The organism is Chryseobacterium sp. MYb264, from assembly GCF_035974275.1.
In the GTDB taxonomy this organism is placed as follows: domain Bacteria; phylum Bacteroidota; class Bacteroidia; order Flavobacteriales; family Weeksellaceae; genus Chryseobacterium.
In genome coordinates, this window is record NZ_CP142422.1 from 2,075,576 (window position 1) to 2,133,246 (window position 57,671).

The following is a 57,671-nucleotide window of genomic DNA, read 5'->3' on the forward strand; positions in this document are numbered from 1 at the left end:
GGACGCATTTTCTCAATTCTGGAATGCAGCGAAATATCCTTTCAGCAGGACAAGTTCTTCAGTGGGGGTAACCTATACGCCTTATATGGGGAAGCTGACGAATGATGTATTCTTATTATACGGTGCGTTCCACAAATTCTTAGGTCAGGAAGAAAGATCGACCATCTCCGCGAGTATTTATTACTTCAATATGGGAGAAGTAGATTTAACCCAGTTGGTGGGAAATGATGTAACTTCAATGGGAACCTCCAAGCCTAACGAATTCTCTATTGACATAGCTTACGGTCTGAAACTTTCTGATTCTTATTCAATGGCAGTTACGGGTAGATTCATCCGTTCAGACTTAGCCGGAGGATTCAATACCGATACCACTTTAAAAGCAGCCAACTCTTTTGCAGTAGACGTTTCGGGATATTATACCTCCCCTCGATTCTCAAGTTTCGGAGGCTATGACGGAAAAGTTAATGCAGGTTTCGCCGTTCAGAACTTAGGTCCTAAGCTGGATTATACAGGAAATGAAGAATCGAGATCCTATCTTCCTACAATGGCGAGATTGGGGATTGGTTATGATATGTATCTTGATGATGTTAACAGAGTGGGATTAAGCATTGAAGGTTCCAAAATTTTGGTACCGGGTTCAGAGTATGTGGGAATAGATCCCAATACAAGAAAACCAATGTATGCAGTCCCTAATGTAGGGGTGATGGAAGGAATCGGAAAATCCTTCAAAAACACCAATTCTATTATGTACAGTGCCGGTCTTGAATATTCTTATGACAATGCATTTGCAGTAAGAGGCGGTTATTTTCACGAAAGCGAAGAACAGGGTGCCAGACAGTTTGCAACCGCCGGTATCGGATTAAAATACCGTTCTTTCGGACTTGACATCTCTTACCTGATCAATATGTCCAAGATCAATACCGCATTGGATAATACCCTGCGTTTCGGGCTGACCTGGAATATTGGTGATGAAACATCCAATGTAGATTATTAAGAATAATATTTATTATATTGATACAAAGCTCCATTTTATGGAGCTTTTTTAGTTTAAAAATTCTTATCATTTTGTTGCAGGTCAATCCCAAACCTTTGGGGGATTTAAAATTATTTGCATAAAAAAACAGATGATAAAATGAGATTAAGTACAAAATTCGGAACTCAGCAAAGTTCATTATTATTTTTATCATCTTACCTACCTCCAGGTTCCATCGACTGATTTCCATGTCATCCGCCCCCAGTACCGCATCGAAAAACTGTACTTGTGTTTTTGGCATTTAAAACTAAAAAAAAACATATTGGAATTACTTGAAATAGTATCTAAAAAATGAAGGTTACAACGAATTTATTAGATTTTCACAGAATTGTAAGGCTGACAAAAAAAAATTAACTCCATAACAAGATCCGCACAAAAAAACACCACGCCATCAAACTATACTACGCTTAAAACATAAGCTACTAATAATTTGATGGTTAAATAAAGTAGTATAAATGTAGTAGTCCTTTTTTTTTACTTAGATAATAAATTTGCAAAAAAATTCACAAAAAAAAAAGAGGCAAACTGTTCTCTTTTTTCTATGATTTTTTGAAAAATCAAACCCTAAGTTTAAACTCAATGAAAAAAAGAATTTTACTATTATCGCTGATGATTATTTCTTCTGCAAGCTATGCTCAGATAGGAATCAACAACACAGACCCAAAGTCAACTTTTGATATTACCGCAAAAACCACAACAGGCAGCACACCTGAAGGATTACTGATCCCAAGAGTGGACAGACTGAAAGCCCAGACTATGACAGGAGTGGTGACTTCCACACTCATTTATGTTAGCACTGTCGCAACCGGAAGTATGACCGGAACGGCCGTTAATATAGATTATGAAGGGTATTATTTTTTTGACGGAAGGTTATGGCAAAAACTGGGTAGCAGCCCTATCTCTTCACCCGGATTTGCTATAGGAGAAATAAAATCTTCGAGAATTGTTATAGATGCTGCTTCTTTTTCTGCAAATTCAGGTTCCCGAATCATGATGACAGGCAAATCAGCCGGCAATACGAGTACGATTTCAAGACAGGCTGCTTATGAACTGGCATCTGCTGCCGATAAATCAAAATATATTATTATCAACGGCCTTAGAATGGATTTTATCAAAAGCTGGAGACCCACTGCAGTGGCCAGTGTGAGTCCGAAACTGTTCAATACCACCTCAGGTACAATTAACTATAATACTTCGGCTTTATCTACGGCAGACAAAAATATCGCCGGAATGAATACCACAATAGCTCCAAATGCCTACAGCTACCAGATAGACGGGAATGATGATTTTACTACTGATCTTAATGAAGGAGAATATGTGAATGCTATGATTACTTTTTCAGACGGTCAATGGTACAACTGCACATGGCACGCTACAAGGGATTCTAACAATTATTATTTCTACATGACCGCTCAAAGGTTAAATTAGTTAAAAACCATAGAGTAATCAATGTGTTTTAGCCTCAATACCATTTAATATAAAACACTAAACAGCAGCCTTTTAAAAAGGTTAGTTTTTGATGATGAAAATTTAATTTCTTATCCGTCAGTTACTAACACTTTTTTTGATTTTTAAATGGGATGAAGTTTAACCAGACAATATCCCATTATACTTCTCCCTGCGATGTGGCGATACAGAATCTAAAATTTTCAGTTTTATCCTGTATCGCTATTTCTTTGAAAATTAAATGAAATCCGATAGGGGTCTGCATTAAAGTAGCCTGCTATCGTTTTTACTTTTATTTGAAAAAAAACTGTAATACACTCACCTCTTACTATCGTTAAGGTTTCATCAGGATCAAAATTATCGGTAAAATACAACTTACTTAAACATTAATAAATATTACATACAATGATAAAAAAGTGGCTTCGCTATGCTATCTTATTTCTATTTGCCTTTAGCCCGGTATATTCCCAGACTTACCAGCTGATAGGCAACCCGGTTAATACTGCAGGATGGTCCTTAATACCTTCTGCCGGAGTAAGCGGAGACTTCATAAGGCTTACTTCAGATCAGGTGACTCAAGTAGGCGGAGTTAAGCTAAATGCTCCTATTAATCTCAAATATTGTAAAAAATGGACGGTAGAGTTCGACTTCAGAATAGACGGAAGCGGAAGAGCTGATGGACTCTCCTTTTGGTATCTTGCCAACCCGCCCTCATCCTATACCAATGGTTCCGGTCTGGGGATTCCATCTAATGCGACCGGCCTGATGGTAGGATTCGATATTTTTAATAATACTGATGAATCGGCGATGAGTAAAGTTCACGTATTATATGGTACCAACAATGGGTATCAGGCTAATATTGAGTTTAATAATACTCCGGGGAGCACTTTTCACTCTCCCAATCTGAATCCGGGTCTTCGTTTTACGGGACCTTCGTACAAGCATGTGGAAGTAACCGGAACGGAAGATCCAAGCAATCCTTCCAGGTGGATTATTAATCTGAAAATTAATGGCGTTACCATTATCAATCAGTCATTTGCACCTTCGGGAGGAGCTGTGGGAATGACCAACGGCTATTTTGGATTTTCAGCATCTACAGGTGCCTATAATGCCAGACATTCTATTAAAAATGTGAAAATTTATACTGACAAAGTTCCGATCCTGAAAGATACCGTCATCAAGACTTTTTGTGCAGGAAACGAAACAATTGATTTAACCTCTTTCAATTCTGAATTTACTTCAAATCCTAATAACTATACTTTTACCTATTTTATTCAGGGGAGCTCCACACCGATAACCAACCCTTCTCAATTTCAGTTTAATACCAATACTACCGTTTCTCTTCTCATTAAAGATAAATCCGGACTTTTATGTGATAACAATGACGCAAAAATACTTCTTACTTTCAAGAATAAAATTTCTCTCTTAAAAGATACTTTTTCAAAAATTTTCTGTACTGGAAACACGACTGCAGATCTCACCTCTATGAATTCTGAATTTGTTGCAAATCCTAATAATTACACGTTCACCTACTTCATTCAGGGAAGCTCGGCGCCTATTACCAATCCGTCTAACTTTCAGTTTAATACCAATACAACCGTTACTCTTTTAATCAAAGATAAATCCGGTGCATTGTGTGATAATGATGAAGCTAAAATACTCCTCACCTTTAAAAACTGCATCGACAGTGATAACGATGGACTGATGGACATCGTGGATCTTGATGATGATAATGACGGAATCCCTGATATTATTGAGTGTCCGGGAAATGATATCGTGAACAACGGCTCTTTTAAAGGAAATACCAATGGATGGACCTTACAGCTGGGTGGATGGTTTTATTCCAACAATTCGGTATCTGTTACCGCCAACAATATCATCAATAAAGATATTTCGCAGACACTGAACAACCTGCAAAACACCAATAATTTCATTCCCGTAACCCTTACTTTAGGGGCTCAGGATGGCAGCCAGGCTGGTGGCTCTACAGCAAAACTGGAAATATTTCTTAACAACACGCTCTATGCTACGATAGATAACAGTACGGTAAGAAATCCCGGTGTGAATAATATTACCATTACCCTTAGCAATGGGGCAACCTCTAACTTTGTTCCATTCACCACGGCTCTTGTTAACGGTTTTACCACCCGTACCTTTACCCTGAATATTCCAAATAATTCTATTCCTGATACTTCTTCATTAATTTTCAGAGTACATACCGGAATCGACGACTGGTCGCTCACAGATGTTTCTGTAAAAGCGTTTACCTGCGATACAGATGGGGACGGAATTTTTAATCATCTCGATCTCGATTCTGACAACGACGGATGTTTTGATGCTTTAGAAGGTGATGAAAAAGTACTGACCTCACAAATTAACACAAATGGATCTATATCGGGAGCTGTAGATGCTCAGGGTGTTCCGCAATTGGTAAATACAGGCGGATCCGCAGATATTGGGGGAGATCAGGGACAAGGAGTAGGCTTTTCCCAAACCGCTATGATCAATACCTGCAACGACATAGATAATGACGGCATACCCGACTATCTTGATTTGGATAATGATAACGACGGAATTCTTGATACGGACGAAGGAGTATGCAGTAATTCATCATTAGATGCGGGATGGTTTTCCAACGTTCCGCCGGGCACAAAAGAACAGGATCAATATTGCCCGATTAGTGAATCTAACGGCTGTTTACCGGGAGGAAATCCTGCGGTAGTAGGCACCTCATATCCTATGAGTTGGGGCACAGGATTAACAGTAGCGGCGAATAATACGGCCTGGAAAGTAGGCGGTGTAAATTCTGCATCTTACCTGCTTGCTAAAAATGATGGAGATTATATTCAATACGGCTTTAAAACACCCTCCAATCTGTCTTTATACAGATCTTTTTCAACATTCAGATGGCGACAGTTGGGTGGTTATAAAATGAGTGTTGAAGTTTCCGGTGACGGATTTTCCTCGCCCGGAATTTTATTACTGGAGGATGCGCAACTATCACAAAGTGCAGTATATTCTAACTTATTACAAAGAGTTTTCCTTAAACCGAATACTACTTATACTTTTAGAATTTATATTTACGGGGCAGCAACAGCAACCACGCTGGTAGATTATGATGATTTTCAGTTTGGAACCTGTGTAGCCAAAGATACAGATGGAGACGGTATTCCTGATTATTTGGATCTGGATTCTGATAACGACGGATGCTTTGATTCTTTAGAAGGTGATGAAAATGTACTGACTTCACAAATTAACACGAATGGATCTATATCGGGACCCGTAGATGCCCAAGGGGTTCCGCAATTTGTAAACGCAGGCGGAGCCGCAGATATCGGGGGAGATCAGGGACAAGGAATAGGTTTCTCCCAAAACTCTATGATAAACACCTGCAACGACATAGATAATGACGGTATACCCGATTATATTGATCTGGACAATGATAACGACGGTATTCTTGATGAAACTGAATGTCCCAGCCAGTTTTCCTGGACAGGACCGATTAGTTTTTCAGCAAATAATACCGTGGCTCAGGGAACAATAAGTGGCATACCATATACCCTAACATCAAACCAGCCAATGATACCGATGTCTGGTATATATAACCATTCTCTATTCCCTGCTCCATACGGAGTTCCTAACAATAATCCCAGTATAGGCAATTCGCAAGTTTCTTCCAATACTTTAACATTCGCGCAACCTATGATTGACCCTGTACTGGTATTCGCATCTGTAGGACAACAAGGCTTACATGTTCCTATTAAATTTAATATTCCTGTTCAGGTATTGTGGTCAAAAGATATTACCATAGATTCACCGACTCAGCTCACCGGAAAAGAAGGATTTGTAATAGTTAAAATTCCCGGAATACACTCTTCCATAACTTTTAATTATACAGTTGCAGAATATTATGCTAACTTCACTTTTGGTGCTGCTACCAAAAACTGTGATACCGATGGAGATGGTATTCCTGACTATCTGGACCTGGATTCTGATAACGACGGATGCTTTGATTCTTTAGAAGGTGGTGAAAATGTACTGACTTCACAACTTAATGCGGACGGATCTATATCCGGACCGGTAGATGCTCAGGGAGTTCCGCAATTGGTTAACCCGGGAGGTGCTGCCGATACTGGCTCTGACCAGGGACAAGGTATGGGTTCTTCCAAGGATGATACCATTAACCCATGCCAATGTACAGATCCCACGATCACGGTCTCTTCTTCTACCCTCTGTTTTGGAGGAAGTGTTACGCTGACCTCAAGTGAAGCGACAGGAAATTTATGGTCTACCGGGGAGACCACACAAAGTATCACGGTGACCACTGCGGGTACCTATACCCTAACCTATTCCAACGGAATCTGTACACCTCCCGTGGCTTCTGTTACCATTACTGCGGAAGCAGATCCTGACCTTCAGATTACAGGAAATCTTATTCTTTGTGAAACTGCTAACCAGCTTACTGCTCATGCCAACGGAAGCGGAAATACCTATACCTGGTCAGACGGAACAACAGGAAATGTCATTTCTGTATCAACACCCGGAATATATACCGTAACAGTGACCACTCCCGCAGGATGTCAGTATCAAAAATCGGAGGAAGTTGTTCAGGGGATTGTTCCTGAAGTAAGCAATGCAGCTTTAGAGCTATGTTCAGACTCCGCAACGGCTGTTTTTGATCTTACTTCTGCTCAGAATGCCATTAGTACAACAACGGGAGTAACATTTACGTTTTATCAGAATCAGGCAGATGCTCTGGCAGGAAATACCAATACAATTGCAAACCCGACAGCGTACAGTTCAGGTAATGCAGTGGTCTATGTAAGGGTAATTTCTCCGGATGCCTGTGCAAAAATTGCAGAACTACAGCTTACCGTAAATACCACAATTGCTCCTGTTATTACAGCTTCTTCTTCTACCATCTGTTTTGGAGGTAATGTAACGCTGACCTCAAGTCAGGCAACAGGAAATCTATGGTCTAGCGGGGAAACTACTCAAAGTATCACGGTAACCACTGCGGGTACCTATACCCTAACCTATTCCAACGGAGCCTGTACCGCGCCGGTAGCTTCTGTTACCATCACTGCGGAAGCAGATCCTGACCTTAAGATTACAGGAAATCTTATTCTTTGTGAAAATGCTAATCAGCTTACCGTTCATGCCAATGGAAGCGGAAATACCTATACGTGGTCAGACGGCACAACAGGAAATATTATTTCCGTAGTAACACCGGGAATATATACGGTAACGGTTACCACTCCCGCAGGATGCCAGTATCAAGCATCAGCAGAAGTTGTTCAGGGGGTTGTTCCTAAAGTAAACAATGCAGCTTTAGAGCTATGTTCAGACTCCGCAACGGCTATTTTTGATCTTACTTCTGCTCAGAATGCTATCAGCACAACAACGGGAGTAACATTTTCGTTTTATCAGAATCAGGCAGATGCTTTAGCAGGAAATACCAATACAATTGGAAACCCGGCAACGTACAGTTCTGGAAATGCAGTGATCTATGTGAGGGTAATTTCTCCGGACGCCTGCGCCAAAATTGCAGAACTACAACTTACCGTAAATGTTAAACCGGTTCCGATAATTACAGCTTCCTCTAATGTAATATGTAATAACACCCCGATAACATTAACTTCTAATTTTGCGACCGGAAATCTTTGGTCTACAGGAGAAACAACCCAGACCATTACTGTTTCTGCAGGCGGAATATATACTTTGATAAACAATAATGGGATCTGCACCAGTGAGCCGGTTTCAGTTACTATTTTACAGGACACCGATCCCAATGTACAGATCACCGGAAATCTAATGTTTTGTGAGGGAGATTCTACGGTATTAACAGCAACAGCCAATGGAAGCGGAATTACATTCAGCTGGTCAAACGGAGCAACAGGTCCGGTAAATACGGTGACGGCTCCCGGTTTATACACCGTAACGGCTACTACCGCATTGGGCTGCCAGTATCAGCAGTCGGTTCAGGTCAATATGGATCCTTTAATTATCGTTACAATCAATCCTCCTCAGGATGTAATCACCTGTCTGGTGCCGGAGATCACTCTGGATGCTACGGCTTCTGTTTATGAGCCGGGAGCTACATTTTTGTGGACTGCCACCGGAGGGGGGAATATTATTTCAGGTGCCGATACGCTGACTCCCGTTGTAGACAAAGGAGGAGTCTATACGCTTACCATTATAAGCGCCACCCCTTTAGGATGTACAAAACAGAGCTCGGTAACAGTGTTTGAGAATACCACTCCGCCACCGCTTATCCTCACAGCATCAGCCTACACGATCTGTAAAGGAGAATCTGTTACAATTACGGCATCAGGTGCTCAAACTTATGCATGGGCCGGATTGCCGGGTACTTCGAGTATCCAGACCTTTACTCCGGACGCCACAACAACCTATACGGTAACAGGAACAGGCGCCAACGGCTGTACAACAGAAAAGTCAATTACAGTAATCGTTGTACCTGCCATCGTTTCCTCATTATCAAATATTGAAATCTGTGAAGGATTCAAGGGAGTTCTGAATGCAGGGGCAGGTCCCAACTATACCTATAGCTGGAGTACGGGCGAAACATCGCAGATAATCTATCCAACCTTAGAGGGAGTTTATACCGTCACCATTTCAAACGGAGTCTGTTCAAAGGTATTTTCTGCTACAGTTGGATACCACACAGTGCCGGAAATTATAGAAATCAACTATAAAAATGATAATTTAACGATTCTTGCCAAAAACAACGAAAATACACCGTTAGAGTATTCTATAGATAATGGATTTACCTGGCAGAGCTCCAATATTTTTTATAATGTTTTTAAAAATACAGAATATATGGTGAGGGTAAGGAATACAAGAATATCCTGTTATGCATTAGCTTCGTATTACACCTTCTTTATGCCCAATGCCATTACTCCAAATGGAGACGGATATAATGATGTGATTGATTTTTCGGGAATTACCAAATATAAAAACTTTTCGGGAAAAATATTCGATCGTTATGGTGTTGAAATTTTTACAGTAACCAAAGAAAAACCGATATGGGACGGCAAGTATCTGGCACGTGTGATCCCCACGGCTACCTATTGGTATGTGGTCTCATGGGAAGATACTATCAGCGGAAAACCGATAAAAATGTCGGGCTGGATTCTTCTCAAAAACAGGAACTAAACAAAAGGTGTAAAGATAAGTTTAGAAAAGTCTCATTTTTATGAGGCTTTTCTGTTTTGTATAATTATTTTTGTAGGATGAACTATTCTGCGGAACTGAAAAAATTTGTGACCAGCCAATATGTATATTCTGCCATCAGAATTACACTGGCCACTGTTCTGCCATGTCTGGTTCTCGCCCATTTTGGAATTCTGAAGGAATACTTTCTCTTTCCGCTGGGAACCAGCTTTGTTGCTTTAACAGACCAACCCGGCCCCTTCATCCGAAGAAGAAACTCATTAACATTTGCCATTTTCTGCTTTGCACTTGTGGCACTCATTGCAAGCCTGGTAATGAATATTAAAATCCTGGTTTTTTCAGAAATTGTGGTATTCGGGCTGTTTTTCTCTTTAATCGGGGTCTACGGGCAGAGACTTGCTGCGGTGGGATCCCTGTCCCTGGTCGTTCTTGCCATTTTTATCGACGGACATCTTACGGGAGAAAATATTCTTAAAAGCTTACTGATCTTTGCATCGGGATGTCTTTGGTTTTTACTCATCTTCTTAATTGTATCCACCATTCAGCCCTACAAGCTTGCCAGCCAGATGATTGGAGAAAATTATCTACAGCTTGCAGAGTTTTTGAAGATTAAAGCCAATTATTACCAGAAAAATCCGGATTTCGCTAAACTGACCACTCAGGTCATCACTAAACAAATAGAAATCAAAAACCTTCAGGAAGAAACCAGGGAAACGGTTTTTAAAACACGGGTTATCGTCAACGAATCTACCACAACGAGTCGACTGCTGATGTTGATGTTATTAAACTCTATGGATCTTCATGAAAAACTCATGACCTCTGAAAGTGATTACGAGAAACTTCAAAAAAGCTTTATCGACAGCAGCATACTTGTACACATCCATGATTACCTGAATCTGTTGGCTGAAGAAATCACCAATATAGGAATCTCACTTCAGATAGGAACTCGTGCAAAACCGATTTTCAATCTGGATACAGAACTTAAAAGCTTAAATCATGTTTATTTCGAGCTGAGAAACAAAGAGATTTCTCCGGATAATTTTGAAGATTTTATGGTTCTCCGTCAGATCCTTGTCCGTATTAATGAGATCACAAAAGAAATTAATGAGATTTATAAAGTATTTTCGCAAAACGTCAAGCTGGCAAAGAGCCTTTCTACAGGGCTGGATCTCAGAAAATTTATGCCGAGTGAGCAGAAGATCAATGCCAAGGTTTTAAAAGATAATATTTCACTGTCGTCTTCCCACTTCAGACATGCATTACGAATTACGATTGCCCTGCTCATCGGATATTCATTTTCGCTTTTTGATTTTCTGGGAATCGGGCATACCTACTGGATTCTGATCACGGTAGTGGCTATTCTTAAGCCAGCTTACGCGATTACCAAAAAAAGAAATCTTCTCCGTTTATACGGAACCATAGCCGGTGCTTCCATAGCTTACGGGATATTACACTTTATCCATATCAATCAGATCTTATTTTCTATTTTACTGCTGAGCATGATTATGTGTTTCAGTTTTCTGAAAGGAAGATATTTCTGGGCTGTTTTGTTTATGACCATCTATGTCTTTCTGAGTTTTAATTTCCTGAGCCCCGGACATATTGACGTTATTTTCAGAGACCGAATTGTAGATACAGTGATCGCGGGGCTCATTACCTCTCTGGTATCGTATCTCGTACTTCCGGTTTGGGAACACACCCAAAATTTAGATCTGATGAAAAAATCTGCAGAATGCAACCTGATTTATTTCCGTTGTGTTATCTCTAAATTTTTGGACGACAGCTTTGATATTGAAGATTATAAAGTAAAAAGAAAAAATGCCATCATTGCTTTAGCTAATCTTTCTGATAATTTTCAGAGAATGATTTCTGAACCCAAAAATCAGCAGAAAAAATTAGAGGTTGTTCACCAGTTTGTCGCAACCTCCCATCTGATGACCGCCTACACGGCTTCCCTTTCTCAATATGTAAAAGATGATGAAAAATACTCCGAGATAGATGCGGAAGGATGGAGAGAGAAAATTGAGGCCGAAATGCTTCAGGTGTCTCATTTGCTGGACGGTACAACTATTAGTGAATCTCTCAGAAAAAAAAGCCAGATAGAGCCTGAGGACTCCTCTTTTGATGATCTCCTTCTGAAACGAAAATCGGAACTTGCCGACCATGAATCCCGAAATCAAAGAGATCCCAACAAGATATCACGCTTAACAGAGCTTAAGAATATTCATGATGTCCTGGAACTGATATTTGATGTAGCCAAAGAACAACGTAAAGTAATTGAAAAATACAAAAGTGAATCTCACGAGAAATCTGAAGCTTCGGAAACTATTCCTCAACAATCGTAAAACAGTAATCATCGAAAAATTCCACACGTGCTTTAAACTCATCGGAGATCTGTTCGTCATAGACTCTGCACTGGATATGATGAAGGTATTTCAGCTCAAAAGGTCTTACATCATAATGTTTTTTAAGTGACCAGTGCTTGGAATGGTGAATCTTGTACATACTTTCCTTCACGCTCCAGATGATGGTATAAAAGGTCACTTCATGATCGTGAGGAATAAATCCACGTTCATTTTCGTAGGTAAATTTATCGATTACCCTTAAGATCTTAGGATTGAATTTTTCAATATCAATTCCGATTTTATTGTTGGAAATCGCGATGGCCGCAAATGGAAATGAGTGGGTAATTGAAATCTCGGCATCCTTTGGAGATAAAAATGGCTCTCTTTCTTTATATAATATTTTGGAGTGAGGCTTAAGCCCCTTCAGTAGCTTTCTAACCATCAGTACTTCCAGCAGCTTTTTCGGATGATAATCTTTTACTTTTTCAGCATTTTCAGGTTCTAAAAGGTCATCCATATTCAATTCTTCAGTTTCATCGTATTTCCATACAAGAATTGTGGCATTATCATCAGAAAAATCGCGGTACAGAGGCATGATTTTATTTATTGGACAAAATTAATAAAAAATTTTGGGTTGGAACCGGGGATTTGTAGCCGGGGGATTTTAGGATTTTCTGTTTTTTATAATCACTCAAAGTGACGAGCAGTTATCCTTCACAGACTTTTCTCTCCGTCAGAGCGAGTATTTGTCGGAGCGCAGCGGAGAAAAATGTATAGAGAACTCATGAATTGAAAGAAAGAATTTCTCTTTCCAGCATGAACTTCCCGATATACTTTTTTTGGAAAAAATCACTCGAGGTGATGGTTGGAGTTCTGCGGAAATTTCTGTTAATGAAAAATCGATTACAAACAAAAAAATTCACTTTAATCAGGAGACTAAAGTGAATTTAATAGTAATTAAAAGCTAAAAACGTTCGAGCATTTCGCTGTACACCTTTATGCTTTTACAAAATTATTTCGACTGGTGATTGATATCGTTTCTGTGCTCCATAATTTCAAGATTCTGATCTACAAAATAGGCACTTCCGAACCCGTTGACATAAGAACCTTTCGTCGGATGAAGCCCGATCAGGATAAAATCCTTCATTTCAGCAATGACATCCACTACTTTTCCGTGGGTTTCCTTCAACTGGGCTACTACTGCGTTCCAGGTATCAGAATCTCTTTCCACCTGAGAGGTTGAAGCCTCAATGGTTAATCTCTCACGAGCATAAATTTGTTTGGTTGCTGATTCGTCCTCAATAAACATAACTGAAGTTTTTCTTCCGTCAGCAAGATTTTTTGTGTGTTTTGCCATGAAAGAAACCAAAATATAGAATGTATTATTTACTTCAACAAAAGGGGCATAGCTGGAATTCGGCGTTCCTTCTGCATCTACGGTCGCTAAAATTACACTTTTCGTTCTCCCGATAAGTTCCTTAACTTTTGGAGTAAGTGGTTTTGCCTGTCTCTGTGCTTCTTCCTGAGTATTTGTATGATTCATAATAAAAGATTTATTTATGCAAAAATAACTTATTTAGAATAAAGAAAAATAGTTTATTGTATAAAATATTATTAAAATAAACGAAAAACAGGGCAATATAACGGGAAGCAGAGTATGTTGATATGATTTATCTGATTTTCTAGACAAAAACCGGGGTCTTATGATATCTATTTTTAACATTGGTTCTCCATCAATATTTTTATAAAAGTTCATGACCGGATGTTCCCGGAAAGATAGTACGGGAAGTCAGGGCTCAACTTTTTATCTGCTGGCTTCACTCTATAGCCCCGATTGCAGCGGCATCCTTTTTTTGCATGGGCTTGAAAAAAGTATTGGCAAAAAAAGATATAGCGGAAAGCGGGAAAAAGCTTCAAAAAAAAATAAATTCCAAATAACAAAACAATTTCTGTGACTTTAAAATCCCGCATCCTCAAATCTCCCTTTTCCAGCCTATCCAAAATCTCATAAATGTCATTTCTCTATCTAAATTATTAATCGTAATTTTGCATTTCATTATCAATTGAATTTAAACTTATTCATTATACATATGAGTACTACAACACAATACGTTCCTTACAAAGTGAAGGACATCTCCCTTGCTGAATGGGGAAGAAAAGAAATTACTCTTGCTGAGGCAGAAATGCCGGGGTTAATGTCCATCCGTGAAGAATATGGACCCTCTCAACCTTTAAAGGGTGCAAGAATTGCAGGATGTCTTCACATGACGATCCAAACTGCTGTGCTTATAGAGACCCTGGTTGCTTTAGGAGCTGAAGTTACCTGGTCTTCTTGTAATATTTTCTCGACGCAGGATCACGCTGCTGCTGCAATTGCTGCTGCAGGAATTCCGGTGTATGCATGGAAAGGTCTTAATGAGGAAGAATTTGACTGGTGTATTGAGCAGACTTTATTCTTCGGTGAGGACAGAAAGCCATTGAACATGATTTTGGATGATGGTGGAGATTTAACGAACATGGTTTTTGATAAATACCCTGAATTCACAAAAGACATCAAAGGACTTTCTGAAGAAACGACAACCGGAGTTCACAGACTGTACGAAAGAATGAAGAACGGAACTTTGGTAATGCCGGCTATCAACGTAAACGATTCGGTAACTAAATCTAAATTCGATAACAAATACGGATGTAAAGAATCTGCAGTAGATGCTGTAAGAAGAGCGACAGACGTCATGTTGGCTGGAAAAAGAGTGGTTGTTTGCGGATACGGAGACGTAGGTAAAGGTACTGCCGCTTCTTTCAGAGGGGCTGGTTCTATCGTTACGGTTACTGAAATCGATCCAATTTGTGCTTTACAAGCTGCAATGGACGGTTACGAAGTGAAAAGATTGGATACTGTTGTTGATAACGCAGATATCATCATCACAACAACAGGTAACTTCAACATCGTAAGAGGCGAGCATTTCCTTAAAATGAAAGATAAAGCGATTGTTTGTAACATCGGACACTTCGATAACGAAATCGATATGGCGTGGTTGAACAACAACTACGGTGCTACAAAATCTGAAGTTAAACCTCAGGTTGATATCTACACCATCGAAGGTAAAGAAGTTATTATTCTTGCTGAAGGTAGATTGGTAAACCTTGGTTGTGCAACTGGTCACCCATCTTTCGTAATGTCTAACTCTTTCTCTAACCAGACTTTGGCTCAAATTGAACTTTGGAACAATTCTGAAGCTTATGGAAACGAAGTTTATATGTTGCCTAAGCATTTAGATGAAAAAGTGGCTGCTCTTCACCTTAAGAAATTAAGCGTTGAGCTGGAAACTCTTTCTCCTGAACAGGCTGAATACATAGGGGTGGATGTTAAAGGTCCTTTCAAACCTGAGTATTACAGATACTAAGAAGCAAAAGACAGAAAAGTCATACGAATATAGAAACTCTCCTATTCCGGAGAGTTTTTTTTGTTTTAAAATGATCAATGGGCATTCATTTAACTGATCAATTCCAAAAATTGGCGCTTAATGCCATTTTATCTTTGAAATTTCCATTAAATTATTTAACCCTTTCAGGATTGTAATAGCATCGAATACTTAACCATCGGATTTCACCCGACACTACTCATATTTAGCCCCTTCGGGGTATATTAAGGTAAATTTAAAAAGAAAGCGGTATTAAAAAACAATTGACCGTATTTTCCCCGTATATGGAATCGTAAAAAATCTATATCTTTGAGACCTTTAACAAAAACATTAGCAAATGAAAAAACAAAATGTATCAAATGCATTCGTTGCAGCCTCATGGGTTGCTTTGGGAGCGGGAATGATTGGCTTTATTGTAGGTCTGGCAAGAGCAGAAATGGAGCTTAACGAAAAGGGATATTATTTCACCATCCTGCTATACGGATTGTTTGCAGTCGTTTCTTTGCAAAAAGCGGTTCGTGACAGATTAGAAGGGATTAAGGTAACCGATATCTACTATGGAATATGCTGGTTTGCCACCCTGTCTTCTATTGTTTTACTGGCGATAGGATTATGGAATGCCACTATTCTTCCCAGTGAAAAGGGCTTCTATGGGTTTGCATTTTTACTTGCTCTGTTCGGAGCGATCGCAGTCCAGAAAAATACCCGCGATAACATGCTGGAACAATAAACATAAGACTCTTCAAAATTTTGAAGAGTTTTTTTATATTCCTGCTCAGAAATCAGAGCCACTACAAGCCTGTGACCCGGGGTCTCCCTCAGTACTCACTTCAATCCTCTATTCTTATATTAAATTCTTTTTAATACCTTTTTTAATGTAAATTAAAAATCATTTCGAACTATTTCTATTTCAATATAAAGCAATCATCTTCAGTCTATTGTCTTCATTTTCTTTTATTTGTAAATTTATCTCAATGAAGAAAATATACTACCGGAAAATAGCCTGCATGGGAATTCTGCTCGTTCTGTTTTTTATCTTTCAAAAATATACCAGCAGGGAGAGAGGAGATTTCCCTGAAATTATATTTGTAGCAAAAGGTTCTACTCCGGTTCATTTATCATCATTTGATCCCAACAGTCTGAGTGAAAACGACTGGTACAATTTAGGTTTTTCTGATCAGCAGACCGCCACCATCTTAAATTACAAAAAGGTGGTTGGCGGTCAATTTATTTCCAGGGAGCAATTCAGAAAATGCTTTGCGGTCTCAGCCGAAAAATTCTCAGAGCTGGAACCTTACCTGCTTTTACCGGAAGGAGCCAAAGATCCCCGATCGAATTTCCGCGAAAAATATGCGAAGAAATCAGTCAATGTATTAACCTCATTCAATCCAGACCGGTATATGCTGCAGGACTGGATAAAACTGGGTTTCAGTGAAAGGCAGGCGGAAGCTATTCTCAAATATAAAAATTACCTGGGCGGAAGCTTTGTGAGCAAAGAAAAATTTAGGGAATGTTTTATCATTAACGAAGAGAGTTATCGTAAATTAGCTCCTTACCTTCTTCTTCCTGAAAAAACACCTTCTCATTATAAAAGTTTCAGTACAAATCTTATTTCGGGGAAAAGTAAAGGCTCCTACAGTAATTTTAATCCTAATCATCTGGATATTCAGGGTTGGCAACAACTCGGATTTTCCGCACCCCAGGCTCAGGTGATCCTTAACTATAAGGAACGTAACTTAAAGGGACGTTTTAAAAATATAGAAGAGCTTCGCAAGTGTTTCATCATTTCTGAAAAAAAATTCAGCGAGCTTAAGCCCTATATCATCCTGGACGCCGAGCCTCCGGCCAGAAACCCTGAAGCCCCCCAAGTGGTCATCAAACAGGAAACTACAAACTTTTCAGAAATTGATCTCAATGCGATAACCTTCAGACAGCTTATCGAGTTTGGGCTGGATGAAAAAAGTGCAGGATCTATACTTGGATTCCGGAAGAAACTGGGCGGATTTGTAACCAGAGAACAAATTCTCGACACTTACAATATCGATAAAGATTTGGTTCGCCAGCTAATCTCTGTCTGCCGTTTAAACACTTCTGAAATTGAAAAATATACCTTAAAAGATGCCCCCGAAGAATGGCTTAAGAACCATCCCTATTTCAAATATTCTGCGGATAAGATTATTTTTTACCGTATCACCTATCCTGATGATAAAAAAATATGGAAATTTCTTAAGCTGAAGCCCGAATATGAAGAAAGAATGAAACTCTACATCAAATAATCCTGAATCTTACAAAAAAAAGAGACTGTCCAAAAAATGAACAATCTCTTTCTATAATTGTAACCGGACTCATCTAAACAGATTCAGGAAGCTGTTTTTTCTCGTCTTCTTTATTATACTTTTCGTCCAGCTTTTCTGATATTTTCTTGACGATAAATTCAATCACCAAAGGTGCTACAATAGCGACAACTGCTTTTAATATTCTTGATTTCATATTACTTATTTTATTTTTTGATTACTACAATTTCCAAGCCACAAACATAGGACGAAAATCATCAATCTTCATCATCCAAAACAAGATTTTCATAATTCTTACTTCCTGCCCTGAATTTTTCTTCTAATCGTAATCGAAGTTTTCGGGGTTTATGAACAATCAACGATTCGCCAAATCCCAATAAAAGTCTTTCCAATTCATAATTCAGCTGCACGCAGATTTTAAAAACAGTGCCGTCACTCGATTCGCGTATAATTTCCTGACTTGTATGCAGAGGCTTTGTCTTAATATACGGTGCATTATGAGAATCCACAAAAAACACAACGTTTCTCGGAGCCATCGTGGGCGAAACCGTAACGCCAACGATATCTTTAAAATACTCGTCGCCATCCAGATTTTTGTCAATATATTCAATATTTTCCTCAATTTGAATACTTTCCATTCTGTCCAACGCCAAATTATAAGCATATTGTTTATTAAAACAGATCAAAAACCATCGGTTATTGAATTCCTTCAACAATTGCGGATGTACAATATACGAATCTGATTCTATTGCCTTAAAACTTTTATACGTAACTCTTAAAACCTTTTTATGAAGAATCGCATCGTACAGCACATCAATATGCTCCAATCCTTTCAACTGTTCATTTTTATCTAAATGAATAATTGATTTCTGATTGGTAGAATGAATAGAATCCTCCAATTTCTGGATCACCCCGTTCATCTCTTTGAACATCGAAAAATCCTTGAACTGCTTTAAAATCTGCACCGCATTATTCATGGCCTTCAGATCACTTTCGTTCACCGAAATATTATGAATACTGTATTCAGGATCACTGTATCGATAGTATTTCCTTTCAAAAACCTCAATCGGTGCTTCATACCCGAATTTCTCACTTCGCATATTCTGCAAATCCAGCTGTACTGTACGTTTGCTGACGAAAGACTCCTTCCCTTCATACTCAAACAAAGCTTCGGAACATTCATCGATCAGATCTTCCAAAGTATATTTTCGGTATTTGTTCTTGAGACATTTGTCCAAAGTTTTATAACGGATAAGAGCATTTTTATTGGATGACATAGTTTTCTTTCATTTTTATTTGGGCTTATATCTTCGTTTTCCTATTGCAAACCTCATAGGTTTTGAAAACCTATGAGGTTTCCTTTACCCATTATTTAGTCGCTCCTTAAAAAGCTGTTTTTTGACTTTGAAAATTATATTTGCCTAAAAAGATTCGGAGAACAAGTTCGAGCCAAAGAAGAATTTGTTGTTTGATTTGATTCAATCTCATCTTCAAATTGTATCCAATCCCTGCTAATAATGCATTATTAATATCTCCAGCCACTCCTTTCAGGAAGTTTAATCCTAAGGAGTGGTTTCTTTTTAAATGAGAGATACAAGGTTCTATGGCTGCTCTTGCCCGGAATCTTAATCTGGCTACTTGTTGCCCATATTTTGTTTTTTCTTTTTTTGCGGGAAGCAAAATTGCTGTTCCTTCCACTTCTTTGATTCCTTTAAATCCTCTGTCTGTAGTGGCTTTCGTAGGTCTTGTTCCGCCAACGGATTTTCTTACCCTCTCACTCTGTGCCAATGATTCTTCAAGAGTTTTACTATCGTGAGGATTGCCAGAAAATCTCTTTACCGAGCTGATGATCCCTGTTTTCCGACCTCTTACTACTGCTACTTTTGTCCCAAACTCGTATGCTTTTCCCGATTTTCCTTTCGCAATACACGCAACTTGTGGCTCGTGAAGACTGTAAATTTTATCTTTCGTGGTACGTTCTTGGGTGAGTGCTTTAAGGTAAATTTTAAAAACGTCTTCGTAGCCTTTCAAAACATCTTTAGGAAGTTTTCTTTCCAATTCCCGAAGAACTCTTTTACCAATCGTCCTGAGCTTTTTCCTCGCCATTTTTGCCTTCTTCTGTCTTCTGGGATGATGTCCAAAAAAAGCGTCCCGCAATAATTGTTTGCTCACTCTTCTGTAGCTTTGTCTTTGTACAACGCTCTCTTTTTCTGCTATTTTTCTACAATTGTCGATTACTTTTTTTGCTAATTTGGCATCGGTAGGAAAGGTAATGTTCTTCTCCTGAACCGTCGTATCTACCTGAACTTCATCTTCTGTTTTGGCTTTGGGATGGAGAGAAACGCTTTGTCCCAAAAGAAATTCCAAACCCTTATCTCCAATTCTTTTTCTGAAGTGTACAAAATTGCTCGGATCGAAAGGCTGCTCTGTCTGGAAAAAGGTTTCTCCGGTAAAATATTGCCAATACGCATTCTCAATCCATCTCTCTATTACACTTTCATCACTTTCTTTAAACATTTCCTTGAGCAAAAGCATTCCTGCTATTTTACGGATAGCAATAGAAGGTCTTCCGTTTTCTGAAAATAATTTCTCAAACTCTGACTCCATTTTATCCCAGGAAATCTCCCCAGCTAATTTTACCACCGGATGCTCCATATTAATAAGCTCCGTAAGCCTGGTCTTGAATAAATTCTGCTGTAAATCCTCTCTTATTTTGCCTAACATTTTGCCACTTTTTATATCCTAAAAATACAATTTATTGCAATTTTTTACAACGATTTTTTACGAAATATAAGTGCATAAAACTGATAATCAAAATATTACTTGGTTTTTAAGGAATGACTATTTAGGCTAAGATTAAGGATTAGGATTAAGTTACTAACTGCGTAAAATTCCCCTCCCCTGGAGGGGTGGCGAAAATTCGTAGAATTTTTGACGGGGTGGTAAAAAACTGATTCTCTAATTATTTTTTACTCAAAGCCTCACCTTCAAAAGCAATTCCATCCCAACCAAACTCCATAAAATTTCTTATATTCTGATGATCTGTTCCTTCAGGATTTTTCAGTACATCTTCTCTGTAAAATTCTCCGAAAAGGTTTAATGTTTCCTCTTTAGACAAATCATTCAGTTTCGCATAGCTGAAAACTTTACACGAACCGTTATTCTGATTTTCTTCATTCACCGTGTTCCCGTTTGTGAATTTTGTCGGGGTAAAGTCGTAATTCTCATCAATAAATGCGATTACCTCTTTAAACTGAATCGTTTCCGGTGAATTTTTTAATTGTTCTGTCATGATATTTTTTTATATATTTTCTGTATTTCCGCGTCCAGGTTTTGCCAGCAGTTCTGGCTCCATATTCTAACGTATTCAAAACCTGCATTCCGCACTATTTTTTCTTTATGTACATCTTCCAGATAGCCCAGATTTCCTGTATATTTCTCTTTGCTCATCGCTTCGATAATTATTGATTTTCCATTTTCTTTTTCAATCAGAATATCAAATTCATAGCCTCCGAAATGATGATTTTTCAACATTTTTAATTGAGAAAAATCTTTCTGCAGGCGATTATAAATCACATCGATAAAAGCATTCGAATTTGTATTTTTATTCGAATCCTTAGCGAACCCGAACTGATCCAAAGTATTCAGAATTTCCAGTCTTTGGGTTTCATTTTTATCACTTACCGCTTTACAATACGCAAGGTAAGCATACAAAACGGCCTTTCTGTTATTCGAACCTTCCTGCTGCAAAGCTTCTTTATAATTCGAGAAAATCTCTTCAGGAATCGAATTGCAGACATAGATTTTTTCCTTTGCTCTGGTGATAATCACATTCAGCAGTTTATATCCTTTCGTGTGATTGATCGGGCCAAAACTCTGGATAAATTTCCAACCGGATTTTCTTCCGTAAGTGGTCGACATAATGATGATATCCCTTTCATCACCCTGAATATTTTCAAGGTTTTTAATAAACAATCCTGCCGCTTCTAACCCCTGAATTTTTTCTTTAAAAACTTCATTTCCCGGAAGATTGATCTGCTGAACAATTTGTCTTTTAATATAATTTCGCTGAGAAATATTAAAGGTCGCAATGCCTACCGACGGATAATTTCCATCTTTTAATGGCTGAATTTTTTTTAGAATTTCTAATACCTTCTCCGCTTCTTCTTTATTGGTATGATCATCAAAAACGCCATCCACCTGATAGAATTCAATCGGCAACGTTTCAGATTTTGTCGGAAGAGGCTTTAAACGCGAATTATAAAACGCATGATTAGAAAAATCAATCAGATAAGGATGTTTAGAACGATAATGAAAATCCAGATGATTCTTTTCAAACTGACTTTCAGTGGCAAAATCTAATAAAGATTCGATATTTAACAATGAATTTTTATAGGTGATGACTTCATTTTCAGATTCTATTTCATCTTCATCTTCAATAATTCCGTCAAAAACTTTACTGAAATAATTCGATGGTGGCATCTGATGTTCGTCTCCTGCAATAATAATATTTTTCCCTTTCAGCATCGCAGGAAGGTTATCTTCCAGTTTCAGCTGACTCGCTTCATCGAAAACAACGTTATCGAAGTAAAAATTCTTTCCCTGAAAAAGATTACTACACGCATCCGGAGTCGTGAGAATAATCGGAAAAAAGTCAGTAAAAAGATCAATATCTTTCTGAACAATTTGCCTCAACGTTAATCTTTTATGATTGACACTGCTTCTCTTATTATAAAGATTGGCAACCGTAATATCTTTATTCGTCTGTTCAAATTTCTTTACCGCATTCTGCTGAGAATCATTCCAGAAATACTGAATAAAATTCTGTTGAGAAAATCCGTATTGCTTAATCTGTTTCGATATTTCTTCGTAATTCTTTTCGCTAAAATTAAGTTTAGCATCAGAATGTCTGTTCAGCAATAACGGAAAATAAGCAGCGTAAAAAGAAGTCTTCCAATCATTAACCGAATACAACCTTTCCAATACTTTTTTCTGAAAAACAGTCAGCGGCTGATTGAAATAAAACCAGTTAAATTCTTTTAAAAATGGGTTTTCAGGATGACTTCTATATGACCTGTATTGATCTAAAACAGAAATTAAATATTCATCGAAGTTTTGATAGGTATTTCCAAAATTCAGGTCTTTTATCCATTGATCAGTCGAAATACTTTTTTTCAATTGCTGAATACGCTGAGCAATGATTTCCGTTTCTTTTCCTGAAACTACAGAATCAAATACATTCAGGAAATCAATGGTGTTAAACTGCTCTTCCAGCTTTGAAGAAAACTCCGACTGTAAATTTTGTATTTTCTGACGGTAATTCAGAATTTCGTTTTTATTGTTCCAGAGGTGATCCGAAAGCTCAATCGAAGGAAAAAATTCACTTAAACTGATCTGTTTTATCGATGAACTTATCTCCAACAGTCTTTTCTGATTGCTGATTTTCTTTTTCTTTTCGGAAGAAAACAAAGCCATGAACTTGTAGAAAAATCCGTTCGTCATTTCAGGATGAAACTCTTCAGAATTCTTATTCAGAACAGAAGTGATGATTTCTGTTTCGTTGATTAATGAAGTTATTTTTTGAAGATTCTGGCTAAAATCCAGCTTTCTTTTTTCTTCATAAACGGGTTTAAAATCAATAATCAAAGACTGAATTTCATCCCACCTATTTTCATAATTCTGAAAGGATGTATCTAAATTCTGCAGACTGTTATGAAAATTCTCGCTAATCAGCTTTTCCGAATTAATAAATGATGATTTTTCAAAAGGCTGATATTCCTTATACACCTCTTTTCCCTTTTCCAGTACATATTCAATCTCTTTAAACTCCTCTCCGGAAAAGGAAAACTGAATATCCTGAATAGTGATATTTTCTTTGGTTTCCTGAAATTTCAACAGATCCGCAACAATTTCGGTGAGATTTTTTCCGGGAATCAAATCTGAATTCAACAATTCATGAACCTCGTTGATCGTTGTTTTATGCTGTAAAATGTCTACAAGCTGATCTTGCAGCGACTGAACGGAAAAAGGCTGTCCCGGTTTCTTGAAATCAGCAGGATCAATGGTATTTCTTACCGCATCCACCACAGGTTTCCGGTCTGAAACACTGTCTTTAATCATAATACAATATCGTTCCAGTCCTAATTTATGAAGAGCATTATACAAAACTTCCAGTGCCGTTTGCTTTTCGCAGACCACAATCGTTTTTTGTTTATTTTCCAATGCATTCACCAAAACAGCAGTCAGCGTCTGACTTTTCCCCGTTCCCGGAGGTCCCTGAATCAGGATTTTAGTCTGTGATTTTAACGATTCCAGAATTCCCTGTTGAGAAGGATCGGTTTCAATAGATGTTATGGATTGAAAATCCGGCTTTATATTGTTTTCAAGAGGTTTAAATTCCTTTTTTAACGATTCATAATCATTGATTATATTCTGTTTCTGGACTTCAAAAATGGAGAAAACACCAGATTTAATGATGATTGCATCACCTTTATTCTGGAGTTGGTCTTCGTAAGAGGTTTTAGCTTTAATCAGCGGAATTTCCTCGTAATTATTTAAGATAAAATCAAGATTCTGAGTGATTTTAAGCTGTCCCAATAAGGTCTGGCAGATTTCCAGCAACTCAGGTTTATCTATTTTTCCGTCGGCGAGCATTTCTTCAGGAATCTGCTCCAGTGTAATTCCGGAATCACTTTGTAAATGGTTAATTAAAACTTCATTCACATAAATAGGATCATCTTCCGTTCTGCTGATTTCCCAGGTATTCAGTTCGTTGACCGGTTTAATCGTCACCGACCAGATTAAAATAGGCGAAGCCGAAATCTGTCCGTCCATATCTTTTCGGATCAGAATCGGGAAGCCGAAGCCCAGAGAATTAATTCCTTTCTCCGATTGAATGACATCATTTTGAAAGATCAGATTTTCGAGGCTGGCAGACAGTTTTTCAAGGGCTGCCTTTTTGGTTTTATCTTTAGTAAGAGAAATTCCGGTTGTGCTTTTTTCGGTTTCTTCCTTTTCATCATCAAACAGATAAATGCTGTCTTTTAGCTCTTCTTTAGAAACCTCATCGGAAATTTTATCGTGAATGGAGAATTTAAAATTAACGTTCTTCTGAGTTAACAGGTTAATGATAAAATGCTCGGGCAGACTTTTATGAATTTCTGAAAGTCGGGCAAGATCAAATTTATATCTTGAGCTTCCGGGAATAGCATTGAGATGAACACCTCTTCTGTTACCTGTTTTCAGTTTATTTTGAAATGCCTGAAATATTTCCGGAGTTAAGTTTTCCATCATGCCTAAAAATAATTTTTGAATAAAAATATGAATTTTTTCTAATACGCAAAAACATTGCACACTTTAGTTTTTACTTTGCATCAACAAAATGAAAGAACACATGGAATTTAACGGAAACAACTTAATTGAATTAGGATATAGACCAGCGAAATGGTTTGCTGAAGCTTTGGAACATATCAACGAAAATCAATTAGATGAAAATCAAATCGCAGAATATTTGGAACAATTTAAACAACCGGAATTGATTCCGCTTCATGAGACGGCAAAAGATTTTGTCATCAACATCCGCGCTGAACATGAAAGTGAAACCGATAACGTGGAAAAAGTAATCAACACCATGAAAGTTCTGATGAAAACTCCAACTTTGGTTGCCGGAGCGATTATGCCCGATGCCTGTCCGACAGGTCCTGTGGGTCAGATTCCCGTTGGTGGAGTTGTTGTCGCAAAAAACGCGATTCATCCGGGATTCCATAGCGCCGATATCTGTTGTTCGGTGATGTTGACAGATTTTGGAAAGGCAGATCCCAAAGAAGTTCTGGATGCCGCCCATTCCATCACCCATTTCGGATACGGAGGGAGACCGAGAGGTGAGCAAATGGAGATGTCTCAGGAATTGATGGATGCTTTCAGAGCAAATGATTTCCTGAATGATGAGAAATTAATAAGCATTGCCCGTTCTCATATGGGTACGCAGGGTGACGGAAACCATTTCCTGTTTGTCGGAATTTCTAAAAATACCGGAAATACAATGTTGGTGACGCATCACGGTTCAAGAGCGCCCGGAGCTGCTTTGTATGATAAAGGAATGAAGGTTGCGAATAAATTCAGAATAGAAAATTCTCCTGAAACATTGAGAGAAAATGCCTGGATTCCCTACGAATCTATAGAAGGAAAATCGTATTGGGAAGCGCTTCAGTTGATCAGAACATGGACGAAAGAAAACCATACCTCTATTCACGATGCTACTTTAAACAAATTAGGAATCGAGAAAGAAGATCGATATTGGAACGAACATAATTTCGTTTTCAAGGATGGAGATTTGTTTTACCACGCCAAAGGGGCAACGCCTCTGGATGATAAATTTATGCCGGATATTACGGGACCGAGATTGATTCCGTTGAATATGTCAGAACCCGTTTTGATCGTTCAGGGAAAAACAAATGAAAGAAACCTTGGTTTTGCGCCACACGGAGCGGGAAGAAATTTCAGCAGAAGTCAGCATAAAAAATCATTGGCTCATAAAACAATTGATGAAGTTTTTGAAGAAGAAACCAAAGGATTAGATATCCGTTTCTTCTCCAATGAAATTGATATTTCGGAACTTCCGACCGCTTATAAAAGTGCTAAAAATGTAAGAGCACAAATTGAAGAATACGGACTTTGCGAAGTTTTGGATGAAGTGATGCCTTACGGATGTATTATGGCGGGAGATGTGCAGAAAAATGCGCCTTGGAAGAGGAAGAAGAAGTTTAGGAAGGCTTAGGTTCTTGATAAACATCTTATTTAAAAATCTTCACACAGTTTGTTATTCCTTAAGAATCTAAACTCATAAATTATTTTTAAAAACTATATTTGAATTATTTTAGATGCCTTTTTATTGCGGTGTGTACAATATGTTTTCTTTTTCGCAACTGTTTTTCAAAATGATTCGACTGAAATATGTCACAACATCTTTTAACGTAACCCATATAATTAGAATTTTTTGTATTTGACTTGATTTCTTTACTAATAAAACTATATTCTCCTTTTTCGTTTAATTCTAAAATTGATCTTTTTCTAAATTTTTGTTTTAGCTCGTTACTTTCCGAATCAATCTCTCGCAAAGGTTTATTATAAAGTTTTTTTATTTGATTTAAATAAATAGCTTTCTTTTGAAATGGATCTTTCTGATTTACTTTAATAGTTCTCCGCGCCCTTCTTTTTACAATACTAATTAATCTTCGATAAAACTTGGCAAGATTGGTTGATTTTATATGAACGTTAAATCCTCTAAATTCAAAGCCCAAATAGATTAATGGCGAATTGATCGACCTACTTCCGTCTCCATTTATTTTTACAGACGTTAATCTCTTTTGTTTTAATTTATTAAATTCAAGGTGTTCAAATATAAAAACTTCTGTCTTAGCAGTGCTTATTTCAACTTTACTTTCTTGAATTAAACTTTCTATATATTTTTTAATCTCATCAATCTCATCTGTTTTACATATTATAACAATGTCATCTGAATATCTCCTGTAATAAACATTTCGAATATTAACAAGATTTTCAATAATTGTTTTATCAAAATCAAACAAATAAATATTTGCTAATACAGCACTTATAGGCAATCCCTGAGGAATTCCAACAATTTGTTTCTCCTTATTTCTAAAAGGATTTTTGTAAATCCTTAATCTACCAGCTTTTATATGCTTTCGAAAATCTTCATTTGAATCGAAAAAACATTTAAATCCTCTTTTCCTTCTAATCTCAGCTAATCTACTTTCATCAAATTGAGATTTTCTTCCTGTTTTTTTATTAAATTTTCTCAGATCGTCTTTTAAAACATAACTGAAATTAGTGCAGGATTTAAAAACATTGTAATGGTCATTTGGAAGTTTTTCTTCATCAATAATGAAAGCCCATTTTTCTTTTAAAATTTTATGATCCAATGAAGAAAAGAAACCTTTAATATCGAAAGTTAAAACCGCAGTTTTTTCATTTTTTTCAGTTCTTAATTTAATTTCATCAAAAACCTCTTTTGCAAAATGTATTGTACTTTTCCCTTTATCAGAATATTCCTCGGTTTTTATTTTCCTGTAAGCAGTAACGCAATCAGATAATTTTTCAGTAGCTAAAAGTTTTTCTTCATATTTTGCATTTAATAAATTTGCATAATAACCGTATACTAGGGCATCATAATGACTAGCATAATGTAATGGTCTTAGCTTAGATGACTTTTCTGTGTGTCCGGTTTTTTCTACAGTATGTTTGTGCGAACGTCCAATTGATATATGTTTTGTGGAATCGTGCTTTTTAAACTTCCTCTCTTTGATAAATGAATGCATTAGGGGATAAAATGCATATTTTGATACAAATTCTTTATTTTCGATTTGTCTTTTATATGACCGCCAATTTTCACCAATTTTTAAGCTTGGTGTTATATGTAGATATCCTTTTGATTTTAACCAATCTGGAATGTTCTGAGAGTTATACATATAAAAATACTTGTGCATTAAGTTCTAGCGATAATGATATTTATTTTACATACATCCCGAAGGAGCGGACCAGTACCCAATTACTGAGTCATCGTGTGTTTCGTAAATTATAACATAACAGCAAAATCAATAGATATGACCTTGACTTACATCAAATTATTTAGTACCTTTACAGCTGGCTTAACCCTGATGGGCGAGCTACTGTTGATAAATTTCATACCTGAATATCTTACATATTCAGTAAAGCTAAAAAGCCCTTTAGTCCTAACTAGTTGTAAAAAATCAACTTTCTGCACAAGTCTAGCAAATATAACATTATAATTGTTAAATTTACGAAAAACAATAACTATAATCTATGGAAAATATTAAACTTGGGGATTTATACTCACTCAAAAATCATCCTTTTGGAAATGGTTTTACAGATGTTAAAATTTCTGCACTCGCTTTAATGACACCACCTATTTTAGTAGTTTCTGAAATTCAAAATTCCCCTAAAGAATATGATTCGGAAACGGGAAATGAAAAAAGCAAACAGATTAGATGCATTTTTTTCTCCCATAAAACACAAAGATTCGAAAACAATTGGTTTGATATAAATATTCTCAAAGAAATTACAGAAGTTAATCAAGAAGAACATGAAGAAAGTGTAAGAGATGATGGAGATATTCAAACTAAAAATCTATCTAACTTTACTTATCCTAAGACATTTTCTATAGAGGATATTAGAAATTTTTTTTTATACAAGCAAGTTGTTTTAAAATCCTGTGATTTAGAATTAGGAAAGTTAAAAACTACTTTTAGCCAAACAGATCAGAGGTCAGTAGATAAAATTACCGCTCATTTAGATTTTTTATCACCTGTCTTAACAGTAATCGACGTGAAATTAAATGATGAGAAAATCGGCTTTAATCCTAAATCTGGTAATCCAAAAAAAATAACTTCAATTTTTTTACTAAAGTGTAAATGGTACAATTCATTCTCTGGAACATTTTCAGAAGAATTTATACCAATTGAAACTGTGGAAATTATTGAACACTCAAATTCGGCAGAACTTGTTTCTAGATTAATTTTAACAAAAGAATTTATTAAACAAAAATTAGAGCAACCTATTAAATTAGAAAACGGTGTTATGCTAGAACATACATATGCAAGACCAGACGAATTGACCTTCAATCATTACAAATACAAATTGAAATACTACGATTTCTTGAGATCTAAAACTTTAGAAATGGATTTATCAGATTTCAAAAGTGATGATGATAGTGCTAAGATTGATGATATAATTCTACGGAAAATACCTGACTATGATTCTGGGCTTAAAAAGTTCAATACTGTAATTGATTTCACTTTTAATAAAAATACATATTATAGAATAACTTATAAAGATGCTAAAGATAGAATAACAGATCGTATTATTTATGTCAAAAAATTCGAGCCAAAGACAATAATTATTGCCGATTGCCTACTACGCAACGGACAAGAGAGGCATTTTAGAGTCAGTGATTCAAGTATTCTAAAAATTGAAATCTTAGAGCAAAAATATTTTAAATAGATTGTGAAATTTTAAAATCAATATAATCTTAAACTCTAGCCATCCGAAGTCCTCCGACTTCGGTGTTTTTGTTTCCAATAAAGCTACCACCCGATACCGCGGATTTGCAATCCGTGCCTACCCTCGCTACCGCACGATTATATCGTGTGGTTTAATAACCATAATCTTTTAAAATATTTAGCAAAACTTATGAAATATACCCCCAAGGATTGTAGAACTTATAATGATGACTCGTCATTATATTTTTATAAAGATAAAAACTTTTAAGAAATTATTGGATAATAAAAATGCCACCCTCGCTACCGCACGATTGTATCGTGTGGTTTAATAACCAAAATCTTTTAAAATATTTAGCAAAAAATATGAAATATATCCCCAGGATTGTAGAACTTATAATGAGGACTCATCATTATATTTTTATAAAGATAAAACTTTTAAGAAATTATTGGATAATAAAAATGCCACACGAAAGGATTCGTGCGGCAGCGGGGGTTTTTAAGGCGCAAGGATTTTATCTAAGATAAAATTGAAGACTGCATACTATGGCCACGAATGCAAGAATATTTTACATCCCACATATTACTCAGATTTCGCAGATTTAGAACCCATTAGTAGAAAATCAAAGATTTTCAAAAACTTAGGTGCACTTCTATGCAGCTTAACATTAAGCTTAAATAACTAAAGTGTTAAAAAAAAATTTTGTGACTTTTGACTCCGTCGAAATATCATTCATCGACTGAAAGAAGATAATCTTCGATTTGTGGTTAAATTTTTGTCACGAATGCGCAAATATTTTTATTTCCCACAGATCGCAGATTTTCCACAGATGATGATGCTCATTTTTTATGGCTTCAACTTTGTGATCTTTTATCAGTAGAACGGCTTGGTGAGCCTTAAAAACGAGTAGTAGTAAAACAACCTTTGAGGACTTTGTGTTCAATATGTAAAGTGTAAGAAAAAGAATCTGCGTCATTTGCAAAATCTGCGAGAGCAAAAAATTTCATCTTACATGATCTAAACTTTTTTGCCTGGCCCCCAACTTTTGTACTTGATCCTAGATTTCCCAGCCTGAATTTTTAATAAAAAAAAACCTTCCAAACGGAAGGTTTTCTTATTTATTTTTTGATGGCATCTTTACTCCAGTTGCCTTTCAGCTGACAGGTGTCGTAACGCTTGTCGATGGAAATGAAGGTGGTTGGTAATTTTGAATTCACAAACTTTTCAACCATTTCGCTTTTCTTCTTATTGAGTGCCATTTGCTTTATTCTGTCGTAGTCAGTTTCAAGCTTAATCTGGTGCGCCGGGATTACATCTTCAATTTTGATGATCTTTACCACTTTTCTTTCTCTGTCATCAACATCATCAAAAGCTGTAGTGATATCATCTTTATTAAGACCTGCTAATTCGTAGCTGATTGTACCTGGGATACTTTCTCTCTCCAGTCTGTTTGAACCATCGGATCCAGGAATTACACCTCCGTTGAACTTCGTTCTTTTATCATCAGAAAATTTGAATGCAGCATCTTTAAAGGTAATCTTTCCGTCAATAATCATCGTTCTGATACTGTCCAGTTTCTTTTTAGCCGTTGCAATTTCCTCGTCTGTAGGCGTAGCCTTCAAAAGAATGTGTCTTGCATCATACTGCTTTCCTGATTTTTTGATCAGCTGAATCAAGTGATAACCGAATTCAGATTCCACAGGATCAGCTATTTCACCTTCCTGAAGGTTCAGGGCAGTAGCCTCGAAAGACTTTACCATCTGTCCTTTATTGATGTTTTTATATAAACCACCGTTAGAGGCAGATCCTGTATCTTCAGAATAAATTCTTGCCTGACTTTCAAAAGTTTCTCCCCCCTGAATGTCTGCTTTTATTTTCTTTAATCTATTGATAAGATCCTGTTTGTGAGCTTCTGTAAGCTTTGGAGTCATTTCAATCTGCGCTAAAGAAACCTCATCTTTGATCTCAGGAAGCTGGCTTTTGTATAAGTTATAGAAATCTGTTACTTCATTTGGTGTAACATCAGCTTTTTCAGTTACTCTCTGGTATTTTGCCTGTCCGTAATAAGTATCCGTATCAATTTTTTCAATGGCGTTTTTCATTTCATAGCCATTTCTGAATTTATACGCTGCCAACATTGTTTTCTCGTCCGGAAACTGAGAAAGCATCTGCTGATACTTAGCATTCGCCTGATCTTTGATCGCTGCAGAACGGTTTTCAATTAAGGTATCTTTTTTAGCTTCATATACCAAAAGCTTATTGTTCAGAAGATTTTCTAGGAAATCGCACTTATCAACATTACTGGAAGCCCCTTGTTGTTTTGCGTAGTTGATCTGCTCATTGATATCAGACTCCAACACAATTTCATCACCAATTACAGCAGCAATACCATCCACTAATTCTCCTTGTTTTAGCTGAGCTTTCATGGTATTTGTAGCAAATAACATGATGAAAACTCCAAAAAGAAAAGTGATTTTTAGTTTATTTATCATTTTACTATTTTAAACAAGTTGCAAATTTATAATTCTTAATGAATTACACTCAATTTTTTATTATAAATATTTCTTAAAAAGATTTATTTACTGAAGTTCAACATCAAAAGTTGTTAATTCTTTAAATTGTCTCAATCTGCTGAACATATCTGCCTCGTTTACTTCCTGAATTCTTTCTGTCCCGAATTTTTCTACCGTGAAAGAAGCCATTGCAGATCCTACGATCAAAGCTGATTTCATCGTTTCAAAGTCGATTTTATCTTTTTTAGCCAAATATGCTGCAAAACCTCCTGCAAAAGTATCTCCCGCACCTGTTGGATCAAATACATCTTCTAACGGTAACGCAGGAATTGCAAATACTTTGCTATCATGGAAAAGTAAAGCTCCGTGCTCTCCTTTTTTAATGATCACATATTTTGGTCCCATCGTGTGGATTTTCTTCGCTGCTTTTACCAAAGAATACTCTCCTGAAAGTTGTCTTGCTTCTTCATCGTTGATTGTAATAACATCTGTTTTAGCAATCATATCCATTAAAATATCCAAAGCAGAATCCATCCAGAAATTCATGGTATCAAGAATCACCAATTTCGGACGCGTATTCATTTTTTCAAGAACTGAAAGTTGTACTCCCGGGTGAAGGTTTCCTAACAATAAGATCTCAGCATCCTGCATAGAATCTGGAATTTTCGGGTCGAAGTTCTCTAAAACGTTTACTTCAGTAGCCAACGTATCTCTGGTGTTCAAATCGTTGTGGTATTTTCCTGCCCAGAAGAAAGTTTTTCCTTCTTTTACGATCTCAAGACCTTCAATGTTTATATCTCTATTGGTAAACATATCCAGATGTTCTTGTGGGAAATCTCCTCCTACTACAGAAACGATTCCTGATTTTACTCCCAAAATAGACGAAGTAATACCGATATAAGTAGCAGCACCTCCTAAAATTTTATCTGTTTTCCCAAATGGCGTTTCGATTGCATCAAATGCAACACTTCCTACAACTAAAAGTTTCATATTTTTTTCAAAGTATATTTTAAAAACTAAATTATTTTTTCCATTCAAAAGTGTCCAGCAGGTGTTTCATATCTTTTTTGATATAATCTACCGCGGGAGCAAGAGAATCCGGTTTCGGTCTCGTGTTAAAGTATAAATAGGCAGTCACGAAATGCTTCGTACTGTCTGTAATGTAAAATTGAAGATTGGAAGCCGTTTGCCCTTTCAGTTCATAGAAATTTCCGTAGACCTTTTTTTCAGGATATTCGAAAGATTTCGTATCGATTGCACTGGCTTTAATGGTATGTTCGTACACCATTTTTTCAGCTTCTTTAATATGTGAGTCAAAATCATTTTGTATCGGATAGTAGGTTACGAAAACTTTAGCCTTCATTTTAGGATAGTTCATGTAATACCAGCAAGGTTTTTTAGCATCCGTGATTTTGGCAAAATCCGAATATTCAAAAGTATAAGCACAATTGTTTTCAAATTTCTGATATTTCGGAGCCGGATATTCCAGACGAAGTTCTCCGTATGGCTTGGGAATAGGATCTTTTCCACAAGACAGCAGCAGTAACGACACGAAAATAAAAATGACTTTTTTAATCATTTTGCAAAAGTACAAATTAGATTTCAGATTTTAAGAGACAAATTTCAGCATTTCAATGCGTTTTGAATTTGAAAATTGTTAAAGTTGAATTCTTGTTACCGTTTTTTAGTTTTTAACGCAAAGAGCATTAAGGATTTTTTTGACTACTATGTTTTTTTAAGTTTGCGAAGGCCTTACACTTAATTGAGATTTCAAAGATTTTAACCTTATGAATCATCATACATTTTGTCATTCTGTAAGAATCTAAGCAATTATTTTTTTTAATTAAATCGCTAATACGATGTTTAGATTACTACGGAATGACAAGTACATGGTAATTTGTGTATTACAAAATTCTATACGCCTTATCATAACTCTGAATATAATTTTCCAACGGTTTTGGGAAAGACATTTGGTGAGAAAGCTCAATATCTGTTGTCATATATTCATTTTCGGCGACAAATTTAGTCCAGGCTTCTTCTGAATCTACCTCAACATTAAAAATTTCTATGCTTAAATTTTTATGGGTCAGCTTATGATTAACTGCTTTTACGCTTTTAATAAATGGAATTAAATCATCAGAAATCGTCGGTGGAAATTCAAATAATTTCTTCCAGATAAAATCATCTTTTCTCTGCTGAATTAAAAATTCTCCGTTTCTATGAACGAAATAATATTTGAGATCTAAATCTTCCGCTTTTACTTTTTTCTTCTTAACAGGAAATTCTGAGATTTTATTTAATGAAAAAGCTAAACAATCATTATCTAAAGGGCATTCTCCGCAAAGAGGATTTTTAGGCTTACAGACTTCCGAACCTAAATCCATCATTGCCTGATTAAAATCGCCAACATTTTCAGGTAAAATTAAATGGGCCAGTTCAGAAAAATAATTGAACGCTCTTGAATTTGAAATATCGAAATCATCAGCAAACAATCGGCTCAATACACGATAAAAATTACCGTCGACCGCAGGAATCTTGCCATCAAAACAAATACTGGAAACCGCAGCAGCTGTATATTTCCCGACTCCTTTCAGTTTTAAAATTTCATCATATTCATTAGGAAATACTCCTCCAAAATCGTTCATAATCTGCAGAGCTGCTTTATGAACATTAATCGCTCTTGAATAATATCCCAACCCTTTCCAATATAATAAAACCTCATTTTCATCGGCCTCCGCCAATGTTTTTGCGTCCGGAAATCTTTTGATGAAATTATTATAATGATTCAGCCCTTGTTGGATTCTCGTTTGCTGAAAAACAATCTCACAAATCCAGATTTTATAAGGATCTTTGGTTTGTCTGAACGGTAAATCACGGGCATTTTTTTTGTACCATATCAGAAGCTGATTTCCGATATGTCTAAAGTCTGCGTTTTCTATCTTTTCCAAAAGTTTTTGTCTTCTTCATTTAAATACTTCAACAAATTCAGCATGACATTTCTTAAAATCACAACACTGAACCTGCGCAAGCATTTTATTGTTGCAAAGATAAGTTTATTTCGTTTCTTTTTGAAGAGGATAAACAGGTGCCCCCGGCACCCACTGATATTTTATTTTCCTTTCTTCTGCAATAAAACGGAAACCTTTCAGCATTTCAAGAAAAATATAGGAAGGTTCTTTTTTTAAATTTAACTTTTCAGTAGAAATAATTTCCAGCGGAAAACTGACCACTGAATCCCGGGTCGTCTTTTCTATATCTCCTGAGAAAATTTTATAGATAAAAAACGGTTTACCCCGTCCTGAAGAGCTGTCAATAAGTTTTGTATCAGAAGTGGAAAGTACCATATCACTTTTATCATATGCTTCATCTTCACTCATCACGTAGGCGTTGTTTTCGGATCTTTCATCTTTAAAAAGATCAACTTTATATTCATCCGGCCTTTGGTATTTTTTTTCACAGCTCAATAAAAAAACCATAAAAATTAAAGGTAAGAAATACTTCAGCCTTAATTTCATATTCAATTTCATTAGATTTGGTAGAAAAAAACCGATGTTTCAAGGCATCGGTTTTCATATTATAATTCGTTTATATTTAATCCTGAAGATATTCAGCATCCCATTCGTTGCCATCGTCTCCTTTATGTCCGTCCAGTTTAATAACAAAACTTTTTGTAGGGAAATAAGGCGTTAAACGAATATCCAGCCAAACTCTGTCTTTGTTCACTTTATCCTGCTCGAAACGAACAATTTTGAACTTTTCGATCAGTTTATCAGCACCTTTGATACCGTCTAAGAAAGTAACAATCTGTCTTCTCAAATCGTCTTCGTTTCTTGCATTCCAGTTTTCGAAAGCTCTTCTGTTCAGGAAATCAAGCAAAACTTTGGTTACGTAATCGAACACACGAACCACAGAATAGGTCTGAAGCCCGATATTGTCTCCCGTAAACAATGTTTTTGCAGAGAAAGCCATGATTTTTCCATATTCGTTGACCATAGGAACCAATCCCATTTTTTCCAACTGAGAAATCTCACTTTTCTTTAATTCAAATTTCACGGCATCCACTTCGTTGATATTACCATGCTTTTTACCTGCCGCCACCTGAGACATCAATGTTTTATGGATCTTTCCTGCCAATGAAGTTGAAGGCGGAAGCTCTACATTTTCCTCCTCACCTACTTCTTCAGCCTTTCCACGACCTACCAGCCAGTTACACGTCATAATTACGTTACTTCTGTGCAATTCTCCACCGGTAAGATTCGCAGAATGGAATAAATCTACCACGTCATCCGGTTTATCCAAATTAGCAAAATCCGTAACCATCATGACCTTGTTTTCGTTGCAGATCTTCGCCCATTTTTCAATCACTTTATTAGATCCTAAATATCCAGGAATCGCAAGGATTGAATAGTTATCTCTAAGATCTAAACGGTCGTAATAATTTTTGAATTCCTCAGCAATTGCATCGATATACATAGGATTGTCCAGATCTGAAACCTGATCCAGACTTGCATTAACGATGCTCACATTATCTACTTTGTCAAGCTCAGTATTTTTGTAGAATTGCGCTACCGTTCTGTAGTTTGTTTCCAACAAACGTACAGCATCCAACGTATTTTTAAGGTTTGATTTAAGATTCTGATCGGCGGCCTGTGCTTTAGATTTGCACGTATCTGCCATTTTATCAGCGCTTTCATTTTTTTCCAACAGATCTACCCAAAGGTTAATTTTCTGAAGTAATTCTTTTCTTTCGTCTGATTTATTATTGTCGTTAAGGAAAATTTCTTTCCTGGCCTTTCTTGTAGGATTCATATTGGCGATACCGTCTACAACGGATTCTATAAAGCCAAAACCTCCTATTTTACTAAGCTCGGCAAGCGGATTACCTTTCGGTTGACCTGCGTGTTGCTGCTGTTGTCCTTGTTGTTGGTTCTCAGCTGCCTGTAATTTACTATCCATGATTAATGTAAAGTCTTTAGGTTATTTTTCAAGTTCTTGTGCCACTTCTTTCAACGCCTCCACGAAAGCAGCTCTTGTCTGCTCGTTTTCCAGCATATTACGCAGAATTTTATTTGTTTTCAGCTGGCGGACAATTTTATTGTATTGTTCCTGCTCCATGCTGAGCTGCTGCAAATAATCTGATTTCTGAGTAAGATTTTTGGGAGTGAAATCCGCAAGATTCTGAAAACGGAACTCTTCTTCTACCACGTTTCCATCTTCTGTTTCATGCTGTACTGCCACAGAAGGCTGAAAGTGCCTGAAGACATCTTCCACGGTTTTTAATCCTGTTACAATTTCAGGGGTATAAGATTCATCTGTTGTAAGCTGGCTCACAATCAGCGACTTGTTTTCCTGTATGTCCTGAATAGCTTCATTAGCGTCTACTTTTACCTCGTTGCCGCCAACACCATAATTAAACATTGCCATATTATTATTATTTTGAGATTTGCTGTTTTGGTGTGAATTGGTTTTACCTGAATCAAATAACTGACCAATCCAATGTTTAAAATTAAAAAAAAACTGTAACATACAAAATTTTGTTAAGATTTTTCTTGAAATATTTAATTTAATTAACTAAATATCATTTTAAAATTAATATTTTGCAAGATACTAAACTAGGAAAAATAAATAAAAAACGCATCATTTCTGATGCGTTTCTTTTCTAACAATTTTTGGTTTGTCTTACCAAATTTTTATTCTGTCCTGAGGAGCTTTATACATTTTGTCTCCAGGTTTGATATCAAATGCTTTGATGAAGGCGTCCTGATTTACCAACGGACCAAATGCTCTGTAGATTCCCGGCGAGTGCGGATCTGTCTTCACCTGATTCGTCATATACTGATCGGTAGCTTTCGTTCTCCAAACCGTAGCCCAGCTCATGAAAAATCTCTGATCCTGCGTGAAACCACTGATCAACCCAGGGTTTCCTTTATCTTTAAGAAACATCTGAAGTGCATCGTAAGCAACCGCTACTCCACCAAGGTCACCGATATTTTCTCCACTGGTAAATTTACCGTTGACGAAACTTCCTTTCACAGGCTCGTAAGTGCTGTACTGAGCAGCCAACTGCCCTACTTTAGCATCAAAGTTTTTACGGTCTGCATCCGTCCACCAGTTATTCAGGTTACCGTCTCCGTCGAATCTTGAACCGCTATCGTCGAATCCGTGAGAAATTTCGTGACCGATTACCGCTCCGATTCCTCCGAAGTTCACCGCAGCATCTGCTTTCGGATTGTAGAAAGGAGGCTGAAGGATTGCAGCAGGGAACACAATCTCGTTATTTGATCCGCTATAGTAAGCATTTACCGTTTGCGGAGTCATTCCCCATTCTGTTTTGTCCACAGGCTTTCCTACTTTGTCTAAACTTCTCTGATATTGCCATGCAGCAACATGCTGAAGGTTTGAATATAATGTTGCTCCTTCTTTCGGAGAATCCACTTTCAATTGAGTATAATCCTTCCATTTATCCGGATAGGCTATCTTCACTGTGAATTTTGATAATTTTTCCTGAGCTTTCACTTTGGTATCAGGAGACATCCAATCCATATCATTGATATGTGTTTTGAATGATTTTAAGATATACTGAATATACATCTCCATCTGCGCTTTCGCTTCAGGTGTAAAATATTTCTCTACGTATAATTTACCAAAAGCTTCACCCAATACGCCATTCACTAAAGAAAGACCTCTTTTGTTCATCGGGCGCTGCTCTTTTTGTCCCTGAAGATATTTAGAATAGAAATCAAATCTGATCTGCTCTAATTTTTCATCTAAATTGCTTGCATTTCCGTTAATCAAATGATATTTCAGATAATCTTTTAACAGAGGAAGATTCTTTTGGGTAATGAACTGATCCATATTCTGGTAATATTTCAGCTCTCCGATAATTACCCTGTTGGTATCTACACCTGCATCTTTAAGATATTTAGTAAGGTTTATATTTTTAACCAAACCTCCCAGCTCAGATACATTTTTAGGGTTATATCTTAAATTGGCATCTCTGTTTTGCTCAAGAGTCAGTAAATAATTTCCTAATTGTTTTTCGAAATCAACTACATTTTTTGCAGAAGCTTCCGCATTTTTATATCCTAAAACACCGAATAATTTTCCAACATACGATTGGTATTCTGCTAATGTTTTGGTGTTGGCATCATTGACTTTCTGATAGTAATCTCTTCCCAAGCCCAAATCGGGACCACCAAGATATACGGCATTCATTTTAGAATCCTTCAAATCTGCACCTACTCTCCATCCGTAGAAAGAGTTGTCGCCCAGTCTTGTTGCTTCCAAAAGGTATTTCTGTAAATCGTTAAGATTTTTAATGGCATCAATTTTTCCCAAATCTGCTTTGATCGGAGCCAATCCTTCTGCATTTCTTTTATTAGTATCCATAAAAGAAGCGTAAAGATTCTGGATTTTCTGTCCTTCAGAACCCGCAGGATAAGATTCTGATAAAATTCCGTTCAGAATTTCAAGAGACGCATCATCCACATTTTCTCTTAAGGCATTGAAAGATCCCCAACTTGCTTTATCAGAAGGTATCTGTGTGGTTTTCACCCAATTTCCGTTTACATAGCTAAAAAAATCATCTTGCGGACGAACACTTTTATCCATATATGATAAATTGATCCCCTCCTCTTTCACTTCTTCTTTCTTCACCGGTTCTGCCACAACAGCCTTCTCAGTTTTCTGCGCTGCATCCGCGGTTTTTGTTGTACCACATGAGTTAAAAAACACCAGCCCCGAAAAGGCAAGTATCCCAATATTTAGCTTTTTCATTAAAGATAATTTTTGATTTTACACAAACGTATCAAATATACGAATAATTTTAAGTTAACAATAGTTTGTGATCTATTGAAAAGCAAAGGTTTTAAATTTCAGAAAAAAAGATTTGTAAAGATCCAAAATTACATAAAAAACCGGCTTTAAAAGCCGGTTTCAAATTGAAAGTATAGTAAAAAAATGAAAACTAAGGAATAGAAATTGAGTTTTGAACCTCAAATTCCTCCGCCGCTGAGAATTGATTGCCGTACATATCCGTCGCTCTTACCTCAACTTTGTGTTTTCCCAGTGTTAATTTATTTCCAAATCCTCCTTCCCAGATGTGTTTAGATATTTCAGGGTTGGAAGGTCTTCTGCCCGGGAACAGATTTTTTGTAGAATCCCATTTGAATACAGACAGAGCAAAATTCGGGTCAATGGTTTCGTTATAATTCATTTCTTCCCATTTTCCACCGTCTATTCTGTATTCAACTTTGTCTTTTTTGCTTCCCATAAAGAAATTCGCCAATACTTTAGCCGAAGTTTTTGATGGATAAGGAATGACTTTCGGAACATACAATTTGATCTGATAATCTTCCGGTTTTCCCGCTGTTTTATAAGAAACTTTATACTGATTATCATTAAAACTGATGAAAGAATATCCTTTCGCAGTTCCATCTCTCATGGTAGAAGTCGGCAATCCTGCGTCGTCTGCAGTTCCGGACCACCAGTCGCCACAAGTAGTTCCTACGTTATATTCATGAAGATCTTTAGCACCATTCCATCCTGCTTTTTTTCCGTAGAAAATCTGCTGCTGAATGTGTGTATGAGCTGATAATAACAATGCATTCGGGAACGGACTTAAAAAATCGAATAATTTCTGACGATCTGCATTTCTGAAATTATCTTCATTCGTATGCTCCAACGGAATATGGAAAGAAACCACGATCAGTTTATTTTTATCAACTAATTTCAAATCGTTTTCGATAAACTGCAACTGATCTTCACGGAAACCACCCCAATACCCTTTTCCATCTCTCGGATCGGGATACAAAATATCATCTAAAACGATGAAGTGAACATTTCCATAATTAAAAGAATAATTTGCAGGACCGAAAGTTGCTTCAAAAGTTTCATCAGACAGATAATCTTCTTTAGCATCATAATTCATGTCGTGATTTCCCATCACATTATACCAAGGCAACCCGATTTCTTTCATTACATCAGCATAAGGTTTTTGAAGGCTTAAATTATCTCCCACCAAATCACCCAGCGTAATTCCGAAAACGGTATTTTTCTTAGTGGTTTTTACTTCATTTACAATCGCTCTTCTGAAATAATCCAACTGCTTTTCCGTGTAAGGTTGCGGATCTCCGAAAACCAGAATATCGAAGTTTTTATTTTCGTTTTGTTTATGTAAAGCAAAATTCACTTCTTTCGGAAGCTCACCCGTTGGCGCAGTTCCTTTATATTTAAAATCTGCCGGAGAACCTTTTGGCTTATACTGATAATAATATTGAGGCAAATTATTTCCGTTCAATGCCACCTGATAACCTGAAGGTTTGATTACAAAAACCGTTTGTCCATCTTGGATTGGTAAGCTGTATCTTCCGTTTTTATCCGTTAAAACCACTTGCGCACCGTTGGAAACTGCCACACCCTCAATTCCTTTTTCAGGGTTTTCTTTTTTCTGATTTTTATTAAGATCTTCAAAAACATAGCCCGAAACTGAAGCTTGAGAAAAAGCCATCGCCGAAATCAATAAGCCTGGCATTAAAAATTTTATATTCATGTTGATTTTTTAAATAATTAATATTAAATGGTTTAGAAATTCAGCATTACTGATTCCACCACATTTTTGTATTGATGTTGTCACCACCCATATTTTGAGAAGCCGTGACATAATTATCATAATTCTGAACCTTGGTTACGGTTGGATAAGGCATTCTTTGAGGCATTTTAGCGTCATTCATCAAGCCTCCGTTATTTGGCAACACAGGGAAACCACTTCTTCTCTGCTCGTACCATTGCTGATGATCTACAAAGAAAAGCGCCACATATTTCTGAAGCATAATTCTTTCCAGCGTATTATTGTAAGCCACTTTAGGATTTGTGAAATAGTTTGCAGGAAATGTCGCTCCCCATTGTTCTACAGTTGCTTTTACTCCATTTTCATAGAAATTCTGAGCGCTTCCTGTAATAATTCCTTTATAAGCTAATTCCGCAAGAATAAACTGAAGTTCGGCATACGGCATCACCAAAATTTTCAATGGAGCTTTTGCTAAATTCTGATTTAAATTAGACGGCTGATAATCGAAACTTGTTCCTAAAGCATATCCTGAAGGCGCACCTTTGTAACCAATATTGGCATTTCCGGGAATTGATTTTGCCTGTGTGAAGAACAAACTCAATCTAGGATCATTATTATCGACCAAAGTCTGCGTAAAGAAACCTCCCGAAGCCCTATAAGCTGTAAAATCCTGAGGTCTGGCAATCGGTGGCAATAACGGCGCAACTCCTGAAATATCCAATGTTGCTCCATCGCCATTATTCTGAAAAATCGGGTGACCCGTGGGATCGTTTACAATTTCATTAATTCTTTCATTAACATTCACTTCCCCATTTTTCTTTAAAATTCTTGTTAGCAATCTCAATGAAAGAGAATTACAGAATTTTTTCCACTTTACAATTCCTGCGGTACTGGCGTTTGCCTGAAAGAAAATATCGCTTTCACTTAATGTTTTTGTGGTGTCGAAAAGGGTGTTTGCTTCTTTCAAATCATCCAAAAGAAACAGATAAATATCTTTTTGCTTATCATATTTCGGTCTCATGATGCCTTCTTCAAGACGCAAAGCTTCCGTCATCGGAACATCACCGAATGCATCGGTAAGGTTTGCCATGATCCAGGCATTCAAAACCTTGGAAATAGCCAGATAATTGTTATTATTCTCTTTTTTCGCTGCTTCGTTTAGTTCTTTTACCTGTTTAAGCCATTTATAACTGGTATTCCAATATCCGTTTCCTGTGCTTTCTGTAAGGTAATAACGGCTTACCGTGGCTCCTTCATTAGGAAAAGGAAGCGCCACCTGCATAATATCAAAAGTGAAATCATCTGCCCTATTGTATCCATAAGATCCCATTTCATACTGAATCGGCACCAAAAAACTTCCCACAGAAGGTTCTTTTATTTTACTGGTATCTGTGTTGATCTCTTCAAAGCTTCGCTCACAAGAATTAAAGCTGAAAACTGAAAGCGCAATAATGGTTGATAAAAATATTTTTTTCATGATGATCTTAGAATTTTAAATTAACTTGAAAACCGACAGTTCTTGCCGATGGAAGCTGACCAATTTCAGCACCCGGCGTAATCGTAGAATCGTTTAGCGAGGCAACTTCAGGATCGAACATTGGGAATTTCGTCCACATCCAGAGGTTTTTACCGAAAACAGCTAACGTAAGCTCCGTTAATTTCAAAGGAGCGATTACATCTTTCGAGAATGAATACGCAATTCTTGCATCTCTCAGCTTGATGAATGAAGTATCAAAAGTATTGGTTTCTATATTTGCTCTTCTGTAATAATCTGCATAATAAGCTGATAACCCTACCGCTTTGGTGTTCGGGCTGTAGGTTCCGTCTGCATTCTGAATTACACCTTCCCCAACGATCATTCCGTTTGGATTATCTCTTCCCATTAACGTATGCTCAAGCTTACCTTGCTCAGACATTTTGTGATGGGTTTGAGAATATGCCATTCCACCATATTGTCCATCAAAAGAGAAGCTGATCTGCCAGTTTTTAATTTTAAAATCATTCTGGAAACCTGCTCTCCATTTCGGGAAAGCATTTCCTACTTTCTCTACTCTGTCGGGTCTTGCTGGAAGACCTGTTGCCGGATCATAAACAACGTCTCCATTCCCATTTCTCACCAATTTAAATCCGTAAAGATCACCTAACGATCCGCCGACCATAGCATTGTAATATAACACTCCGGCTACCGTTGAAATTGTATAATAATTCTCTCCTTTATATTCATCAGGAAGCGTAATAATCTTATTAGCATTCATAGACCAGTTAGCAGCAACATTCCAAGTGAAATTCTTAGATTTAACAGGAATAGCGGAAAGCCCCATTTCAATTCCCTGGTTTCTGATTTTTCCTGCATTAATAAAACGACTGGAATATCCTGATTCTATTAAAGTGGTAACCGATAAAATTTCATCAACCGTTGTATTTTGATAGAATGTTGCATTGTAGCTTAATCTATTTTTAAGAAATGAAAAATCCATCCCGGCTTCAATATTCGTATTTTCCTGAGGTTTTAAATCTGGCGCAACATACGACGATGGCGTTGTAACAGAACCAATAAAATCACTTGGCGTATAATACTTATCAATTTGATAAGGTGATGTTCCAAGACCAACTTTCGCCCAAGAGGCTCTTAATTTCCAATAATTAAAAGTAGGGTTTGATAGTTTAAACAAATCCGAAAGAATAACACTTGTACTTACCGACGGATAGAAGAATGAACGGTTATTTTTTGAAAGTGTACTACTCCAGTCATTTCTTCCCGTCACATCCAAAAACACCAAATTATCGTAATTAGCACTAATTAAACCATATACAGAGTTCATTTGCTGATCACGCGGCTTTGGAACTTTTGTAATTAAAGAAATGGCATTATTCAGACTGTAATCTCCCACCACTTTCAATCCTTCCGCACGGTAATCATTCATCACATATTCATTGTAACGAATACTGGCTCCGGCGTTGGCTGTAATATTAAATTTGTTGAAATCTTTTTTATAGGTGAATAACAAATCATTATTAAATTCATTATTCCTTATATATTGTTCTCTGTAAAACCCTTTCAGGTAATTCGCAGAGCTGTAAGGTCTTTTTGTTGTTCTTTCCTCATCCAGCATTTCGATTCCTGATCTTAACATCAAACTGAAGTTTTTGCTAAAATCATACGTTGCCGAAATATTTCCCGTGATCATTTTTTTCTGAACACCATTCAGCATTTGATAAGCAATTAAATAAGGATTATCAATAAAACTACTGAACGGGTGAATCTGGTCTACCTGATCCTGTCCCGGTTTCCAAAGAGGTTTGTACCAATTTAAATCCACATTCGGATTCTGGAAGATCATGAAATAGGAAATCGACTGGTTATTGTATCCCGTCGCAGGAAGGTTATCACTTTTCGTATTGGCGTAATTAAATTTGGTGGAAACTCTAAACTTATCCGTCACCTTATGATCCAATGAAAATGCGACATTAAAACGGTCAAATCCCGTATTGGGCATCATCCATTTATTGTCTAAATACGTAAGAGAAGCTCTGAAACTCGTTTTATCGGTACTGCTTTCTACCGAAACGTTGTTGGAAGAAGTAACACCCGTTTCCCAAAAACCTTTGATATTATCAGTATAAGGTCTCCACAGCTGTCTCTCAGCGCTTTGACCTAAAAGATTAGGATCATATTGAAAATAATACTGCCCGTTGAATTTCGGCCCGAAAGCACTACTGGTTCCTCCCGTACTTACTCCATCTGCAGAAGCTCCGTAAGAATAGAAAAATTCTCCGGCAGAATTTTTGGCCAACGTTCCCTGACCGTATTCATACTGATAATCCGGCCATTTTAATACAGAATCATAGCTTAATGAAGAGTTGAAGGAAACACGAAGTCTTCCGTTTTTACCCTTTCCTGATTTTGTGGTTATCATTAAGGCTCCGTTCGCTGCTCTGGATCCATACAATGCAGCTGCGGAAGCTCCTTTTAGCACTGTTACCGATTCAATATCATCGGGGTTGATGCTGTTAAGACCATTTCCCAAGTCAATAGGAAGATCTCCTCCGGTTCCGGCGCCGTACGCTGCAGTTCCCGTTCCTGTGGTTGAATTACTCAATGGGACACCGTCTACAACGATAAGCGCGTAATTTCCGTCAAGGCTAAAGGATTTTTCTCCCCTTAAAGTAATTCTTGAAGAGCTTAATGGCCCTGCTCCTGCCGTTTGAATTTTTAATCCGGCAACACGGCCTTCAAGGCCCTGCGCCCAATTGTTATTCTGAATGTTTTCAAAAATCTCAGAATCTACTTTTTCAGCAACGTAACCAAGGGATTTATCTTGCCTTTTAATTCCCAAAGCTGTTACCACAACCTCATCAATGTTTTTAATAGTGTCTCTTTTAGCTTTCTGCTGAGCCGCCAGATTGACGCTGACTAATCCTAACAGCGACAAAACCAGCAACTTTTGTTTCTCTTTACGCATATCCAATTTGTTTGCGCAAAATTAAAACGACATTATGATTACGGTTTTAACATCATATTAATATTTATTAAATAATTATTAAACGACATATTAATTTATTATCAACTAAATCACATACATATATGGTTAACAATAGGTTAAAACAATTAAGCATTTTTAATACAAATGATTAATATTATTTACCTAACTTTATCATCCGGCTATTGTTAAATACCACATTTACAAGTCAAATGAATATATTTCAAATGGTTAACATTTAACCTAACACCTATTTTTACATATATTCAAGAAATTGAATTAATTCTAAAATCATTCACCGAATTAATCGGTAGAAGAAAAATATTTTTCTTTTGTCTTAACACAAAAGAAACAAAAAGTCAAGACTTGGAAACTGAATGCTAAAAATTAAAAGTCAATCCTAAAATTCCCAGAACTTGCGCGAATTCAAAGTTTCTTCTTCGATTCTAAATTTGTCTCGCGCTTCGAAGAGTGGGAATTTTTTAACGGATTAATTTTTAATTTTCTTAACGCTTCATTTTCCAAAGTCATTTTAATTTTCAGAAAAGAAAAAAGTTTGCCTCAAAAAGAGACAAACTTTAAAAAGAATAATATAAAAGACGTATTTGTTATTTTCCTTTTAACTGATCAGGAATATTAGTTGTAATAAATGCTATTCCTTGTTTTTTCAGTTCTTCATATACCGCAGGATCATTTACCGTCCATGCATTGGTGATTAAACCAAGCGCTTTAGCATCAGTAATCCAAGTCGGATTTTTCTGGAAAACGCTGTAGTGATAGTCTAAACCATCCAATCCTTCATTTTTAATCTGCTCAGGAGACAACTCACCATTTAAGTATTGTACTTTATATTTCGGTTCTGTTTTTTTAATTTCCTTACAAACATTCAAACTGAAAGAAATAAATTGAGTTTGGGCATCCAGCTTCATATCTTTCACCATTTTAATGGTTTTCTGAACAATTTCATTTTCCAGCTCTTTTGTTTTAGCTGGCTTTATTTCGATGATTAATTGTAAAGCCGCATCTTTTTTTCCTTGCTTTAAATAATCTTTCAGTGTAGGAAATTTTTCTCCGTTCGACAATTTATCTTTTTCCAGCGTTTTGAAAGTTTCGTCAGAAATTTCTAATTTTCCGTGGTGCTCATCATGGTTAATTACCAAAACTCCGTCCTTCGTCATTCTCACATCAAATTCAGATCCGTAGATTCCTAATTTCTGAGCATTTTCTAACGACTTGATCGAGTTTTCCGTGGTCGCGGGCTGCGACTGGAAATAACCTCTGTGCGCGATAATCTGGGTTTGTGCCTTCATTGCAACTGTACTTAAAACTGCTAACCCTAAGATAAAATTTTTCATAATATAAATTAGATATTTAAATTAAAAGTCTTTCAACTTTCAGATAAAGGTAATTAAATTAATGGGAATGGTGAATTTTGCTCTGTTAACGAGATGTCAATTATGAATTTATTTATAAAGTTTTAAAATTCACTATTGACGTGAGATCATTCACCATCCACATTTTCCCAATTTTTAGAACGAATATTTCGCTCCGATTTGAATCTGATAAGGATTTCCAGACAATGGTTCCAAACCATTCGTATTTCTTACATATTCAAACTGTTTTGTATCGGTATTGAATTTAGTTGCTCTGTAAAGCGCCATATTTCCGTACGATTTATTCACGCCCCATTCTTTATTCAACAAATTGGCTACGTTGAAAATATCTACAGAAAGTTCAAAAGCTCCAATTTTATCAAACTTGATTTTCTTAGCAACACGAACGTCCCAAACTCCGTAGAATCCGTTTTTACCGCCATTTCTTTCCGCAATATTGTTATTGTATTTGGTGATATAATCTTTCAGTGCTTTACCAACTTCCGGATCATCTACTAAAGATTGGGTAAGATTCGGGAAAATATACGCCAGATCATTAGAATCAACGAAATCTCCGTTAATATTTCCTCCAGCCGTTACAGAGAAACGTGTTCCTCCAATTCCTGAATATCTTAAACCTAACGTAAATCCTGCAATCGTAGGCGAGTTACCATAAAGAACCACTTTATTTCTAAACTGATTATCGGAATAGGTCATTCTCAAATCTCTCGGATCACTTTGGACTAAAGTAGACAATGTTGCGGTATTGGCCACGTTCCCATTATAAGAGGTGTTATCTTTGATGTCCGACCATGTATAGCTTGCTGTAATTTCCCCGTCTTTCCAGTAACGATAGCTGGTATCCAAAACGAACGAAAACTGGTTAACCTTACCATCGCTCGCCAATTCCAGGACTCTACCGAAGTTTTTATTAATTCTTCCATCTTTCCAGTTAAGTGTCACTGTATTATTGGCATTATTGGTAATACCACTTTCCGGCACAAAAACACCTCTTCCCCCTTCATTAGCTAAAGTGATAAATGGAGTTGTCACCATATTTCTATCATAATAGAAATAGTTATTTCTTCCTAATGCCATATACCCTGCAATTCCTGCTCTGAATCTTTCATTAAAGAAGTGGGTATAAGAGAAGTTTGCTTTATACACGATAGGAATTTTAGCATCTTTACCGGTATAATTAATGGTTGGAAGCTGATACTGCGCCAAAGAAGGAACCGAAGCATAATCGTTTCTATAGCTGATAAAATCTGGTGTAAGGCCAATTTGGGAAGGATTTACGTCCACGGTTGCCAGATGTTTTCCATCGAACACTAAATTATTAATAACCATATAATTATTGATATCTGAAGAGAAAATACCTGCCCCGAATTTCAGGAAGTCTTTGTTTCCTTCATTCACATTCCACTCAAACTGGAATCTTGGCTGAATCACGAAAGATTTAATCTTATAATCTGTACGGATACCCATTTCATCATATAACTTCTGGTTGAACTCCGCTTTCGGATAGCCTCCGTAATCCAATCTCAAACCTCCCATAAAGTCAAGACCTTTGGCGATTTTAGTCTGAAACTGTCCATAAACCCCGATATTCCAGATGGCTGATTTTACAGAAGGATCATCCATTAAAGGAACTTCTCGGTAATATCTGTTGGAAACCAGATTATTAAAGGCATCCATTCCTTGATAATGGAATCTCCCGTTCACCTCACTTCCGTAAACCGACCTTGCTTTAGTATACATTAAGTCGGCTCCGAAGGTATATTTCACTTTATCGGTATTATAATATAAATTGTCTACAACCTGAAAAACATTATTTCTGAAACTTTCCTGCCCGAAACGGTGCCCCCCGATCTGGATACTTGTTGTTTTTGTACTTCCGTCATAAATCTTCGAAGCTACCCCTTCCACAATGGCTCTCGGAACCGGATGTCCCAGTTCATCATTCTGGTAGCTGTCCTGAAATGTATAAAGATACTGAGCTTTTAATTCGTTGGTAAGGTTAGGTTTCAGATTAGATCTTAAAGTTAATAACAAACTGTTGTCTAAATTTTTATCATTTCCATAAGATTCAAAGAAATTGATAGCGGTGTTGTCACCTAAACCATTCTTGTTTAAATCATAGGTAAAGTTATTTCTTAATGTCAATAAATGTTTGTTATTAATCTGCCAGTCCAAACGTAAAAATCCGGCATCAGAATTCCTTACCTTATCAAAAGTTCCGAATTGCGGAGAATTTCCCACGCCATATTTAGCTCTTGCAATATCTAAAAACTGGTTTAATGTCTGGTTGGTAATATTAAATCTTGCTTCATCTTCATTCGATCTGACATCTGCAATAATTAAAGGTCTTGAATCCAGCTGATGATCCCACGCTACAAAGAAGTGTAGTTTATTTTTAATAATGGGACCTCCCAATGAAAAACCAAACTGGGACGTTGAGAAATCATTCTGTCTCTTATTTCCACGAATATCATAAGGACTCGAAAGCCAGTTGGTTCTTAAATATTCCCAGGCACTTCCCGAAAACTTATTGGTTCCGGACTTCGTTACTGCACTTACCGTACCACCACCGCTTCTTCCCAGCGTAACGTCGTATTGGTTGGTGGTAATTTTAAATTCTCGAACCGCCTCAATAGAGATAGAAAAAGGAGCTCCGCTTCGGCTTGTGGTAGAACCTGCGGACGTAGGATTTTTCGCCGTCATCCCGTCTATTGTAAAATTGGTGGAAGATCCCAACTGTCCAGATAAATTTCCCCCTTTTCCACTCAGTGGAGAAAGCTCGGTAAGGTTATTGAAATTTCTTCCGTTCACCGGTAGAATTCCGATATTTTTTGCGGTTATAGCTGTTGCTGCTCCTAAATTACCGATCTTATTTTTTAGATTTCCGGTAATAACTACTTCTTCTATTCTCTTTTCCTTGTTGTCACCTAAATTAAGGTTTACCGTTACCTGATCACCAAAATTAACATTGTACCCTTCCTTTTTTTCATCATTGACAATAACCGTATACGGTCCACCCAAAGGAATTTCTTTGAAAATATACTCTCCTTTCGAATTGGTTTCCGTTTCTGTTTTGAATCCTGTAGATTCATTCACAATCGTAACTTTCATCTTTTCCTGAGCCATACTTCCGGCAGCGGTTACCTTTCCTACAATCGAAGCCTGGGTAGTCTGTGCATAAGCCAGTGTCCCAAAGCTTAAAAATAATAATCCTAATACAATCTTTACTTTTCTCATGTCTTCAAATTAGCTGAGTGCAAAGGTATCACGACTTTCTTCCGCTCCCCTTTAAGTGAATTTTAACATTTTTTAAACAATATTATAATTTTATGTTAACAGAATTTAAACAATCCGTTTATCCCTTACATATTCAGTTTATTAAGCTGTGTTACCAATTTTTAATTTTCGTAACCTATTTAATTCTCCTATTTTTTAAATGGAATTAATCCAACGCAAATTCGACATTAATTCACTTATTTTCAGTATATTAAAGAAACACTTATCATAAATAATGAATTTCCTCAAGTCAATGGTCAATAGTCAATTTTATCTTACGTAAAAATTCAATTGCGTAGCAAAATTCACCATTCACGATATCATTTAGAGGCTGCTTAAATTTTATTGCCAAAAATTTTTATAGCTATTTTGAGATGGATTTTTTGCTTCGTGTTTGCAGATTTAGCGGGCTAAATCAAAAATAGGAAGTGAAAAATACGCTCAAAAGAGCATCAAAATGGAGCAAAGATCAACTTCATTAAGGATAATAAATAAAACGGTAAAATTTTAAACAGGCTCTTAATCTTCCAACCCATTAAGCTGATTTTTTTTCATAGAGTTCAAGTTAGTTTAGTTATTTTTGCTCAAAAGATAGAATTACAATGCCTGAAAACATTCAACAAAAAATAGAAGAACTTAGAAAAGAGCTTCATCAGCATAATGAAAATTATTACCTTCTGGATATGCCTACGATCACAGATTATGACTTCGATATGTTACTCGAAGAACTTCGTGATCTGGAAGCCAAACATCCCGAATTTTATGATGAAAACTCTCCTACCGTACGTGTTGGCGGTGGAATTACAAAAGTTTTCCCGACCGTTCAGCATAAGTTCAGAATGTATTCTTTGGATAATTCTTATGATTTTGATGATCTTGAAGACTGGGAAAAAAGAATCATTAAAACCATCGATGAGCCGGTGGAGTTTGTTGCAGAATTAAAATATGACGGGGCTTCGATCTCTATTCTGTACGAAAACGGAAAACTAGTTCAGGCCGTAACACGTGGCGACGGTTTTCAGGGTGATGAAATTACAGGAAACGTAAGAACAATCTCTGATATTCCGTTAAAATTGAAAGGTGACTTTCCTGAACATTTCTTTATGCGTGGTGAAATTTATTTAACCAGAAAAAATTTCGACAAAATCAATAAACTGCGTGAAGAAGAAGGTTTGGACCCCTTTATGAATCCCCGAAATACGGCAAGCGGAAGTTTGAAAATGCAGGACAGCGGTGAGGTGAGAAAACGCGGTCTATCATCTGTTTTGTATCAGTTTATTTCAGAAGACATTCCGGCAGAATCGCATTGGGAATTGCTTCAGAAAGCGCAAGGCTGGGGTTTCAAAACGTCTCAGCAGGCAAAATTGTGCTCTACTTTGAATGAGGTGAAAGAATTCATCAATTTCTGGGATGTTGAAAGACACAATTTACCTTTTGAAATTGACGGTATTGTTTTAAAAGTCAACTCATTAAAACAACAAAGACAACTTGGATACACAGCAAAATCTCCCCGTTGGGCAATGGCTTATAAATTTAAAGCAGAAAAAGTGGAAACCGAATTACAAAGTGTTTCTTATCAGGTCGGAAGAACGGGAGCGATTACTCCGGTTGCCAATCTGAAGCCTGTTTTATTAGCCGGAACGATTGTAAAAAGAGCGTCTTTGCATAATGAAGATATCATCAAAAAGCTCGATTTGCATGAAAATGATTTCGTATATGTTGAAAAGGGAGGTGAAATTATTCCTAAAATCGTTGGGGTAAACACAGAGAAAAGAACCGAAGAGAGCAAGGAAATCGAATACATCAAAAACTGTCCGGAATGCGGAACTGCACTGGTAAAAATTGAAGATCAGGCGATCCACTTCTGTCCGAATGATTTACACTGTCCGCCGCAGGTTGTGGGAAGAATGATTCATTATGTTTCCCGAAAAGCTTTAAATATTGATAATTTAGGAAGCGAAACCATCGAACAGCTTTACAGAGAAAGATTGATTGAAAATCCTGCTGATTTTTATGCTTTAACGAAAGAACAAATTCTTCCGTTGGAAAGAATGGCAGAAAAATCGGCTCAGAATATCATCTCCGGAATTGAAAAATCAAAAGAAATCGCTTTCGAAAAAGTGTTGTACGGAATCGGAATAAAGCACGTTGGGGAAACCGTTGCAAAGAAATTAGTTAAAAATTTCTCTACGATTGACGAACTGAAAAATGCAACCGTAGAAGAACTTTGTCAGGTTGAAGATATCGGAACCAAGATCGCGGTAAGCATTGTTGATTTCTTTGCCAATTCCGAAAATATCCTGATGATTGAAAGACTAAAATCTTACGGTGTCCAATTGGAAAAAGGAGAAAGTACGAACGAAGTTGTATCGAATGTTTTAGAAGGAAAGACCTTCCTTTTCACCGGAAAATTATCGTTATTCACAAGAGAGGCAGCCGAGGAAATGGTAGAAAAACACGGCGGAAAAAATATATCAGCAGTTTCCAAAAACCTAAATTTCTTAGTTGTTGGCGAAAAAGCAGGAAGTAAACTCAAGAAAGCCCAGGATATCGGAACGATTGAAATTCTCGATGAACAGCAGTTTTTAGACCTTATTGAGAAACAATAATATATAATATACATATCAAACATACAAAGACTGTCTTTTTCAGACAGTCTTTTTTTGTGACACTCAGTAAAATTTACAATTTAATTAAAAATCCTAAATATCATTAGATACATTTCAAAAAATAAACTTTAAAAATTTAAAATAAAAACTAAATTTTAAATTTCATTAACAATACAATTTTATTTGTACATTTATCAAACCAAATCACTAAACCATGAAAAAACACCTATCTGTCAGCGCTCTTTCTTGCGCATATCAAAAGATAAAATTCTTTGAGCCGAAATGTTCGATGCTTGAGGAAAAATTGTACGGACTGGTTGCTCCAAACAAAATTCAATGAATATTTCTGAACTTTCCAACAAAAATTACATGCTCAGAATAATTTTCCAAAAGAAAGTATCCACACAGAGATTCATAACAAAATAGTTTTTTTTAATATCCTTTCTTTGAAGGCTGTCTTTTTTAAGGCAGTCTTCTTTTGTTATTTTAAATACTCTTCCATTGGGGTATTTATTGAATCAAGTACAAAAGTTGGAGACTAGGCAAAAAAGTTTAGATCATGTAAGATGAAATTTTTTGCTCTCGCAGATTTTGCGAATGATGCAGATTCTTTTCCTTACACTTTACATCGTGAACACAAAGCCTCACCAAGTTTTTTGATAACTTCCGTTTTAAGTATCACCAAGCTGTTTTACTTATAAAAGATCACGAAGATTAAGCAAAAATTGATCAGCAGCATCATCTGTGAAAATCCGTGTATCTGTGGGAAATAAAAATATTGGTGCATTCGTGGCAGAAAATACATCTAAACAATTTCTCTCCAAGTTTTGAAACTGATCGTATTTATTGTAATTTTATTCCATTCAAGTCAAATTTTAGTCATGGATTTTTTAAAAGATCACTATGTTGTTCAAAATGAACTGTTACTGATATTTATTTCAGTAATTTTAGGTCTGTTTATCGGTGCTGAAAGGGAATACCGAAACAAATCTGCAGGTTTGAGGACTTTTATTTTAGTCTGCTTCGGATCCTGCCTTTTTACCATTCTTTCTATTAAAATAGGGATACAGAATCCGGATCGTCTGGCAGCCAATATCATTACCGGAATCGGTTTTTTAGGTGCAGGAGTTATCTTTAAAGGTGATAATAAAATCGACGGAATTACCACTGCAACCACCATTTGGGCAACCGCCTCAATCGGAATGGCAGTCGGTTCGGGATATGTCTACCTTTCTCTTCTCGGAACCGTTTTGGTCTTATTAATTTTAAGTTCGCTTACGTATTTACAGAATTATATCGACAATCATCATAAAATTCGAGAATATAAAATTGCTGTGGAAAGTTCGCAGTACATCGGGCATTGCGAAGAATTATTTAAAGAACATCATTTAAAAATGTTAATGATCAGACAGCAATACACCCAAGGAAATCTTGCTACAACATGGAGATTAACAGGTAAAAATACTCACCATGAAACCTTGATTCGGGCGTTAATGGCTGATGAAAAAATTATTGCCTACCAATTTTAGACAAAAAAATAAAGGCTTTCGCCTTTACCATTATTTCTTTGTGAAAACATACAATTTCTTATTAGGTCCATCAATCGGCTTTCCGCTCATATCCAGCTGCGTGATCGTGTTTTCGCCGACTTTATATTTATAATGAGTATTTTTCCCCTTTAAAGTAATGACACTTCCCCCGGCATCCCACTCAAAAGTTCCTTTTTCCTCACTGATCCCTTTTCTCTCCAGATATTCTTCTGAAATTCTGAACGTTCGGTCTTTATTTAAAGTGACCACCGTCTTAATCCCCGGACAGTCAGCACAGGGCACTACAGCCTCATAGGTTCCCTGCCAATCCAGCGAGTTTTCAAAATTATCTGAAGTTTTCGCGGTATCAACAGCAACTGTATCCATCGGGGTCTGGATGGCCATCGGGTCTGTTTTCGGATTTACCTCCGGATTTTTGTCTTTTTGCGTACAGGAAACCATCAGAACAATGGCTGCGATTCCTAAGATTTTTGGTGCGTTCATGATAATTAAATTTAGATATATTAATATTTAGTGTGTTTCTAAATGAACAAAAATTAAGCCGATAAAAGGTTTTAAATTTAATGTTCAGAGTTTTTGGCTCAAAATTTTTGGATATAAACATTCTTGACTACAAAGATTTTATCAATATACTTTTAACCAGTTTTTAAATGAATAAACGAATATTTTTAGCTTAAACTAAATCATAAATTTGAAAATTTCATAATGAAAATTTTAAACTAAAAACTTTAAACCCCTGAACTCGTATTTTCTTCGTAAATTGGGCAAAATTTTGATTATGACAAAAAAGATACTTTTATCTGTATTTCTTTTGCCGGCTGCAATGGCTTTTGCGCAACAATACGGAGGAATGTGGATTCCTACAGAGCTGAATGAAAAGGAAATGAAGGACTTGGGAATGAAAATCTCTGCTAAAGACATCTTCAATACTCAGAAAGCGAGCATAAAAGATGCTGTGGTACAATTCAACGGAGGCTGTACTGCGGAGATCATTTCGCCAAAAGGGCTATTATTAACGAATCACCACTGTGGATATGGGCAGATTCAGGCACATTCTACGGTTCAGAACGACCTTTTATCAAACGGTTTCTGGGCTAAAAATATGACCGGAGAACTTCCAAATCCCGGAGTAACGGTAGATTTTATTGTAGATATTAAAGAAGTATCCAATCAAATTTTAGAAGGTACAGACAACCTTGTAGAGCCTGAACTTGCAAAGCAGATTGCTAAGAATATCGAGATCTATAAAAATTCTCAGAAAACAGAACAATTTCAATCAATTTCTGTAAAACCAATGTATTACGGAAATAAATATTATGCTTTTACCATCGAAACGTTTAAAGATATTCGTTTGGTAGGTGCACCACCACAAAGCATCGGAAAATTTGGGTCTGATACCGACAACTGGGTTTGGCCAAGACATACGGGAGATTTCTCGATGTTCAGAATTTATGCCGATAAAAACAACAAACCTGCGGAATATTCAAAAGACAACGTTCCTTATGTTCCGAAGCATTATCTTCCGGTTTCCATCAAGGATAAAACAGAAAACGATTTCACTTTCGTATTCGGATTCCCCGGCAGAACAACGGAATATCTTCCTGCGATCGCGGTTGAAAAGATCATGACAGAAATCGATCCTGCGAGAATTGCCGTAAGAGATGTTGCCTTAAAAACATTGGACGAAAAAATGCGTGCTGACGATGCCACACGTATTAAATATGCTTCAAAATATGCTTCTGTAGCCAATTACTGGAAAAAATGGATCGGCGAAGTGGAAGGTTTGAAAAAATCAAACGCTGTTCAGAAAAAAGTGATGTATGAAGGTTCTTTGGTGGCTAAAAATCATGAGATCAAATCTACTTTAGATCAAATCAACAAATTATATAATGATCAGGCTCCGTATGCGTTAAACAACGCATATTATACGGAAGTGATCAGAAATGCAGAGACTTTAAAGGTTGCTGGCGATTATTATAATTACGTTACAGCGGTTGAAGCAGGCAGAATGGATGAAAAGGAATTGGCAAAAGTAAAAAGCAAATTATCTTCATTCTACAAAGATTACAGCGCCGAATTGGATTCTAAGGTAACCGCTAAATTATTAGCACTTTACGCCAACAAAACAGCTTCTCAGTTTTTACCAGCAGGTTTTGATAAGTTGAAAAACGAAGCTCAAAACATCACAACGATCGAAGAATCTTCTAAAAACTCGATCATCACAGGAAGAACAGCGGTAAACGGAGCTTCTTTATCAACCGATATCGACAAAGCATTCTCTAATCAGGATAAATTGATCAAAACATTGAAAAAAGATCCTATTTATCAGCTTTACACAGCGATGAGAGATACTTATATGAAAACGGCAGATCCTCAATTCGCGTCTCTTCAGACTAAGATTGATGCTTTGCAAAAAACATATATGGCACAGCAAATGTCGACGGATAAAGACAGAAAATTCTTCCCGGATGCTAACTCTACGCTTCGTGTAACCTACGGAAAAGTGAAAG

At 36.7% G+C, this 57,671-nt stretch carries 34 protein-coding genes (2 of these 34 running past the window's edge); 12 read left to right on the plus strand and 22 right to left on the minus strand.

Annotation, left to right across the window (positions count from 1 at the left end):
• The 4 genes from porV to VUJ46_RS08860 form a co-directional block, all read left to right on the plus strand.
• A protein-coding gene (porV, locus tag VUJ46_RS08845; RefSeq protein ID WP_326984617.1) for a type IX secretion system outer membrane channel protein PorV crosses the window boundary here: on the plus strand, positions 1-994 show its 3' portion. Its footprint begins 170 nt before the window's first position; only the last 994 of its 1,164 coding nucleotides appear in the window; its start codon lies beyond the left edge, outside the window; it ends in the stop codon at positions 992-994.
• Positions 995-1,612: 618 nt separating this feature from the next.
• Entirely contained in the window at positions 1,613-2,461 is an 849-nt protein-coding gene (locus VUJ46_RS08850) for a hypothetical protein (RefSeq protein ID WP_326984618.1), read from the plus strand.
• A 423-nt stretch (positions 2,462-2,884) separates the two neighbouring features.
• Positions 2,885-9,655, plus strand: a complete 6,771-nt coding sequence (locus VUJ46_RS08855; RefSeq protein WP_326984619.1) for a T9SS type B sorting domain-containing protein — start codon at positions 2,885-2,887, stop codon at positions 9,653-9,655.
• Between the two features lie 77 nt (positions 9,656-9,732).
• Positions 9,733-12,018, plus strand: a complete 2,286-nt coding sequence (locus tag VUJ46_RS08860; RefSeq protein WP_326984620.1) for an FUSC family protein — start codon at positions 9,733-9,735, stop codon at positions 12,016-12,018.
• Here the strand turns inward: VUJ46_RS08860 and VUJ46_RS08865 are convergent.
• Entirely contained in the window at positions 11,999-12,613 is a 615-nt protein-coding gene (locus VUJ46_RS08865) for a 4'-phosphopantetheinyl transferase superfamily protein (RefSeq protein WP_326984621.1), read from the minus strand. The genes VUJ46_RS08860 and VUJ46_RS08865 overlap by 20 nt on opposite strands.
• A 417-nt stretch (positions 12,614-13,030) precedes the next feature.
• Positions 13,031-13,561, minus strand: a complete 531-nt coding sequence (locus VUJ46_RS08870) for a HugZ family pyridoxamine 5'-phosphate oxidase (RefSeq protein ID WP_326984622.1) — start codon at positions 13,559-13,561, stop codon at positions 13,031-13,033.
• 547 nt (positions 13,562-14,108) lie between these two features.
• Here VUJ46_RS08870 and ahcY point away from each other — a divergent pair.
• The 3 genes from ahcY to VUJ46_RS08885 all read left to right on the plus strand — a co-directional run bounded on the left by ahcY (position 14,109) and on the right by VUJ46_RS08885 (position 17,716).
• A complete protein-coding gene (ahcY, locus tag VUJ46_RS08875; RefSeq protein WP_326984623.1) occupies positions 14,109-15,422 on the plus strand; it encodes an adenosylhomocysteinase in 1,314 nt (437 codons plus the stop codon).
• Between the two features lie 355 nt (positions 15,423-15,777).
• Positions 15,778-16,170: an inner membrane protein YiaA gene (gene yiaA / locus VUJ46_RS08880; protein ID WP_326984624.1), complete on the plus strand. Its 393-nt coding sequence runs from the start codon at positions 15,778-15,780 to the stop codon at positions 16,168-16,170.
• A gap of 244 nt (positions 16,171-16,414) precedes the next feature.
• On the plus strand, positions 16,415-17,716 hold the full coding sequence (locus VUJ46_RS08885) for a helix-hairpin-helix domain-containing protein (RefSeq protein ID WP_326984625.1): 1,302 nt from the start codon (positions 16,415-16,417) through the stop codon (positions 17,714-17,716).
• A gap of 73 nt (positions 17,717-17,789) precedes the next feature.
• On the opposite strand, the gene VUJ46_RS08890 is transcribed toward VUJ46_RS08885, so the two are convergent.
• The 5 genes from VUJ46_RS08890 to VUJ46_RS08910 form a co-directional block, all read right to left on the minus strand.
• Positions 17,790-17,930 carry a hypothetical protein gene (locus VUJ46_RS08890; protein ID WP_326984626.1) on the minus strand — a complete coding sequence of 47 codons (141 nt, stop codon included), beginning with the start codon at positions 17,928-17,930 and terminating at the stop codon, positions 17,790-17,792.
• 61 nt (positions 17,931-17,991) lie between these two features.
• Positions 17,992-19,011, minus strand: a complete 1,020-nt coding sequence (locus tag VUJ46_RS08895) for a helix-turn-helix transcriptional regulator (RefSeq protein WP_326984627.1) — start codon at positions 19,009-19,011, stop codon at positions 17,992-17,994.
• A 106-nt stretch (positions 19,012-19,117) separates the two neighbouring features.
• The gene (locus VUJ46_RS08900) at positions 19,118-20,458 is read right to left on the minus strand and encodes an IS5 family transposase (protein ID WP_326981209.1); all 1,341 of its coding nucleotides are present in this window, start codon (positions 20,456-20,458) and stop codon (positions 19,118-19,120) included.
• Positions 20,459-20,696: 238 nt separating this feature from the next.
• Positions 20,697-21,029 (minus strand): HopJ type III effector protein, encoded by a 333-nt coding sequence (locus tag VUJ46_RS08905; RefSeq protein ID WP_326985087.1) that lies wholly within the window; start codon positions 21,027-21,029, stop codon positions 20,697-20,699.
• Positions 21,023-25,027 (minus strand): AAA domain-containing protein, encoded by a 4,005-nt coding sequence (locus VUJ46_RS08910; protein ID WP_326984628.1) that lies wholly within the window; start codon positions 25,025-25,027, stop codon positions 21,023-21,025. The genes VUJ46_RS08905 and VUJ46_RS08910 overlap by 7 nt, the downstream gene beginning before the upstream one ends.
• A 682-nt stretch (positions 25,028-25,709) precedes the next feature.
• Between VUJ46_RS08910 and VUJ46_RS22990 the strand changes: the two genes are divergently transcribed.
• Positions 25,710-26,510, plus strand: a complete 801-nt coding sequence (locus tag VUJ46_RS22990) for an RtcB family protein (RefSeq protein ID WP_442784952.1) — start codon at positions 25,710-25,712, stop codon at positions 26,508-26,510.
• 94 nt (positions 26,511-26,604) lie between these two features.
• Here the strand turns inward: VUJ46_RS22990 and VUJ46_RS08920 are convergent, their stop codons facing one another.
• The gene (locus VUJ46_RS08920) at positions 26,605-28,221 is read right to left on the minus strand and encodes a reverse transcriptase/maturase family protein (RefSeq protein ID WP_326984630.1); all 1,617 of its coding nucleotides are present in this window, start codon (positions 28,219-28,221) and stop codon (positions 26,605-26,607) included.
• A gap of 355 nt (positions 28,222-28,576) precedes the next feature.
• On the opposite strand from VUJ46_RS08920, the gene VUJ46_RS08925 reads away from it, so the two are divergent.
• Positions 28,577-29,773 (plus strand): hypothetical protein, encoded by a 1,197-nt coding sequence (locus VUJ46_RS08925; RefSeq protein ID WP_326984631.1) that lies wholly within the window; start codon positions 28,577-28,579, stop codon positions 29,771-29,773.
• Between the two features lie 1,115 nt (positions 29,774-30,888).
• Here VUJ46_RS08925 and VUJ46_RS08930 read toward each other — a convergent pair.
• The 13 genes from VUJ46_RS08930 to VUJ46_RS08990 all read right to left on the minus strand — a co-directional run bounded on the left by VUJ46_RS08930 (position 30,889) and on the right by VUJ46_RS08990 (position 50,963).
• The gene (locus tag VUJ46_RS08930) at positions 30,889-32,262 is read right to left on the minus strand and encodes a peptidylprolyl isomerase (protein ID WP_326984632.1); all 1,374 of its coding nucleotides are present in this window, start codon (positions 32,260-32,262) and stop codon (positions 30,889-30,891) included.
• A gap of 87 nt (positions 32,263-32,349) precedes the next feature.
• A complete protein-coding gene (locus VUJ46_RS08935) occupies positions 32,350-33,273 on the minus strand; it encodes a PfkB family carbohydrate kinase (protein ID WP_326984633.1) in 924 nt (307 codons plus the stop codon).
• Between the two features lie 31 nt (positions 33,274-33,304).
• The gene (gldD, locus tag VUJ46_RS08940; RefSeq protein WP_326984634.1) at positions 33,305-33,862 is read right to left on the minus strand and encodes a gliding motility lipoprotein GldD; all 558 of its coding nucleotides are present in this window, start codon (positions 33,860-33,862) and stop codon (positions 33,305-33,307) included.
• A 325-nt stretch (positions 33,863-34,187) separates the two neighbouring features.
• A complete protein-coding gene (gene mutY, locus VUJ46_RS08945) occupies positions 34,188-35,231 on the minus strand; it encodes an A/G-specific adenine glycosylase (RefSeq protein WP_326984635.1) in 1,044 nt (347 codons plus the stop codon).
• 105 nt (positions 35,232-35,336) lie between these two features.
• Positions 35,337-35,759, minus strand: coding sequence for a hypothetical protein (locus tag VUJ46_RS08950; protein WP_326984636.1), 423 nt, complete (start codon positions 35,757-35,759; stop codon positions 35,337-35,339).
• Positions 35,760-35,874: 115 nt separating this feature from the next.
• Positions 35,875-37,239 (minus strand): DUF5458 family protein, encoded by a 1,365-nt coding sequence (locus VUJ46_RS08955; protein ID WP_326984637.1) that lies wholly within the window; start codon positions 37,237-37,239, stop codon positions 35,875-35,877.
• Between the two features lie 21 nt (positions 37,240-37,260).
• Positions 37,261-37,809, minus strand: coding sequence for a hypothetical protein (locus VUJ46_RS08960; RefSeq protein WP_326984638.1), 549 nt, complete (start codon positions 37,807-37,809; stop codon positions 37,261-37,263).
• Between the two features lie 153 nt (positions 37,810-37,962).
• The gene (locus tag VUJ46_RS08965; protein ID WP_326984639.1) at positions 37,963-40,059 is read right to left on the minus strand and encodes a M13 family metallopeptidase; all 2,097 of its coding nucleotides are present in this window, start codon (positions 40,057-40,059) and stop codon (positions 37,963-37,965) included.
• Positions 40,060-40,249: 190 nt separating this feature from the next.
• Positions 40,250-41,833, minus strand: coding sequence for a calcineurin-like phosphoesterase family protein (locus VUJ46_RS08970; protein ID WP_326984640.1), 1,584 nt, complete (start codon positions 41,831-41,833; stop codon positions 40,250-40,252).
• A 46-nt stretch (positions 41,834-41,879) separates the two neighbouring features.
• Positions 41,880-43,328 carry a SusD/RagB family nutrient-binding outer membrane lipoprotein gene (locus tag VUJ46_RS08975; protein ID WP_326984641.1) on the minus strand — a complete coding sequence of 483 codons (1,449 nt, stop codon included), beginning with the start codon at positions 43,326-43,328 and terminating at the stop codon, positions 41,880-41,882.
• A 7-nt stretch (positions 43,329-43,335) separates the two neighbouring features.
• Positions 43,336-46,314 carry a SusC/RagA family TonB-linked outer membrane protein gene (locus VUJ46_RS08980; protein ID WP_326984642.1) on the minus strand — a complete coding sequence of 993 codons (2,979 nt, stop codon included), beginning with the start codon at positions 46,312-46,314 and terminating at the stop codon, positions 43,336-43,338.
• A 626-nt stretch (positions 46,315-46,940) separates the two neighbouring features.
• Entirely contained in the window at positions 46,941-47,687 is a 747-nt protein-coding gene (locus tag VUJ46_RS08985; protein WP_326984643.1) for a glycerophosphodiester phosphodiesterase family protein, read from the minus strand.
• Between the two features lie 174 nt (positions 47,688-47,861).
• Positions 47,862-50,963 carry a TonB-dependent receptor gene (locus tag VUJ46_RS08990; RefSeq protein ID WP_326984644.1) on the minus strand — a complete coding sequence of 1,034 codons (3,102 nt, stop codon included), beginning with the start codon at positions 50,961-50,963 and terminating at the stop codon, positions 47,862-47,864.
• Between the two features lie 641 nt (positions 50,964-51,604).
• Here VUJ46_RS08990 and ligA point away from each other — a divergent pair.
• Both ligA and VUJ46_RS09000 read left to right on the plus strand, forming a co-directional pair.
• Positions 51,605-53,611: an NAD-dependent DNA ligase LigA gene (gene ligA, locus VUJ46_RS08995; RefSeq protein ID WP_326984645.1), complete on the plus strand. Its 2,007-nt coding sequence runs from the start codon at positions 51,605-51,607 to the stop codon at positions 53,609-53,611.
• Between the two features lie 881 nt (positions 53,612-54,492).
• A complete protein-coding gene (locus VUJ46_RS09000; RefSeq protein WP_326984646.1) occupies positions 54,493-55,140 on the plus strand; it encodes an MgtC/SapB family protein in 648 nt (215 codons plus the stop codon).
• Between the two features lie 30 nt (positions 55,141-55,170).
• Here the strand turns inward: VUJ46_RS09000 and VUJ46_RS09005 are convergent, their stop codons facing one another.
• On the minus strand, positions 55,171-55,644 hold the full coding sequence (locus tag VUJ46_RS09005; protein WP_326984647.1) for a copper resistance protein NlpE: 474 nt from the start codon (positions 55,642-55,644) through the stop codon (positions 55,171-55,173).
• Between the two features lie 295 nt (positions 55,645-55,939).
• Here VUJ46_RS09005 and VUJ46_RS09010 point away from each other — a divergent pair, with 295 nt between their 5' ends.
• Positions 55,940-57,671 carry the 5' portion of a S46 family peptidase gene (locus VUJ46_RS09010; RefSeq protein WP_326984648.1) on the plus strand. Its footprint extends 407 nt past the window's final position, so 1,732 of the gene's 2,139 nt are visible here — the first part of the coding sequence; it begins with the start codon at positions 55,940-55,942; the stop codon falls past the right edge of the window.

What these genes read in the sequence shown, in the direction of transcription:
- VUJ46_RS08850 (WP_326984618.1), top strand. Translation starts at nt 1,613, where the DNA reads ATGAAAAAAAGAATTTTACTATTATCGCTGATGATTATTTCTTCTGCA.
- VUJ46_RS08855 (WP_326984619.1), top strand. Translation starts at nt 2,885, where the DNA reads ATGATAAAAAAGTGGCTTCGCTATGCTATCTTATTTCTATTTGCCTTT.
- VUJ46_RS08860 (WP_326984620.1), top strand. Translation starts at nt 9,733, where the DNA reads ATGAACTATTCTGCGGAACTGAAAAAATTTGTGACCAGCCAATATGTA.
- VUJ46_RS08865 (WP_326984621.1), bottom strand. Translation starts at nt 12,613, where the DNA reads ATGCCTCTGTACCGCGATTTTTCTGATGATAATGCCACAATTCTTGTA.
- VUJ46_RS08870 (WP_326984622.1), bottom strand. Translation starts at nt 13,561, where the DNA reads ATGAATCATACAAATACTCAGGAAGAAGCACAGAGACAGGCAAAACCA.
- ahcY (WP_326984623.1), top strand. Translation starts at nt 14,109, where the DNA reads ATGAGTACTACAACACAATACGTTCCTTACAAAGTGAAGGACATCTCC.
- yiaA (WP_326984624.1), top strand. Translation starts at nt 15,778, where the DNA reads ATGAAAAAACAAAATGTATCAAATGCATTCGTTGCAGCCTCATGGGTT.
- VUJ46_RS08885 (WP_326984625.1), top strand. Translation starts at nt 16,415, where the DNA reads ATGAAGAAAATATACTACCGGAAAATAGCCTGCATGGGAATTCTGCTC.
- VUJ46_RS08890 (WP_326984626.1), bottom strand. Translation starts at nt 17,930, where the DNA reads ATGAAATCAAGAATATTAAAAGCAGTTGTCGCTATTGTAGCACCTTTG.
- VUJ46_RS08895 (WP_326984627.1), bottom strand. Translation starts at nt 19,011, where the DNA reads ATGTCATCCAATAAAAATGCTCTTATCCGTTATAAAACTTTGGACAAA.
- VUJ46_RS08900 (WP_326981209.1), bottom strand. Translation starts at nt 20,458, where the DNA reads ATGTTAGGCAAAATAAGAGAGGATTTACAGCAGAATTTATTCAAGACC.
- VUJ46_RS08910 (WP_326984628.1), bottom strand. Translation starts at nt 25,027, where the DNA reads ATGATGGAAAACTTAACTCCGGAAATATTTCAGGCATTTCAAAATAAA.
- VUJ46_RS22990 (WP_442784952.1), top strand. Translation starts at nt 25,710, where the DNA reads ATGGGTACGCAGGGTGACGGAAACCATTTCCTGTTTGTCGGAATTTCT.
- VUJ46_RS08920 (WP_326984630.1), bottom strand. Translation starts at nt 28,221, where the DNA reads ATGTATAACTCTCAGAACATTCCAGATTGGTTAAAATCAAAAGGATAT.
- VUJ46_RS08925 (WP_326984631.1), top strand. Translation starts at nt 28,577, where the DNA reads ATGGAAAATATTAAACTTGGGGATTTATACTCACTCAAAAATCATCCT.
- VUJ46_RS08930 (WP_326984632.1), bottom strand. Translation starts at nt 32,262, where the DNA reads ATGATAAATAAACTAAAAATCACTTTTCTTTTTGGAGTTTTCATCATG.
- VUJ46_RS08935 (WP_326984633.1), bottom strand. Translation starts at nt 33,273, where the DNA reads ATGAAACTTTTAGTTGTAGGAAGTGTTGCATTTGATGCAATCGAAACG.
- gldD (WP_326984634.1), bottom strand. Translation starts at nt 33,862, where the DNA reads ATGATTAAAAAAGTCATTTTTATTTTCGTGTCGTTACTGCTGCTGTCT.
- VUJ46_RS08950 (WP_326984636.1), bottom strand. Translation starts at nt 35,759, where the DNA reads ATGGTTTTTTTATTGAGCTGTGAAAAAAAATACCAAAGGCCGGATGAA.
- VUJ46_RS08955 (WP_326984637.1), bottom strand. Translation starts at nt 37,239, where the DNA reads ATGGATAGTAAATTACAGGCAGCTGAGAACCAACAACAAGGACAACAG.
- VUJ46_RS08960 (WP_326984638.1), bottom strand. Translation starts at nt 37,809, where the DNA reads ATGTTACAGTTTTTTTTTAATTTTAAACATTGGATTGGTCAGTTATTT.
- VUJ46_RS08965 (WP_326984639.1), bottom strand. Translation starts at nt 40,059, where the DNA reads ATGAAAAAGCTAAATATTGGGATACTTGCCTTTTCGGGGCTGGTGTTT.
- VUJ46_RS08970 (WP_326984640.1), bottom strand. Translation starts at nt 41,833, where the DNA reads ATGAATATAAAATTTTTAATGCCAGGCTTATTGATTTCGGCGATGGCT.
- VUJ46_RS08975 (WP_326984641.1), bottom strand. Translation starts at nt 43,328, where the DNA reads ATGAAAAAAATATTTTTATCAACCATTATTGCGCTTTCAGTTTTCAGC.
- VUJ46_RS08980 (WP_326984642.1), bottom strand. Translation starts at nt 46,314, where the DNA reads ATGCGTAAAGAGAAACAAAAGTTGCTGGTTTTGTCGCTGTTAGGATTA.
- VUJ46_RS08985 (WP_326984643.1), bottom strand. Translation starts at nt 47,687, where the DNA reads ATGAAAAATTTTATCTTAGGGTTAGCAGTTTTAAGTACAGTTGCAATG.
- VUJ46_RS08990 (WP_326984644.1), bottom strand. Translation starts at nt 50,963, where the DNA reads ATGAGAAAAGTAAAGATTGTATTAGGATTATTATTTTTAAGCTTTGGG.
- ligA (WP_326984645.1), top strand. Translation starts at nt 51,605, where the DNA reads ATGCCTGAAAACATTCAACAAAAAATAGAAGAACTTAGAAAAGAGCTT.
- VUJ46_RS09000 (WP_326984646.1), top strand. Translation starts at nt 54,493, where the DNA reads ATGGATTTTTTAAAAGATCACTATGTTGTTCAAAATGAACTGTTACTG.
- VUJ46_RS09005 (WP_326984647.1), bottom strand. Translation starts at nt 55,644, where the DNA reads ATGAACGCACCAAAAATCTTAGGAATCGCAGCCATTGTTCTGATGGTT.